Here is a 55,167-nt window from a genome sequence, read left to right on the forward strand (position 1 = left end):
GGCTTGAACGCCGCACCGAGCACGGCTACGCGCGCACCCAACAGCGAGCCACAGGCATTGCGGGTCATTTCCACGATCTGTGTGCGCCTGCGCATGTTGACGTTGTCGACCTCACGGAGGAAGGTCAGCGCCTGGTCGGCTCCGAGCTCACCCGCGCGAGCCATGAACGCGCGAATGTCCTTCGGTAAGCAACCGCCGCCGAATCCCAGACCGGCGTTGAGGAAGGCGCGACCGATTCGATGGTCGTATCCGATCGCGTCGGCAAGCTCCACCACGTCGGCCCCAGCCGCCTCACATACCTCAGCGACCGCGTTGATGAACGAGATCTTGGTCGCCAGAAAGGCATTCGCGGATGTCTTGACGAGCTCCGCGGTGGCCAGGTCCGTCGTGATGAACGGCACCCCGCTCTCCAGCAGTTGACCGTAGATCTCCCGCGCAACCGCTTCGGCACGGCCGTCACCGTCCGGGTATGTGCCCAGCACCAGGCGATCCGGCTCCAAGGTGTCCTTGATCGCGTAGCCCTCCCGCAAGAACTCCGGATTCCACGCCAGCTCAAGATCCTCGCCGGCCGGTGAGAGTTCCTGCGCAAGCCGTCGGAACCGCTCGGCCGTTCCCACCGGCACGGTCGACTTTCCGAAGATGACCGCGGGCCGGTCGATCAGCGGGGCGAGCGATCGCACCACGCTGTCGATGGCCGATACGTCTGCGCTGAACTCCCCGCGCTTCTGCGGCGTGCCGACCGCGATGAAGAATGCGTCGGCGAATGCGGCAGCCTCGGCGTTGGACGAGGTGAACTGCAGGCGGCCCGATGCGAGCATGTCCTGTGTCAGTTCGTCCAGGCCGGGCTCGTAGAACGGCATCTCCCCGGAGCGCAGCTTGGCCAGCTTCGCCTCGTCCACATCGACACCGAGCACATCGTGCCCCAGGCTGGCCATGCAGGCCGCGTGAGTCGCCCCCAGATAGCCCGTGCCAAGTACCGCAATTCTCATATGCCCCTGCCCCCCACGAATCCCCTGTGGCGCTCCGGCCTCACCGCATGAGCGCCCCGTCGAAGCCGAGCCGACGACGTGTCACACATTACCGGCTTCGGCTCCTCTTCACATTTCGAAGAATCGGGTTAACCGACAGCCGCGCAATCGATTCCAACACATCCGCGCGCTGCGGCACATCTGGCAAACATGTCGCCGTTGACCATTTCGGCCGATGCGCGACACATTTCGTCACAGCTGGGAATCTTGCGAAATTCCTCGAAGGGCCCGCTGGAACCCGTCCGCCATGGCGCTCGAGGAGTAGGTGTCCCGCACCATCCGGACGATGGCTTCGTGGTCCCACGCTTCGGGTTTGGTGTAAACCTCGACAAGCCTGTCCGCCAGCGATTCGACACTGCCTGCCGTGAAGTACAAACCCGTGACGTCGTTCATCAACTCAACCTCGGGAGCGTGCGGTTCGTCGTCGGCCACAACCATGGGAACCCCGAATCCCAGGCTTTGTGTCAGGCTCAGCCCGACATAGCCCGGTGACGCGGAAACCACTGCAGTCGAATAGAATTCGCGCAGCTTCTCGAGGTCGGAGACATGCCCCGGAAATATCACGTCGGCGGCGATACCGAGTTCGCCCGCGAGCGCCTCAAGGCGGCCTCGAAGTGAGCCGTCGCCCACGATCCGCAGCCGCGCGTCCGCGGGCAGGCGGTCACGCGCATGCGCGAAGGCACGCACCAGCAATTCGGGCTTCTTGGCCGGCTCCAGCCGGCCGACGTAGATGGTGTCGGTGCGCGGCGTCGTGGCATCCCAGCCCAGGTCGGATGCCCGGTAGAGGCCGTTGGAGGCCACCCAGACATCGGTACCGGGATCCTCGGTACGTACCAGTTCAGCGTCGGTCCACGTGTAACTGATCACGCCGTCGGCAAAGCGGCGCATCGCGCGGCGAATCGGGACCGTTCTGGCCGACGCTCCCGCCCTCGGAAGGATGTGGCCCCACACCAGAGTCCGGGTCCGCTTGACCTTGCTGACCAGCAGAACCAGACATGCGGTGAGCGAACGTGGGTTCAGGTCCACCACGACCACGTCCAGCCCGTCGAGGTACTTGAGTGCCCCTGGCTGCCAAAGGATTCGGCGGCCAAGCCAGTGGCGATTACGCAATCGGACCACGCCGGCAAAGTCGGCACTGCGAACCGTCGGATCGCTGTACACGTCACCGCCCACCAAAACCAGCTCGTCGCCGTTCTCGGCGAAGGCATCGCGCAGTTCGCTGAGAAAGTTACGTCGGTAGTCTGGAAAACCGGCGGTGATTACTGCCGCACGAATCATCCGACGTGCCAACCGTTGTCCAGGCCGTATCCGACCGACGAGCTCGATTCAACGGCATCTGCCGCCATAGCTCCCCCTGTGTGCCGCTCATGAGTGATCTTTGGAAAGCAGCGTTCCGTGCGGCATTACGTATGCCCCCGCCGCTTTTGCAGACTCTACCGTCAGTTTTCGGAAAGCGCTGGGGCCGCGGACATGTCCAGACGGCGGCGGGCGTGACGCTTCGCCACAACCCGCCAAACCCGCGTTCACACAACACGAGTGCGATGATGGAGGCATGCCGCATTTGGATCGTCGTAGCCTGCTGCGCCTGGGTGTCACCGGCGCTGTCGGTGCCTACGCGATGAACGCGCTCGGGTTTCCCGGCGTGAGTTCGGCAGAGGCCGGTTTGGCTGTCAACGTGGTGGAACAAGGCGTGTCCAACACCGGCGACGAGGATGTCCGCGCGGCGATCCAGGCCGTCGTCAAGGAGTTCGGCGGGCAGCACCCGATTCGCTTTCCCAAGGGGCGCTACCGGATCGGCGAGAGCGGCCAGTCCGGATCGAACCGCATCGTGCTGCCATCGGGCACTCATATCGAGTGCGATCCCGGCGCGGTGTTCGAGGTCAACGCCGTCGATGCGCAGCGCGGCACCGCGGTCTTCTACGCGAGCGGTACGGAAGGGTCCAAACGCGCCCTGACCACAGCTCAACCCGCGGGCAGCCAGTTCGTCACATTGCCACCCGAATTTCGCGACGCGTTCAAGGCAGGCGATCTGATCGGCCTCGAATCGACGCGGCAGGCCGTCGAGATCGTCGGCTACCGCGACCCAGGGCTCGGCATCGGCTACTGCCGCGAGATCCGCCAGGTCAGCGCCGTCGAAGGCGATGTCGTGCACGTTGACACCCCGCTCGAATACACCTACCTGCCAGACGACAACGCCCGGTTCTTCCGGGTCACTCCTGTCACCGACATCGTCTTGGCAGGCCTGCGGTTCGAATCCGGACCGGGTGTCACACCGGGTGTCAGCCACACCTACGCGATCAAGCTCGAAAAGGCGCTGGGCGTGCAAGTACGCGATATCGAACTCCACAACATGACCGGCGGGGTGATCTTGCTCGACGCCTACCACGCGGCCGTCGACGGCTTGTTGGCCGACGGCCTGCCGAGCGTCGAAAACTCCTACGGGTACGGACTCGCGGCGGCGGGATCGACGACCCATCTGGTGGCCAATCATCTGAGCGGACAAGGCACCCGGCACATCTTCACGACATTGGCCGATGAACGCCCCGGCAAGGAGTACTGGGGCGGTCCGATGCACGTCCAGGTGAACGACTCGACCGGCCGGGGTGGGCCCGACAGTTACTCGGTATTCGACACCCACGAGTTCGGCAGGCACATCCACTTCAACAACTGCACCGCTCTGGGTGGCGGCCCGAAAGTCTGTGGCTACCAGATGCGTGCGCAGCATGTCGTATTGAACAACTGCCGCGCCGAGGGCAACGGATTGCACGCCGTCTCTCTCAAGAGCACGTCCGCCAACGTCGTCATCGAAGGCGGTGAGTTCGCGAAAGCTGGTTACGCCGGTGTGAATGTCCGCGGCAGGGACCATCTCATCGACGGTGCCCGCGTTGCGCACAGCGGCCAATCCGGCACTGCCAGTGGTGGAATCGACTATGCGGGTTCCGTCGACGTCCACATCAAAGGCTGCCAGCTCGTCGACAACTTCGACCGCGGCCTCAAGGACTCCGGCATCGATCCCTCGGTTCGGGCTGTCATCGAGGGTTGCGTCGCGCTGCCGAGCGCAACGCAGACCATCTCGATCTTTCGCGCCAACGACACCACGACGCTCAAGGATTGCGAGTTCGGGCCCTAGATCAGACCGCCGCCAGAACGTCGAACGTCAGCCCCCGCTTCAGCGCCTCCCGAAGCGGCTCGGCCGGGATGACGTCGGGAAAATACGTCGCGGTCAGCTGCAGTTCGTGGCCGACGGTGACGAGCGCGATCGTCAGCTGGTTGCGCGCACCCGGCGGCAATGCCACCGCAGTGATGCGATCACTACTGTCGCTGCGGTACTGGAACTTTCGCAACGAGGGCAGCCTGGACACGTCGGAGAACGTCACCTCGATGTTGCCGATGTGCGCTTCGGCAACACCTGAGCCGGGTGCAGGGGCCTGCGGCCGCAGCGCCCTCAGCGCACACACCGCAAGCGTTCTCGTGGCTGGATAGCTTGAGTTCGCCCCGGCCGCGCGCGAGACACTCGCACCGAACTCTGCGAGCGTCTGACCGCGCGGCGTAACCGCCTGAGCGACTGTCGAGAGGTTCGCCAACGTGGCCTCTCCCTCGCGAAGGTAGCGACGCAGGTCGGTCAGCAGACCGGTGGTCGGCGCCAGGCGCGCACCGCCATCCTCAAGGCATTGCGACAGACTTCTGCGGAGCGCGTAGAACACCAACGTCGCAACCGAGGTACCGCGATACCGACCGTCGCGTAGTTCGCGCACAGCGGGCAGGAAGCCGGGCTGGCTGCGGATGAAGATCGTCGAGTATCCGGACGTCGAGTCGGCTGCGGACACGCGCTCCGCCTGGCCGGCTGCTTCCGTGGCGGCACGGCGTGCTCGGCCGGCGTTCAACTCGTGCGCGACGTCACGGGCGATGCCGGCCGGACCTGCCGCGAGCATTCGGTACGCGACCCTGGACAGCGGTCTGGTGACGTTCAGATCTTGTTGCGGCGGAAGGTATCCAGCGGGCAACGGCTCGCCGGGCCGCGTGAGCGCGGCAGCGATCTCGGCGATCGCGTGAGCGTCTCCGATCCCGTGGTCGATGCAGAGCGCCAGGTGGCCGCCTATGTTGCCGGCAAGAATCGGCTGGTCGACGGTTCGGCGCGCCAACTGCGTCATCGTCCCGTCGACATCGGTCGGGTCGAGGTCGATGTCACCGGCCACAACCGACGGGGACAAACGGGGATCGAACCGCCAATCCCGCCGGTCCCGTTGCGGCTGCAGTCCGACGCGGTTCGCCGGCCCGCCCTCGGCGATGCGCGACAGCACCGCATAGTACGAGCCGGCATCAGCCGGGGTGGGGCCGATCAGCACCCATACCCGCGCACCGGCGAATTCCACGTCAAGCGGCCCAACTCGAACTCGACCGTGCCGGATTTTCACTACCGTTCCCCCGCCCCCGTGATTGCTGCGAAGGCAATCCGTTTTCGCATCCTAGCAACTTCGACCACGGGGGTCGCCGAAAACCCGCTGCACGAAGCGAACACACCGCGGCACAGCCTGTTTGACTGGCGGACAGGGTGGGAATGTGCCAAGGTCAAGACGTATTCATACGTACGGGGCGCTCAGGGGGAGCAAAGCTATTTTGGCGACGACAGCGTATCGAATCCGGCTCAAATGTATCTGTGCGCATGACCGCTCAGCGTTTGCGGGTTCACCGTGTGCCGGCTCGACGGCAAACTGACCATGCGCGCGAATCGGCAGGGCGAAAGGACCGCGGACGAGTCGGCGCAGCGCGCGCCGGGCCCGATACTGCCCGGCCCCCGTTCGCTGTTCCCGCTCACCAACCCTAACTCCTGCGCCACAACGGATTTGGCTGGGCGGGCGAGGCGGCAGGATGCGGATCCGGCAATGGCCATGCCCATACGAGCCCGCGTCGCACGGTCCATGGCGTCGACGCCTACCGGACGCGGTCGGGTGATTTTGGGCAACGGTGCCGCGCGACAGGAAGATTCGCTCATTGCCTGCCGCGAGGCGCAGTGGGCTCACCCAGGTAAGCGTTCCCGTTGGTGAGGATCCTGCATATTGTCGCTCTGGTAACTCCCGACGGAGCGTATGGCGGCCCGGTCCGGGTCGCCATGAACCAGACTGCGGCCCTCCATCAACGCGGCCACACCGTCAAGGTGGCCGCGGCCGCCTCTGGCTTTCCGCACCGGCCGACGCAGCTGGGCTCGGTGCCCGCGGAACTCTTCGCTTCGATGGGCTCGGTGCCGGGTCTGGGCTTTGCCTCGACATGGGCGCCGAGAATGCGTTCGTGGATCAACGCCAACGCCTCGCAGTTCGACATAGCCCACGTCCACCTCGGCCGTGACCTCGTGACGCTGCCCGCCGCGCTTCAACTGCGGCGTCTACGGATTCCCTACGTTTGTCAGACGCACGGCATGATCCGGGCACGAAGTCACCGCCTGGCGCCCGTCATCGATCGCGTGTGGACGAACAAACTGCTCAGGGACGCCGCCGAAATCCTCTGCCTGGACGAACGCGAGCATGCCGATCTCATCGAGATCGTCGGCCCGGACTGCAACTATGAGCTGCTGCCCAACGGCGTCCCGCCGGCATCCGATTACGCCGCGGCTCGCAATGGCCGGACGAGTGACATCCCAGAGGTGCTGTTCCTGTCGCGCCTGCACAAGCGCAAGCATCCCGAGGTGTTCGCCGAAGCTGCCCTGGACATGTTGCGCAGCGGCATGAAGGCACGTTTCGCCGTCGTGGGCATCAACCAGGGCGCCGAAGCGGCCGTCGACCGCGTCATCGACGCCGCACGTGAAGAAGGCTTCGGCGAGAACCTGTTGGTCCGAGAACCGGGGTTGCCGCCTGAGGATGTCAACGAACGCCTGAGCCGCGCGTCGGTCTATGTTCTTCCCGCCGAACGGGAGCCGTTCGGCCTCACGGTCGCAGAGGCCCTTTCGGTCGGGACACCCGTAGTGATTCGCGACGACGGCGGCCTGGCGGACTTCGTTCGACGCCACAATTGCGGACTGTGCGTGAGCGGCACGGCCGAGTCGATCCACGAGGCCGTCAGCTACCTGTTGGCCAACCCGGCCGAAGCCGAGGAGATGGGTCAGCGCGGAGCCGCGGCCGTAAAAGCCGAGTTGAGCAGTGACAGCGTGGCCGCCCGACTGGAGTCGATATACCAGGGCCTGGACGTGTGATGACCCGCCCAGCCGGCGGCTCAGCGGCGCTGTTGACCACACTCGATCAGCTCCTGTCGAGTACCAGCAACGCACTGCTGCTGTTCGTTCTGGCTCAGGTGGCCACCGTGTCCGAATTCGGTGTCGTCTCATTGCAGATCGCGATCGTGATGGCATGGATCGGGTTCAACCGAGGCGCGGTAGGTACGCCGATTCTGCTGGTCAGCAATCTGTCGAAGCGGGAGATTCTGGCCGAAGGCGGCTACGCGACCGCGTTTTCGGTCGTCTCCGGTACGGGTGCCATCGTGGCGATCCTCGCCGTCGGGCTCGCGGCGCGCGACGTCGCGATGGCGGTGGCGCTTGCAGTCGTCATCCCGGTCGTCCTCGCTCAGGACGTCGCCCGATATCCGGCGATCGCAGGCGGACGCCCACTCGTCGCCGTTGTTGCCGACGCCGGATGGGCATTCGGCATGGCCGTGCTGTTCGCCGCCAACATCGCCGGCGCCGGCATATCCGTCGTGACCGCCATTCTGCTCTGGGGTGTGCTCGGCCTGTTGTCGGCCACCGTGTTGGTGGCCGGCACGCCGATCAGACCCCATCTCGACCGAATCGGCTCGTGGTGGAAGATGTACTCGCCGGCCCGGATTCGGTTCGGCGCCACGTACGCGACGGTCGCGCTGTCGACGGCCGCCACGGCTGGGCTGGTGACGGTGATCGCGGGTGCGGACGTCGCAGGCGGATTGCGCGGGGCCAGCAGCCTGTTCGGCCCCATCATGATGCTCATCATGGCCGTGCCCATGGTGTTCGTCCCGCACGTACGCCGAACCGAAGCTTCGCCTCGAGCGCAATGGTGGCTTCTGATCAAGACATCGTCGATCACCTCGACGCTGGCCGTCGCGGCCACCGCGCTCGTCCTGGTGGTGCCCGCTCACATGGGTGTGTGGATACTCGGACAGACCTGGGCATCGGCTGTCACCGCCGTGCCGTTCATCGGCCTGGAGTGCGCGGCCAACTGCTGGATCGTCGGGCTCTACTCGTGGCTGCAGGCACAAGGCATGGGAAGCAAGCTGTTTCAGCTACGCGCCCTGCATGTGTCCCTGCAGCTGGGCGCGGCCGCGGTGGCCGCGTTGACCGCCGGATCACTCGTCGCCGTTGCCGCCGCCCTGGCGGTGTCGTGCTGGGCGATGGCCCTCATCGGCCTGGTCGTCGTCGGCCGCGCGAGCCGACAGGCGCCCCGCATCCGGCCGAAACCCGACGGGCCGTCTCAAACGTCCGCTCCGCGCGATCCCGCTTGGCCGTGGCCGGCCATCGACGTCCTCGACGACGAGTTGGTCCGCACGGGAAACCACCGCAATCCCTGACTAGCTCACGGGCGTGCGCCGCGCGAGGTTTTCCTGCACTTCCTGTTGCCAGAGTTCGAACGCGTGTGTGGTGTCGACCTCCAGCTCGAACCGGTCGGTCATGTCGGGTGTGACATCGGCGAGGTCGACGTAGAACTGCTCGTACCATCGCCGATGCTGATACACCGCGCCGTCTTCCTCGGTGAGCAGCGGATTGTCGATTCGGGTCTTGTGTTTCCAGATCTCGACGTCTTCGAGGAAGCCGTCACCGAACGAACGGCCCATCGCGGCAGCGAGTTTCGCGGCCTTATCGGCCGGCAGCCCAGGCATCTCCTGCACGGCCACGCCCCACTGCAACACGAACGAGTTGTGCGTGACCGGGTAGTGGCAGTTGATCAGCGCGACTTCGACGGTGAACCCGGGGCCCAGGTCGTTGTGCAGCCAGTTGATCATGTAGGCCGGGCCGAAATACGTTGCCTCGGAACGCAGATACGTACCCTCCCAGAGCTTGTCGGGATTGGCGGTGTAGTCGGGCCGCGGTTTGGACTCCATGTACTGGCTCGCGGTGTGACCTTCGATGACGTTCTTGAAATACGTCGGGTAAGCGTGGTGGATGTAGAAGAAGTGGGCCATGTCGACGTTGTTGTCGACGATCTCACGGCAGTGCGAACCTTCGATGTGAATCGAATTCCATTGCCACGGCGACCATATTCCGTCCTCGTAGCCCTCGATTGTCGGCGGTATGAGCTCGGGTGGCGGCGCGGAACCCTCGGGGTCGTGCCACACCAGCAGCTGGCCGTTGACTTCGTGCGTGGGCCATTTCCGGGTGCGGGCCAGGCGCGGGGTGCGCTTGGCGTAGGGCACGAGTTTGCATTTCCCGTCGCTGCCCCAGCGCCAGTCGTGGAACGGGCAGGCCAGGTTGTCGTCCTTGATGGCCCCGCGCGACAGGTCGCCACCCATGTGTCGGCAGTACGCGTCGAGAACGTGCAGCGCTCCGGCCGAGTCCGCATACACCACGAGTTTGGTCCCGAACGCTTCGATGCCGTGGGGCTGCCCGTCACGGAAATCGTCGGCCAGGCCCAGGCAATGCCAACCGCGGGCGAATCGCGTCATCGCCGTGCCCGCGTCGATCTCCCGGATATCGCTCATCGGCATTTCCTTTCCTCGAGCGCGCCCCGGCGGCACCCCACTATTTAAGCGCAGATGCTTAAAATTTGGAAGACCCGGCTCGTATCATTGCTGTCCGTGACCCGCGGATCCCGAGCGAAAGCCGAGCTGCTGGATGCGGCCGAGCGACTCATCGCCGAGCACGGGTATGACGTGCCCTTACGTGAAATCGCCCTGGCCGCAGGGCAACGCAACAATTCCGCGGTCAACTACCACTTCCGAAACCGTCAGGAGCTCGTCGACGCCGTCGTCACCCGCCGGCTGCTACCGATGGAGATCGAACGGGAACAGATGCTGCGCGAGCTCGGCGACAGCCAGCGCGCCGATGTTCACGCGTTGCTCCGAGTTCTGGTCCTGCCGCTCGTGAATGTCGACGCAACGCATTACGCACGCTTTCTCGACGTCGTGCGGCCGCGGTTGCCTGCCGAACCTCAGCGGGCAGGCGAGTCGGCGTGGCCGCGCGTGCTCGACGCGCTCGCGCATGCCGTGCCCACCCCCGACCGTCGACTTCAGCATCGCCGGGTCAGCGCGGTCGCGACCGCGATGTTCGCACTCATCGCCGAGCGCGAGCGCCAGTCTCAGGATGCCGACCGCACCCCCGAGGATCCCGAGGAGATCGTGGGGATGCTGGCGGCCATGCTGACCGCGCCTCTTATCGCGCCAGCATGTCGTTCACCGCGAGGTGGCTGAACAACATGCTGGTGCCGATCGGGTTTCCGCCACCCGGATAAGCGGTTCCGCTCGGCGCGGCCATGGTGTTGCCCGCCGCGTACAGACCTTCGATCACCGCACCGGATGCGTCGAGTACCCGGGCGGCGGTGTCGGTGCGCAATCCGCCTTTGGTGCCGAGATCTGAGATGCCGAACGCGGCGGCATGGAACGGTGCCTTCTCGATGGCGACGAGCGGTGACGCCCCGCCCGAGAACGCCCGATCGTATGCCTCGTCGCCGCGGCCGAAATCCGCGTCGACACCGGTGGCGGCGAACTCGTTGAACCTCGCCACGGTGGCGTTCAGATTGTCGGCCGGAACACCGATCGCGGCCGCCAGCTCCTCCAAGGTGTCGGCGGTGCGCCACAGGCCGGCATCGACATAACGCTGCGGTTCCACCATGGACACGTTGGTGGCTTTCACGGGTGGCACCAGGCCGTCGCGATCGTCGTAGATCATCCAGTACGGCAACGTCATCGATCCGTCGGCGAGCCGCGGCAGGATCGCCCGGCCGATCCGGTCGTAGGCAGCCGACTCGTTGACGAACCGGTGACCGTCCTGGTCGACGAATATGCCCGCGGTGAACCACAGCGCGAACGCCGAACGCCCGTCCGGGTGGGTGAGCCCCGGCGACCACCAGGCTTGGTCCATGAGATCGACGTCCGCGCCGACGGCGATCGCGGCCTCGTGCGCCCGGCCGAGGTTTCCCCACGGCCCCATCGTGTCCGCGACGTCACCGGGCACGCCGTAGCGTTGCCGCATGGCCGCGTTGCCCTCGAACCCACCCGTCGCCAGCAGCACGCCACGGCGCGCCTGGATCGCTTTGCGGCGCCCATTCGACTCGACGACAGCACCGGTGACGCGCGTGCCGTCGCGCACGAGTTCGACCACCGCCGTGTCGAGTTGCAGCGACGTATTGGGGTACTGCTCAATGGCTTTGAGGAACCGGGCGATCAAGGCCCGCCCACCGACGAAGTAGTCGTCGGGCTGGTCGGCACCGAGTCGGTCGGCGTCCAACGGGCCGCGCACGACCTCACGCAGATGCGGCGCCTTGGCCACCGCCAGCGGCCGCGCGGCGATATGGCGCTGCCCGTCGGCACGGGCCTTGGGCGCCTTGCCGAAATAGTCCGGCCACGGCAGTGCGGAGAACTTCAGATTCGCGTCTGCCTCAAGGTATTCGATGAGCGGGGCGCCGCCCCGCACGTACGTCTCCTGCAGTTCGCGCGGCGTCCGGTCCCCCACCACGGCGTGGTAGTACTCGAGCGCGTCTTCGATGGTGTCGTCGGCGCCGGCCCGCACCAGCACCGGGTTGCAGGGGAACCACACCCCGCCGCCACCGGAATACGCTGTGGTGCCCCCGAATTTGTCGGTCGCCTCGACCAAAACGACGTCGAGCCCTTCGCGCGCCGCGGTGTAGGCACCGGTGACACCACCGCCGCCCGATCCGGCGACCAGCACGTCGCATCCTTCATCCCACTTCATTTGGCCCACGTCATCACGTAGCGCTGCCTCCCATGGCGTGCGAATTCCTCGTCCAACGAGCGCTTCTCATCGTCACCCATCACCCGATACGCCGGTGTCCCGCGTCCCGCCCATCGGTACACGACGTCATGGGTATGCCAACGCTGTTGTTGCAGCTCGCGTTTGAGCACCTTGTTGGAGCCGGTGACCGGCAGATCGCGAGACACCCGCAGGAACCGCGGCACACCTTTGGACCCGAGGTCGTCTTGGCGGGCCAGATAGGCGGCGAACTCCGCGGCGTCGAACGCGTCGGGGTCGGCCACCTCGATCGCCGCCATCACCTGGTCCCCCGACCGGGGATCCGGGACGGCATACACACCGGCCGCGACCACCGCGCGATGGCGGCGCAGCACGCGCTCGACCGTCAACGCCGACGTGTTCTCGCCGTCCACCCTGATCCAATCACCGCGCCGGCCGGCGAAGTAGATGAACCCCTCGGCGTCGAGGTAGCCCAGATCACCGGTCCAATACCAGCCGTGGCGGATCCGTTCGGCGTTGGCCTCGTCGTTGTTGTAGTACCCCTCGAAGGTTCTGGTGCCGAACTTGTCGACGATCTCCCCGACCGCGTCGTCAGGGTTGAGCACGCGGCCGTGCTCGTCGAAAACAGCTGGGGCACAGTCAAGCAACGTATCGGGATCCACGATCGCGACGCCGGCATGGGCCGGGCGCCCCAACGCCCCCGCCGGTGCGTCGGGCGCAATGGCAACCGCGCCACCGCCCTCGCTCGAGCCGTACCCCTCGAACAGCTCGGCACCGAACCGGCGGCGGAACTCGGCCTGATCTTCGGGGGACGCCTCGGTGCCGAATCCGCGCTCGAGCGGGTTGTCCGTATCGTCGGGCTGCTCCGGGGTGGCCATCAGGTAACCCAGCGCCTTGCCGACGTACGTGAAGAACGTCGCGCCGAAGTACCGCACGTCGGACAGGAACCCCGAAGCCGAGAACGACGGGGTCAGGCATATCGTCGCGCCGACCGACAGGGCCGGTGCCCACAGCGCCATGATCGCGTTGCCGTGGAACAGCGGCATGCAGCAGTACTCGACATCCTGCCTGCGGTGACCGAACTTGTCGGTGGCGGTGTGTGCGATGCGGGCCAGCCTGCCTTGACTGCACTTGACTGCCTTGGACGCCCCCGTCGTCCCGGACGTGAACAGCAGCAGCATCAGGGTGTCGGTGCCAACGCCGGACGCGATCGCGGGCGTCACCCGGTGTGCATCGATCAGGGCCGCATACTCGGGCGAGCCGACCACAAGGAACCGGTCCGGCGCGAGCCCGAGATCGAGGTCTCGTAGCCGGGCAGCGCCTGCGGCGTCGGTGACGATCAATTGGCAATCGGCATGGCGGATTTCGGTCGCCAGCTCGGCCGCGCCCCGGGTCGGGTTGATACCGACCACGGTCGCACCGACGAGTGCGGCGCCGCCCAGCCAGAACACGAAATCCGGGACGTTCTCCAACAGCACACCGATGTGGAACGGGCCGTCGCGACGCAACGTTTGAGCCAGCGCCCCGCGGGCCGCCGACTCGTGCACCACCGCGTCCCATGTCCAGTCCCGGCCGCGGGTGCGCAGGCCCAGCCGCTCGTCGCCGGCCCGGTCGAGCAGCATGCCCGCGATCGAATCGATCATCACCCAGCACCAAACCATCCTCGGCGATCGGCCACAACATCCCGAGAGCGACGAGATGGTCGATTTCATCGAACTGGCTCGACCATTTCGTTGATCTCGAGCACCATCACCAGGCCGCCCGCCGGGCCACAGCGAACGGTCGGTCCCGACGCCCAACGCGCGCCGGCACCGCATACGGCCATGGCGGCGGCCGCCCCTGGCACCCGCTGTGCGCCCGCTCGCGATTCGATGAGCTCGTCGAACACCGCGGCGATCCTCGGCGCGAGGTTGGCCTCGAAGGCCAGCTCGGAGATGCGTACCAGCGGTTTCGATGAAGTCACCACGCCGGTGACACGCACCTCTCTTAGACCTGTCTTATGTATGCGGATACCATCGTCACCCATGACGAGCGTTACCGAGCCGTCCGCCGAGCATCAGGTGGACATCCACACCACTGCAGGCAAACTGGCCGATCTCAAGAGGCGGGCCGAGGAGACGCTGCATCCCGTCGGCGAAGCCGCCGTGGAGAAGGTCCACGCGAAAGGCAAGCTGACGGCCCGCGAGCGTATCTACGCGCTGCTCGACGAGGGTTCGTTCGTCGAGCTCGATGCGCTCGCCCGCCACCGCAGCAAGAACTTCGGCCTTGAGGCCAACCGTCCGCTTGGTGACGGCGTGGTGACCGGCTACGGCACCATCGACGGACGCGACGTGTGCATCTTCAGCCAGGACGCCTCGGTGTTCGGCGGCAGCCTCGGCGAGGTCTACGGCGAGAAGATCGTCAAGGTGCAGGAGCTGGCCATCAAGACCGGCCGTCCGCTGATCGGCATCAACGACGGCGCGGGCGCCCGCATCCAGGAGGGTGTGGTCTCGCTGGGCCTCTACAGCCAGATCTTCCGCAACAACATCCTGGCCTCGGGCGTCATCCCGCAGATCTCGCTGATCATGGGTGCCGCGGCCGGTGGCCACGTCTACTCCCCCGCGCTGACCGACTTCATCGTCATGGTCGATCAGACGAGCCAGATGTTCATCACCGGGCCCGACGTCATCAAGACCGTCACCGGCGAAGACGTCACCATGGAGGAGCTGGGTGGCGCCCACACCCACGAGTCGAAGTCGGGCACCGCGCACTACGTCGCCTCCGGTGAGCAGGACGCCTTCGACTACGTCCGCGACCTGCTGAGCTACCTGCCTCCCAACAACTACGCCGAGCCGCCGCACTACCCGGTCCCGCCGGCCGAGGGCGCGATCGAGGACAACCTCACCGAGGAGGACCTCGAGCTCGACACGCTGATCCCGGACTCGCCGAACCAGCCGTACGACATGCACGAGGTCATCTCGCGCATCCTCGACGACGACGAGTTCCTGGAGATCCAGGCCGGCTACGCGCAGAACATCATCATCGGGTTCGGCCGCATCGAGGGTCGTCCGGTCGGCATCGTGGCCAACCAGCCGACCCAGTTCGCCGGCTGCCTGGACATCAACGCCTCGGAGAAGGCCGCGCGGTTCGTCCGCACGTGCGACTGCTTCAACATCCCGATCGTGATGCTGGTCGACGTGCCGGGCTTCCTGCCGGGCACCGACCAGGAGTACAACGGCATCATCCGCCGCGGCGCCAAGCTGCTCTACGCCTACGGAGAAGCCACGGTCGCCAAGATCACCGTCATCACCCGCAAGGCCTACGGCGGCGCGTACTGCGTGATGGGATCCAAGGACATGGGCTGCGACGTCAACGTCGCGTGGCCGACGGCGCAGATCGCGGTCATGGGCGCCTCGGGCGCGGTCGGCTTCGTGTACCGCTCTGAGCTCAAAGAAGCGGCGAAGGACGGCCGTGATGTTGATGCCCTCCGGTTGGAGCTTCAGCAGACCTACGAGGACACACTGGTCAACCCCTACATCGCGGCCGAGCGCGGCTACGTCGACGCGGTCATCCCGCCGTCGCACACACGTGGCTACGTCGCGACCGCCCTGCGGCTGCTGGAGCGCAAGATCGTGCAGACGCCGCCGAAGAAGCACGGGAACATTCCACTGTGAGCGGCGCGAACGATTCAGCCACTGTGAGCGATCAGGTACAGGCCGACGTGCCCGCAACGGACGAGGTCAAGGAAGACCACGAGGCCCACATCAAGGTGCTCCGGGGTGAGCCGAGCGTCGAGGAGATGGCAGCGCTGATGGCTGTCCTCGGCGCCGCAGGCGGCGGTGCCGCCGAGGCGGGCACCCGCGAGCGCAACCTGTGGGGCCACCCGGTCGACAAGCTGCGCTATGCGTTGTTCAGCTGGCAGCGGGTGACGCTTCTGGAGCGCACCCACATGCGGCGCTAGAAAAGGCCATGACCAGGGTCGTCCTGGGTTCGGCTTCGACGGGCCGGCTTGGCGTGCTACGCCAAGCCGGCATCGATCCTCTCGTCATCGTGTCCGACGTCGACGAGGACGCAATCATCGCGGCACGCCGCGGTGCGCCGCCGGCCGACGTCGTCACGGCATTGGCGACAGCAAAAGCTGACGAAGTCGTGGCACGGGTGCCCGATTCGATCGCCGCCGACGCAGTGGTGGTCGGCTGCGATTCGATGCTGCTGCTCGACGGCCAGCTGTGCGGCAAGCCCGGCTCGGCCGACGCCGCCCGGCGTCAGTGGCAGACGATGGCCGGGAGTTCGGGCGACCTCTACACCGGTCACTGCGCGATCCGCCTGCGCGACGGCGGCATCGTCGGCCACGCTGCCGAGTCAGCAAGCACCACAGTCCATTTCGGCACGCCGGCACCCGGCGATCTGGCCGCCTATGTGGAATCCGGCGAACCCCTGTGGGTGGCGGGCGCCTTCACGCTCGACGGCCTCGGCGGATGGTTTGTCGACGGTATCGAAGGCGACCCGTCGAACGTGATCGGGCTGAGCCTGCCGTTGCTGCGAAGACTGCTGCGAGACCTCGGGCTGTCGGTCGCCGACCTGTGGGCAGCGAATCGCATCTGACTTCGCTGATTTCCTAACCTGTTGAAAATCAGCAAATCTCACGACCATCGCGCCGGGCTCCGCAAAAATTCAGCCGACACCCTGGCAGCACATCGACTCGCGAAACCCTCTACTATCCAAGCGAATACGGCGTTCACGCCGTTCTTCGATTCGAGGGGGATCAATGAGATTGCTTGTCCGCACCCTGTGCGCCATCGCCGGCTCTGTCATGCTGATGGCCTTCTTGGGCACGGGTACGGGGGCGGCCAAGGATCCCCTGGTCGGCATGACGTACGCCGATGCCGCCGCGAAGATCGGCGAGTGGAAAGCGGAGCCGGTGATCTCCACGGTGATCGGCGGCATCCTCGCGACCGACGATTGCATCGTGACCAATTGGCAGCGGGCAGGTTTCCTCGACTCCAGCGGCCGCAAGCGCGGTGGCACCATCCTGGTGAACCTCAACTGCAACGACAAAGTGGCGTCGGCCGGTAAGCCCGGCAATTCCGTGGCGACCGCAGAAGGCAAGGCCGTCAAGGCAGTTCGCGACCGCGCGAAGTTCTTCAACGACAATCCGGACTGGTGCGAGAAGGACGACAGGAACATGTCGATCTGCGCCACGTTCTGCTCACGCAATGAAGGTCTGTGCACGGTCGACTACAGCTAGTCGCGCTCAAACACATGTGGCAGTGACCAAATTGCAACAATGTTGAGCGACGGCGCGCCGGTGCCAAAGTTCCGGTTTGCCGCCGGTGCGGGCCGACACTGGGCCAATGCCGGTCGAAGAAACCATGTGGGATGTACGCGTGGAACGCGACATCGAAAGCTATGACCTGGAGCGGCTGCGCGCCGCCTTCGCCGATGTCATCGCCAAGCGGCTCGCACCGGGCAAGCGCCTGCTGCGCGTGGTCACCTGGTGCCAGGACGGCGGTTCACTGTTTCGCACCAAATCCGGCCCGCGCCGCTACGCCGTCGCTTACGAGGTGGCGTTCACCGCGTAACTCACCGACGCGGGGGCGCATCGAGTTTCGGCACCGGATTGCCGGGCTTGGCGGGCATCAGGACCGTTCCATGCGCGTCGACGATCGGTGAGTCGGTGACGAGCGCGGCGCCCGGGTCGGCGAAGACCGATTCCGATTCGATCTCGCTCAACTGCGAGAGATCACCGGTGGTGCACTTGTCGGAAGCGGTGCTGTCAGCCTGGGGCACATCCGGTTCCCAACTCAGCTTGGCTTGTACGGGTACCGGGTTGATTCCCTTGGGTACCGACCTGGGGACGTGCGTGATGCACTGGTAGCGGCCCTTGGGACCGTTCACGAAACCCTTGAAGCCCGCGGGAAAGGCGTTAGGGGGCTTCAGGTAGTAGACGTCGTATTGATTGGAGAGCGAGCCCCGCGGCGGCTTCTCCACGTAACCGATGATCGGTAGGGGGCCGCGGTCCTCGGGTTCCGGTGGGTCGTAGGCGGCGACGGCCCGCTCCCACTCTTCTTTCTTCTGCTGTTCGGCTTCTGCCGTCTTCCGATCACTCTCGGTCGACCAGGCCAGTACCGCGAAGATGATCGCGGCGGCGATCACGCCGACGCCGCCGAGAGCCTGCATGGCATAGCCGGCCTCGCTGGGTTCGTTGGCCTCGGGATTCTTGTACTTCCACGATTCGAGGGCCCACCAGATCTTGCGCGGCCGCAGCAGCAGGTACAGGCCGATCGGTATGCCGATGACCAGACAGAGGATCGCGAGTCCCATCAACGGATCGTAAGGGCACTCAGCAACCTGCCGAATCAGCAATTTCCCAGCTGGCGGTACGCTCATGGTTGTGCCGCTGCCTGCAGACCCCAGCCCCACTCTCACCGACTACGCCCACCCGGAACGCCTGGTCACCGCCGACTGGTTGGCCAGCAATCTGGGCAGGCCCGGACTGGCGATCGTCGAGTCCGACGAAGACGTCCTGCTCTACGACACCGGTCACATCCCCGGCGCGGTGAAGATCGACTGGCACACCGACCTCAACGATCCCCACGTGCGGGATTACATCAACGGTGAGCAGTTCGCCGAGCTGATGGACCGTAAAGGCATCGGCCGCGACGACACCGTCGTCATCTACGGCGACAAGAGCAACTGGTGGGCCGCGTATGCGCTGTGGGTGTTCACCCTGTTCGGCCACCCCGACGTGCGGTTGCTCGACGGCGGGCGCGACCTGTGGGTCTCCCATGGCCGCGACACCACCCTGGACGTGCCCACCAAGCAGACCAGTGGTTATCCGGTCGTCGAGCGTGACGACGCACCGATCCGCGCGTTCAAGGACGACGTGCTGGAGATTCTCGGCAAGCAGCCGCTGATCGATGTCCGGTCGCCGCAGGAATACACGGGCGAACGTACGCACATGCCGGACTACCCGGAAGAAGGCGCACTGCGCGGCGGCCACATCCCCACCGCCAAGTCGATCCCGTGGGCGAAGGCGGCCAAAGACAGCGGCCAGTTCCGCAGCCGCGCCGAGCTCGAGGACCTCTACGGCTTCCTCAAGCCCGATGACAAAACCGTGGTGTACTGCCGCATCGGCGAGCGTTCGAGCCACACGTGGTTCGTCCTCACCCATCTGCTGGGTCTACCGGGCGTCCGCAATTACGACGGCTCCTGGACCGAGTGGGGCAACGCCGTGCGCGTGCCCGTCGCGGTCGGGCCCGATCCTGGTTCGGCGCCATGAGCATGCCGGCCGCCCTGGCGGAGGTGGTTTCGGACTTCCAGGAAGTGGCCGGCCAGGACAAGCTGCAATTGCTGCTGGAGTTCGCCAACGACCTGCCGCCGTTGCCCGCCCATCTCGAAGAGGCGGCGATGGAACCGGTGCCCGAATGTCAGTCGCCGTTGTTCCTCGACGTCGACGCATCCGACCGCGACGAGGTCCGGCTGTACTTCAGCGCGCCCGCAGAAGCCCCGACCACCCGGGGTTTCGCGGCGATTCTCGCGACGGGGCTCGACGGCCAGTCCGCCGACGACATCCTTGCGGTGCCCGACGACTTCTATACCGACCTTGGCCTCGCCGCGCTCATCAGCCCGCTGCGGCTGCGGGGGATGTCAGCCATGCTCGCGCGAATCAAGCGGCGCCTGCGGGCGGGCTGAAACACGCCGGGTGGGCAACACACCGAAGGTCAGTGATGAAGATCGCGCCACCCATGGGCGCAACAGTAATGACGTCGGGCGAGCGGCGGTTCCCCGGTTTCCGCAGGCCAGCGCCGTGCATGCGACCGAAAACGCACGCGGTCAACAACTTCCGGCGTACCTTACCCGCGAGTAACCGACACCGGTTGGGTGAGGCTCCAGGTGCGCCGCATAAACTGCCCGCGATAGATTCTTAAAGACGTTTCTTAGAGAACTGCCGAGGAGGCACCGTGGCCAACCACGCCAGCTCAAAGATCTCCAAGGTGCTGGTCGCCAATCGCGGGGAGATCGCGGTCCGGGTGATCCGCGCCGCCAAGGACGCCGGACTGGCCAGCGTGGCCGTGTACGCCGAACCCGACGCTGACGCACCGCACGTGCGGCTCGCCGACGAAGCCTTCGCGCTGGGCGGCCAGACTTCGGCCGAGTCCTACCTGGTCTTCGAGAAGATCCTGGACGCCGCCGAGAAGTCGGGCGCCAACGCCATCCACCCGGGCTACGGCTTCCTGTCGGAGAACGCCGATTTCGCACAGGCCGTGCTCGACGCCGGGCTGATCTGGATCGGCCCGAGCCCGCAGTCCATCCGCGACCTGGGTGACAAGGTCACCGCACGCCACATCGCGGCGCGTGCCAAGGCCCCGCTGGTGCCCGGTACCCCGGACCCGGTGAAGGACGCCGACGAGGTGGTGGCGTTCGCCAAGGAGTACGGCGTGCCGGTCGCGATCAAGGCCGCGTTCGGCGGCGGCGGGCGCGGCATGAAGGTGGCCCGCACCCTCGAGGAGATCCCCGAGCTCTACGAGTCGGCGGTCCGCGAGGCCGTCGCCGCGTTCGGCCGCGGCGAGTGCTTCGTCGAGCGCTACCTCGACAAGCCACGCCACGTCGAGGCCCAGGTGATCGCCGACACCCACGGCAACGTCGTCGTCGCGGGCACCCGCGACTGCTCGCTGCAGCGGCGCTTCCAGAAGCTGGTCGAGGAGGCCCCGGCCCCATTCCTCACCGACGCGCAGCGCAAGGAGATCCACGAGTCCGCCAAGCGCATCTGCAAGGAAGCCGGCTACTACGGTGCGGGCACCGTCGAGTACCTGGTGGGCCAGGACGGCCTGATCTCGTTCCTGGAGGTCAACACCCGTCTGCAGGTCGAGCACCCGGTCACCGAGGAGACCTCCGGCATCGACTTGGTTCGTCAGCAGTTCAAGATCGCCAACGGCGAGGCGCTGGACATCACCGAGGACCCGACGCCGCGCGGCCACTCGTTCGAGTTCCGCATCAACGGTGAGGACGCCGGCCGCGGCTTCCTGCCCGCCCCCGGCCCGGTGACCAAGTACGAGACCCCGACCGGCCCGGGCGTTCGCCTGGATTCCGGTGTCGAGGCCGGCTCGGTCATCGGCGGCCAGTTCGACTCGATGCTGGCCAAGCTGATCGTCACCGGCGCGACCCGCGAAGAGGCGCTCGACCGCTCGCGGCGCGCGCTGGCGGAGTTCAACGTCGAGGGCCTGGCGACCGTCATCCCGTTCCACCGCGCCGTGGTCTCCGACCCGGCCTTCATCGGTGACGACGACGGCTTCAGTGTTCATACCCGGTGGATCGAGACCGAGTGGAACAACACCGTCGAGCCCTTCACCGGTGGCGACCCGATCGAAGAAGAGGACACCGTTCCGCGCCAGACCGTCGTGGTCGAGGTCGGCGGCCGCAGGCTCGAGGTATCGCTGCCGGGCGACCTCGCACTCGGAGGCGGCGGCGGTGCCGCGGCTCCCGGTGTCATTCGCAAGAAGCCGAAGCCCCGCAAGCGCGGTGGTGCTGGCGGTTCGGCCGCATCGGGTGACTCGGTGACGGCGCCGATGCAGGGCACCGTGGTCAAGGTTGCCGTCGAGGAGGGCCAGCAGGTCTCCGCAGGCGACTTGGTCGTGGTGCTGGAGGCCATGAAGATGGAGAACCCGGTGACCGCGCACAAGGACGGCACGATCACCGGCCTGGCCGTCGAGGCGGGTGCCGCCATCACGCAGGGCACCGTGATCGCCGAGATCAAGGACTGACAACAGCTAAACGCTCGAGGCTGTAGTTATCGCGAACCCGCGGTGACTACAGCCTCGCTGCTTTGTGTGGGCAGGCGCCGAATTCCGGCACCACGGTCGTTGCGCGACGCGATTCGCAGCCCTGGAGTCAAAATCCGGCGCCCCGGCACGTCCGGGTTTGCGTTGCTCGAAATTCCGTCGTCGACATCGCGCGGACCGAGGCGTTGTGACAACCGCATAGTCAGCCGGGGCCGGTACTTTATTGCGTCGCGCACGCTGCGGAAGATATGGCAATGAAACGCTTTGTCCCACTGCCCCTATCTACCTTCACCAGTGCATCGTTCGTCATCGATCAGCGAACAGAGTGTGTTTCTCCGCCACCCGTTGGCCCCGGTCAGCCCGAAATGGTGGGGCGATCCACAAGCCCAGCAATCAGCCGGCTCACGCCATTTTGCTGAAGAATTACTCGTTGCGCGCGAATCCCCAACTACTGCTACGGTTTTCGCAAACCGTGTGCACACTGATCCGGGGGGAATCACCATGGGCAAACGCAGCAAAGTGGCGCGTCCGATCGCAATTTCGTTGGCCGCACTGTCGACCGCGGCCACCGTCGCCCTACTTCCGACGGTGCACATCGAAAGTCGCTTGCTGGCAAGGACTTTGCTGGTAATGCCCGGCAACGACAACCCGAACGGGGACAACCTCGAATACGGGCTGAACAATTACTTCAACCCCACGGACCCGAATTATGGGTTTCCCGGATACGACATGGTGAAAGTCCCGTGGATGTCCGACTCGTTCGACGACGATCCGGGCTACCAGGTGTCCCAGGACGACGGCGTCGAGAAGCTCGATGCCGCAATCACCAAGTACCTCAACGTCGATGACGGTGAGGACGACTACATCGTCGCCGCCGGGTATTCCTCGAGCGCCAACGTCGTCATCCGTCAGATGAAGTATCTGGACAGTCTCGGCGAGGCTGCGCCCTCGCCGGAACAGATCAGATTCATGGTGCTGGGAAGTCCGCACCGGCCCAATGGCGGGATCTTCGGCCGCTTTCCGGGCTTCAATCTGATGGGCATCCCTTTCGAGGAGACAAACCCGGACACTCAATACGAGCTCACCGACATCGGCTACGAGTACGACCCGATCTCGGACTTTCCGGCATACCCGCTGATGCCGCTGACGCTGTTGAATTCGCTGGCCGGCTGGCAGCTTCTGCACATCTCCTATGGCGGTTTGGAGTCCGACCTCGACAACGCGATCGACAACCCCAATATGACGTACTACGACGAGGAAAAAGGCATCCAGTACATCACCATCGCGGCACCGCATCTGCCGCTGTTGATGCCGGCATACATGGTCGCCGACGCCCTCCCGCCGCTGAAGCCCTTCATCGAGCCCGTGCTCAAACTGATCGAGCCGACCCTCAAGGTGTTGGTGGATCTCGGCTACAACCGTGAGGTGCCCGTCGGCGAACAGCTGCCGGCACAGTTGTTTCCCAAGCACGACCCCGCCAAGGTCGCTGCCGACCTGGCCGAGGCCGTGGCCAAAGGCATCGCGGACGCCGTGGAGAGCATCACCGGGGCCAAGCCCGACACCGCCGACGGTGAGGACGACGCCGAGGACACCGCCACGCGCGAGCTGACCGATCCCGAGGCGACCGACACCGATCAGACCGAAGCGAAGACAGCGACCGAAGAACCCGCCGAGCTGGAGCAGAAGCCGACCAGCACCGCCAAGCCTGCGGTGAAGCCGCTGGCCGCCGTCTCGGAACGCATCCGCGACCGGATCGACTCGGTCGCCGCCGACCTCGGCCTCGAGCCCGATCGCGAAAAGCCGGCCGCTGCGGACGAATCCACCGAATCCGACACCGACACGGACACGGACACGGACACGGACACGGACACGGACACGGACAAGCACGCCACGAAGACCACCAAGAAGGAACCCGACGCCACGAAGAAGTCCGGTGAAAAGCCGGCCAAGAAGCAGCAAGTCAAGGCCGAGAAGAAAACCGAGAAGAAGACCGAGGCGGCCAACGACGAGGACAAGGACGAGGACAAAGACTCGGACGCGGCTGACGCGGCGTAGCCCCGATATCTACTGTGACATCAGTCTCGGCAGCCACCGCGACAAACCGCGGGCTGAAAGACTTGGTTCGGTAGCACGCACCGCAATCGGGGAGAACCAACGATGACTCGACCCCAGGTAGTCACTGTGACCGGCGCCGCCGGCCAGATCGGCTATGCCGCACTCTTCCGGATCGGGGCGGGCGCGTTGCTCGGCCGCGATGTGCCGGTGAAGCTTCGGCTGCTGGAATTGCCATCGGCGCTGCGCGCAGTCGAGGGCGTGGTCATGGAACTCGTCGACAGTGCCCTCGACCTGCTCACCGACATCGAGATCCACGATGATCCCGTCCGCGCGTTCGACGGTGTGGACGTCGCCCTGCTGGTCGGTGCGAGGCCCCGCTCCAAGGGCATGGAGCGCGCTGACCTATTGGCCGCGAACGCCGCGATCTTCGCCGAGGCGGGCAAGGCGCTCAACGCAGGCGCGAACCGCGATGTGCGGATCGTCGTGGTGGGGAATCCGGCCAACACCAATGCTCTGGTGGCATCGGCGCATGCACCCGACATCCCGGCCGAGCGCTTCACCGCCCTCACCCGGCTCGACCACAACCGCGCCGTCGCGGCGCTGGCCACCCATGCGGGCGTGCACGTGAGCGACGTGTCGCGCGTGACCGTGTGGGGCAACCACTCTCCGACCATGTACCCCGACATCTTCCACGCCCTCGTCGACGCCCGGCCAGGCGCCGAATTTGCCGCCGACACCGAATGGCTGACAACGGATTTCATCCCGACGGTGGCCAAGCGGGGTACCGCGATCATCGAGGCCCGCGGAACGTCGTCGGCGGCATCGGCCGCCAACGCGGCGATCGACCACGTCCGGGACTGGGTCGACGGCACCGACCCTGATGACTGGACATCGGTTGCCCTACCGTCCCCCGGCGCGTACGGCATTCCCGAGGGCGTGGTGACGTCGCTGCCCGTGCGCGCCGTCGACGGCTCATGGCAGATCGTCGAGGGGCTCGACGTCAACGAATTCTCCCGGGCACGCATCGACGCCTCGGTGGCCGAGTTGCTCGACGAGCGCGCGGCCGTCGAACGGCTCGGGCTGCTCTGAGCATGGAACCCGTTGAGATCAATGCCGGGTCATGGTATTTGCGGGCACTGCGCGATGACGATCTGATCGACGACCGTCCCGCGCTGGCCGACCTCGGGGAAACCGATCCGGACTACGTCACCCGCCGCGAAGCCCAATGGGCGTCCGACACCTATTACTCGTGGGCGGTGTGCGAGCCCACCACCGGGGAATTGCTCGCCGAGGTCACGCTCGACCCCGTCGCGGCGACCCTGCACAGCAGGGCACGGGCCGGGCACGCCGACGCCGCGGCGATCGCCGAAGTGTCGGTGCGCCGGTTCGCCGGTGCGATGCTCGGACTGACGGTGCGCGACGACACCGACACGGCCGTCACGGACTGACGTCGATATCGACGCCGCTCGCGAGATCGGTGCAGTCGACCCCGACGACATCGATGCGGCCGCGCAGGAACGGGCGCGCACCCTCGTCACCGTGCAAAGACTCCAGTAAAGCGGGCCAGTGCCTGCGCGCGATGACAACCGGGTGCCCCGGCCGGCCGGCATATATCGCCCTGGCCAGCCCGGATTCCGGCGCGGCGGCCAGCACCCGCCGCACCACCTCGGCTCCCACGTCAGGTGTGTCGACGAGATGCAGCACCGCACAGTCGGCGGTTCCGGCGGCCGCTATCCCGGCGCGCAGCGACGCCGAGAGTCCATCGGCCCAGTCAGCCGCCACGACCGCGCGGGCGGGCGCGGGCACGTCGACGACGGCGGCGCCGAGCACGACCACGACCACATCGCAGCCGCCACCGGACAGGGCGCGCACGGCCGCCCTCAACCAATCGCCCTGCGCCGCACGAACTTTCGGCATCCCAAAGCGGGTGCCTGCGCCTGCGGCGAGCACCACGCCCGCGACCGTGCCGGTGTTCGACATGCGAACAGTGTGAACCTGTCCGATTCTGAGGTGATGCCGACCCCGGTCGAGGCGTTCAATGCACTCAGCGACGCCGAGCGCACGCGGCTGCTGCTGGAGGTGTGCTCGGCACCTACCTGGGCACGCCGGCTCGTGGCCGGCGGCCCGTTCGGCGACGTCGGCGCGGTGCTGGAGCGGGCCGACCGCGTGCTCGCCGAGTTGCCCGACGCCGAGCTCGACGAGGCACTCGCCGGCCATCCGCGCATCGGGGCGACGCCGGGCAATCGGTCCTCGGCTCGCGAGCAGGCGGGCGTCAGTGCCGCACCCGATGCCGTCAAGGCCGCGCTGGCCGCGAAGAACGCCGAGTACGAGGAGAAGTTCAGATACGTCTACCTCGTGTGCGCGAGCGGGCGCTCAGCCGATGAACTGCTCGCGATACTGACCGAGCGGCTCGACAACGCTCCCGACACCGAACGCCGCGTCATGCGATCCGAGCTCGCCAAGATCAACCGGCGCAGACTCGAGCGCCTCTTCTCCGACAAGATGGCCACATGACCCAGCTGAGCACCCACGTCCTTGACGCCATGACCGGGCGACCCGCAGTCGGGATCGCCGTCACCCTCACCGACGCCGCAGGCCGGGCCGTGGCCTCCGCAGCCACCAATGGTGACGGCCGCGTCGGCGATCTGGCCAGCGGGGAGCTGTCCGGTTTGTATCGGCTGACATTCGACACCGCGGCCTACTTCCGCGCCGCGGGCGTGTCATCGTTCTATCCCGAAGTCGTGGTGGCGTTCGAAATCACCGACCCCGCAGGCACGTACCACGTACCGCTGCTGTTGTCTCCATACGCCTACTCGACCTACCGAGGGAGCTGAAAGTGTCCGACATCGTCCTTGGCAGCAATCAGTACGGCAAAGCCGAGAACCGCGTCGTCCGGATCTACCGGGACACCCCGCGCCACGAGATTCACGATGTCAACGTAACCACCTGTCTCCGTGGCGATTTCAGCGCCGCGTATCTCAGCGGCGACCAGTCGGCGGTGCTCCCCACCGACACTCAGAAGCAAACCGCCTACGCGTACGCCAAAGAGAAGGGTCTGATCTCGATCGAGGAGTACGGTCTGGCGCTCGCCCGGCACTTCGTCCACGACATCGCGCCGGTGACCGGCGCGCGCATCGAGATCGACGAATACGCCTGGGAGCGCGTGATTGTCGACGGGTCCGAGCACGATCACACCTGGGTACGCAAGGGCCAGGAGGTACGGACCGTCGCGGTCACCGTGGACGACGGCGGTGAGTGGGTGATCGGCGGACTGAAAGACCTCGTGATCCTCAAGTCCACCGGATCGGAGTTCGCCGGCTTTCTCACCGATGAGTACACCGTCCTGGAACCGACGCGCGATCGGTTGATGGCCACGTCGCTCGTGGCGCAGTGGCGGTTCACCTCACCGGTCGGCACCTCGCCCGCCACCTGGGACGAGATCTACGCGAGCGTGAAGGCTCACCTGGCGAAGCAGTTCGCCGTCGTGCGGTCACGCGCCCTGCAGCAAACGCTGTACCACATGGGTAAGGCCGTGCTGGAAAGCCATCCGATGATCGCGGAGATCAGGCTGTCCGCACCGAACAAGCACCACTTCGCCTATGACCTCACCCCGTTCGGTCTGGCAAACAACAACGAGGTTTTCCACGCCGACGATCGACCGTACGGATTGATCCAGGCGACAGTCACCCGCGACGACGCGCCCCCGGCCGGTCCGGCCTGGGATATGCACCGCGGCTGGCTGGGCTGAACTGGGATTATGGGAATGCCCTCAAGGCGATTGTCGAGTGACCTTGATCGGCGTATGGTTCGAAACAGGTTGAGTTCACAGCCGCTGCGAGCGTCATCGTAGAGGGGGCAGGAACTCCCGCCCCGCCCATAAATCGACGCACGCATCAGTACGAATTCACGTATTACGACTGATGGAGTCGCCATGACCGCCTTTACGCGGGTCGCGCCGATCGACCGGACTGACACGTCACCCGCAACCTTCGACACCCGTTGGCTGCCGCCGGCTACGGCGGTGATCAGCGTCCACGGGGAGATCGACGCCGCGAACGCCTCGGGCTTCACCGAGTACGCGATGCGTCACACCGCTCAGGCAAACGGTCTCGTCCTCGATCTGAGCGGCGTCGCCTTCTTCGGTACCGCGGGGTTCTCCGCACTCAAAGCCATCGAGACGCGGTGCTCGGTCGGCGAGGTCGACTGGATGCTGATCCCGAGCAATGCGGTCGCCCGTCTCTTGCGCATCTGCGACCCCGACAGCAGGCTGCGCCGCAGCGGCAGTGTCGCCGCGGCACTGACCGCGCTGCGCAACGAGTCGCAGCTACTGCAGTTGGTCACGAAGCCGCGCTAGCGACTTCGCCAACAGCCTCGACACGTGCATCTGCGATATTCCGACCCGCTCCGCGATCTGGGTCTGGGTCATCGACTCGAAGAACCGCAGCAGGAGCACGGTCCGTTCCCGCTCGGGTAGCGAGGCCAGCAGCGGTCGCAGTGACTCCCGGTTCTCGATCTGGTCGAGACCGGCGTCCACGTCGCCCAGGGTGTCGACGATGGCCGGGGCTTCCTCGTCGCCGCCTCCGCCGCTGTCGATCGACAGCGTGTTGTAGGAGCTTCCCGCGATGAGGCCTTCCAGCACCTCGTCACGGTCCATCCCGAGTTCCTCGGCGAGTTCCGACGCGGTCGGAGCGCGGCCAAGACGTTGCGACAACTCCGCGGTGGCCGCACCGAGCCGCAGGTGCAGCTCCTTGAGTCGCCGCGGCACCTTCACCGACCAGCTGTTGTCGCGGAAATGCCTGCGGACCTCGCCCATGATCGTCGGCACCGCGAAAGACACGAAATCCGATCCGGCTTCCACGTCGAACCGGTTCACCGCGTTGACCAGACCCACCCGGGCCACCTGGACCAAATCCTCACGCGGTTCCCCACGCCCGTCGAAACGACGCGCGATGTGATCGGCCAGCGGTAAGCAGCGCTCGACGATCTTCTCCCGCTGGCGACTGTATTCCGGCGAGTCCTCGGCTGCGGCGCCGAGTTCGCGGAACATGTCCAGAACGTCCGCGTATTCCGACGTCACCGCAGCAGGCTCGCTCGCCTCGTGGTCAGCGCGATCCCGAATACCCGGCCTTTGTCGGGCCCGTCGCCGTCGGTGAAGGTGTGCACCTCGTCGGTCAGCGAACTCAGCACGTGCCAGCTGAAGCTCCCCGGCTCGACGACCTCGCTCCCGATGCACGTGGTGGACGCCGATATGACGACCTCGTCCTGGCGGGGATCTATCATCAACGCCAGCGTCGATTCGGGCAACGCCGACCTGATCAACGCGGTGCACGCCTCATCGACCGCGAGCCGCAAATCCGCGACCACGTCGAAGTCCAGGTCTTCGAACGTCGCGACGGCCGCGACCACCGTTCGGAGCACGGCGAGGTTTTCCAGCCTGGCGGCCACGCGTACTTCCATCGCCCGCTCAGCGCGAGCGCGCAATTGATGTTGGCCTGGTCCTTGGGCCATCTGACCTCCTGGAGTTTCTGATCGACAGTACCGTAGGCGCGGCCGCGGGCTCACCACGCCGCTCCGGGTTTGCTCTGTTCAAGATCGATCAGAACCCGGGGGCTCAACGCCCGGACCGCGTTTCGCGGCGGTTGGCTTTCTCGATGGCGCCGACGAGGTCACTCTTGCTCATCGTGGACCGCCCCTTGATATCGAGGCGCCGCGCCAGATCCATCAAGTGCTTTTTGCTGGCGGAGGCATTTACGCCTTCAGCCGACTTCCCGGAGGCGTTGGGCCCACCGCTGCGCGCTCGTGCGTCAGAAGGTCCGCGGTGATCCTTGGCTTCCCAGTGATCGCCGACCTTTTCGTAACTGTGCTTGAGCGCTGAATAGGCGACCCGATGGGCACGCTGACCCTCGCCATACGACTCGACAGCCGAATCGTGCGCCTTGGCGAAAGTCCGTTGTGCCTTGGCCTCCGACTTCTGCAGGGTGCTCGGCAGTTCGTCCTTCTTCGCCTTGCCCTGCCTGGTTGTCTTCGGCACGGTGAACACTCCTCTCGTTGGGTCGCTTCTGGGGATGCCCAGCGGGCCGCCCCGGGAAACCCCCGATTTCGGTGCTCCGCCGTCAGCTCATCATCGGCGCCAACATGATGAAGGCGACCGCGTACACCGCCACCGCCGCGAGGATGAGCGCCAGCGCGACGAAGGCGACCGCGATCAGCACCCGTTTGAGCGTTTCCGACGTCGCACGTTCCATGACTTCGGAGTACCCGCGGCGTCGCATGCCACACGTATCGCAGCACTTGAGCCGCCTGCGCCGTACGCAAAGCCACGGCGTCGGATGCCGCGCAATGCGATCATCGACAACATGGCCGCGGACCGTTTCGACGAGAACCAAAGCTGGGACGAAGCCGCACGCCACGAAACGGAAGCCGAACGGCTGGATCGCAACTGGGCCAACCTGTTGCAGGAACTCCGCGTGGTGCAGACCGGTGTTCAGCTTCTCACCGGCCTCCTGCTCACCCTGCCGTTTCACGACGGGTTCGAGGAAGTCGACCACGCCATGCGCATGGTGTACCTGGTGACCGTCGCATGTTCGGTCGCGTCCACCGCGTTGCTGATCGCACCGGTCGGCATGCATCGCATGTTGTTCCGCCGCCGCAGACTCAACCTTCTGGTGTCTGGGGCGCATCGCTGCGCCTATGCCGGCTTGTTGCTCCTCGGCGTAACGATGGCCGGGGTCACCCAATTGATCTTCGACACCGTGGCCGGGCGCACCGCCGGCGTGATCGCCGCGTTGACCACCTTGGTGACCTACCTGGGTTTCTGGCTCGTCCTGCCGCTGGCGATGCGCTCCGGCGAACCGATGCCCGCAGATCCGTCAGGCCGCGTCGGCGCGGAGCGCAGCAAGTAGCGGTTTGGCGGCCTCGTCGAGGAACCGCTCCTGGCTGTCGCCGCCGATCTGTACCAACGCGATGTCGGTGAACCCGGCCTGGCGGTACTCGTCGACGGCCGCGACGATGGCGTCGAGATCCGGCCCGCACGGAATGGCCGATGCGACATCGTCCGGGCGAACGAACTGCGTCGCACCCGCGAAACCGGCAGGCGTGGGCAGATCGGCGTTGACCGACCAGCCGCCCGCGAACCACCGGAACTGATCGTGCGCGCGTTGCACCGCGGCATCGCGGTCGGTGTCCCAGCACACCGGGATCTGCCCGACAACGCGCCCTTCGGGCAGCACTCCGGTCGCCTGTCGCCGGCTTCTCCAGTCATCGATGATCTGGCGGTCCGGCGCGACATTGATCAGGTGGTCGGCCGCGACGGCGAGCTTCTCGACGGCCTTTTCACCGGTCATCGAAACGCCGATGGTCAGCGGTTCGGCGGGCAGGTCCCAGATACGGGCGGAGTCGACCTCGAAATAGTCACCCCGGAAGTCGATGAGTTCACCGGTGAGCAGTTCCCGGATGATCTTGATCGCCTCGGCCAGCATGTCCAGCCGGCGTTCGATCGTCGGCCAGCCCCGGCCGACGACGTGTTCGTTGAGATTCTCGCCGCTGCCCAACCCGAGGGTGAACCGGCCGTCGGCCAGGATCTGCAGGGTCGCGGCCTGCTGGGCGACCACAGCTGGGTGGTATCTGATGGTCGGGCACGTCACATACGAGTACAACTGCACGGCCTCGGTGGCGTGTGCGACGGCGCCGAGCACCGGCCACGCGTTCGGGGCATGTCCCTGAGTCGCGAGCCACGGCGAGAAGTGATCGCTGCACACCTCGAAGTCGAATCCGACCTGTTCTGCCGAAACGGCATAGCGGACAAGATCTTTTGGCCCACTTTGTTCGGTCATCAAGGTGTATCCGAATCTCGTCATACCGGACGGTTACCCGTGACGCCCGCGATGAAACTGGGTACCCGACAACCATGACCGAATCACAGATCGAGGAGCGTCAAGATCAACGTCAGCAGCGATTCCGGCTTTCTGCCACGTGGTTGCTCGCGTTCCTGACGATACCGGCGGCAATCGCGGTGTTCGTCTACGGAATGGGCGCGGTCATGAGCATGGCGGGATGCGCGGACGACGCGTGCGCGAACCAAGGCCCCGGCGAATTCTGGTTCGGGGTGCTGTTTTACGGCGCGCCGGTGGTACCCGTGGTTACCATCGCGGTCTCAATCTTCACCGCGCGGCTGCGCAACGGAATCCTCGTCCCCATTGCCGGTTTGGCGCTGCTGGCCATCGATTTCGCCGTACTGGCGCTGACCTTCTAGACCCGCGCCGCAAACCATCGCCCGGCCCGCCCCGGGCCGGTGGGTGGATCGGGCCTCAGCTACTCGGGCCCTGCCTCATGACACCGGGGTGGTCGGCATACCAGCGATCTTCGATCCGCCGAACCCGCAGGTGTTCGAGGGCCAGCCAGAGTGAGCCGATCACGAAGCCGACCGCAGACATGCCTCCCACGGTCAGGCCCACGTCCGGGTGACCGCTGGCGAACGCGGCGAGGCATCCGACGAACAACACCAACGCCAGTCCGATCACGATCAGCGCAGGCATGATGACGTTGTCTTTCATGGACTCGCCGGCGTGGGGCCGGGTGGTCCTGGCGTGGTCAACTGGGTCCTTCGGGCCTTTCATGGCTACTCCTTCCGCCATCGCACGCCCCGTGCTGGTGTGGGCACTTTCCACGGTAGATCGATATGCGGCCACTGGTGGCCAAACGGCCATCACAAGCAACCGGCGCCGGTTACCCGAACCCACGTTGGTACGGGTCACCGGCGCCGGCCGCTGGCGAATACCGCTCAGTGATTGCGGAGCATGCCCACGAGTTCGCGCTTGTTCTTGTCCGAATAGCCCCTGAGCCCAAGCTTTTTCGCGCGATCGCGGAGGTCGGAGACCGTCCAGTCCTCGTACGATCCGGACTTGCCACCCGACCGTCCGACCTTTGACCGGCCCTTGGCCGCCGCGGCATTGGAGATACGCGCGGCCTTCTCCTTCGAGTTGCCCTGCTTGCGCAGGTCCTCATACAGCTTCTCGTCTTTGATCGATGAACGCGGCATCGTTCACCTCCTCATCTCGATGACCGCAGTTGCCTCAATACCAGGTGCGGCGACCGGCAACCGGCCGGCCGATCGACCCCAGCAACCAGAACACGGCGCCTATCACCAACAGGATCACGCCGATCACCCACAGCCAGTAGATGTTCAGCACCAGTCCGAGGATGAGCAAAATCGCTCCGAAGACAATCATGACAACCTCACTTCACGTTGGCGATGAGATCCATCGCGCTGGGTTCCGGCAGGCGGCATTCCCCTACCTTCGGATTCACGCCGGCGTAGTTGAGCGGGCCCGCCAGCACCGTCAGCGCGATGTCGCCCGCCGCCGCGCAACTTGTTGACCCGGTGCGGAAGTAGTCGCGTTGCCACGCTGCCAGCACACCGATCAGCAACCAGATGAGTACGAGCGTTCCGAACAGTCCACCGAGTCTCATGACGCGCGGATACCCTGACGGTTCGCCCGTCAAACATTCGGCAAACCGCACCGCATGCGGGCCGGGCGATCGTTGATTACCGTCGACAAGTGGACCTCAACACCGTCGAGGCGCTGCACGTGCCACGCCGCCGTGATGACATCTGGCCGCTCGGGCCCGGTGACGCGGTGCTGGCGGGCGGTACCTGGCTGTTCTCCGAACCTCAGCACCACCTGCGTCGGTTGATCGACATCACCGGGCTGGGGTGGCCGCCGGTGACCGTGTCGGACAACGGCATTGAGCTGTCCGCCACGTGCACACTGGCCGAGCTGTCCCGACTGGCGCCACAGTTGCCGCCGGAGTGGACGGCAGCACCGCTGCTGCGCCGATGCTGTGCGGCACTGTTGGCTTCGGAGAAGATCTGGCACACCGCGACCGTCGGCGGCAATGTCTGCCTGTCATTTCCGGCCGGTGCGATCATCGGGCTCGGCACCGCGCTCGATGCCGAGGTGACGGTATGGCGGCGCGACGGCGGCGATTACCGCATCCCGCTGCGCGACTTCGTAACCGGGATGGGCACCAACATCCTGGCGCCCGCCGAGGTGCTGCGGTCGATGTGGCTACCGGCAGCGGCACTGCGGGCACGCACGGCTTTCCGCAAGCTCGCACCGTCCCCGCTGGGACGGTCGGGGGTGGTGGTGATCGGCAGGCGCGACGCGACCTCGGACGGCGGCGGTTTCGTCCTCTCGGTCACCGCGGCGACGGTGCGGCCGTATGTGTTCGCATTCCCGGCCGTTCCCGATGCGGCTGCGATCGAGGCAGCACATGCCGGCATACCTGACCACGCCTGGACGGTCGACGCGCACGGTGATCCCGATTGGCGGCGGGCCATGACGCTGCTGCTGGCCGAACAGATCCGTACGGAGCTCACATGAAAGTCACGGTCAACGGCGCGGAGTTGCACGACGATCCGCGGCCCGGGCAGTGCCTGCGGACGTTCTTGCGTGACCATGGGCGGTTCGAGGTCAAGAAGGGTTGCGACACCGGTGACTGCGGTGCGTGCACCGTACTTGTCGACGGCACGGCAGTGCACTCGTGCGTCTATCCCGCCCATCGCGCCGACGGACGTTGTGTCACCACGGTTTCGGGGCTCGGAACGACCGAGGACCTGCACCCGCTGCAGCGCCGATTCGCCGAAGCGGCAGGCTTCCAGTGCGGCTTCTGCACCGCAGGCATGATCGCCACCGCATCCACGTTCACCGACGGCTCCCCGTCCGACCTTCCCGAGCGCCTCAAGGGCAATCTGTGCCGCTGCACGGGATACCGCGCGATCACCGATGCGCTGGCCGGTCGGGCCAACACCGAAAAGGACTCAAGGGCAGGTCATTCGGTAGCCGCCCCGGCCGGATTGAGAGTTGTCACCGGCTGCGAGCCCTACACGATGGACCACGCGCCTGCCGGCCTACTGCACATGGCGGTGCTGTCCAGTCCGGTGCCGCATGCCCGTATCGTGGCCATCGACACGTCGGCCGCCGCGGCTCTACCCGGTGTGCGCCTCGTGCTCACCCACCATGACAGCCCGCGGGCGGCATTCTCCACTGCACGCCACGACAGTCGCGGCGACGATCCCGACGACACCCTGGTCCTCGACGCCACGGTGCGTTTCGTGGGGCAGCGGGTAGCGGCTGTGGTCGCCGACAGCATGGCGATCGCCGAACGCGCGTGCCGTGCGATCACGGTGGAATACCGGGAATTGCCCACGGTGTTCGACCCGGAAGCCGCTCGCAGCCCGGGGGCGCCCGCGCTTCACGGGGACAAGGGCGTGTCGGCGCGGATCGCTGATCCGTCCCGCAACATCGTCGCCGAATTGCACGGCGGCGTCGGCGACATCGACGCCGGAGTGGCCGAAGCGTTGTCCTGCGGCGGCGCCGTGGTCACCGGCCGGTGGCACACGCAGCGCGTCCAGCATGCCCATCTGGAGACCCACGGCTGCACCGGCTGGCGCGACGAGAACGGCAGGCTGGTGATCCGCACGAGTTCGCAGGTGCCGTTCCTGGTGCGCGACGAGCTCTGCCACATCTTCGGGCTGCGGCGCGACGACGTCCACGTGCTGACCAAACGTGTGGGCGGCGGATTCGGGGGCAAGCAGGAAATGCTCACCGAAGACCTGGTTGCGCTTGCGGTGTTGCGGCTGGGACGGCCGGTGCGTTACGAGTTCAGCCGCAGCGATGAGTTCACGAAGGCGCCGTGCCGGCATCCGTTCCGGGTGGATGTGACGGTGGCCGCTGGGGCCGATGGTGTGCTGACCGCGCTGGCCGTCGACGCGCTCGCCGATGCGGGCGCCTACGGCAACCACAGCCCCGGGGTGATGTATCACGGTTGCGGTGAATCGATTTCGGTGTACCGCTGCCCCAACAAGCGGGTCGACGCGGCATCGGTGTACACCAACAATCTGCCGTCCGGCGCGTTCCGGGGATACGGACTCGGCCAGCTGAGCTTTGCGATCGAGTCGGCGCTCGACGAGCTGGCAGCGCGGCTCGGCATTGACCCGTTCGAGTTGCGGCGGCGCAACGTCGTGGTGCCCGGGGACCAGTTCGTCGACGCGCATGCGGCCGACGACGATCTGACGTTCGGCAGCTACGGCTTGGACCAGTGCCTCGACTTGGCGCAGAGCGCGCTGCGGGCGGGCAATGGCGTTACGGCGCCCGCCGGTTGGCGGGTGGGCGAGGGCATGGCGATCGCGATGATCGCCACCGTTCCGCCGCGCGGCCACCATACCGACGTGTCGGTCACCCTTGACCGGGACGGCGGTTACACCCTCGCGGTCGGCACAGCCGAGTTCGGGAACGGCACCACGACCGTGCACACGCAGCTGGCCGCCACCGAACTGAACACCAGTGTCGATCGGCTGCGCATCAACCAATCCGACACCGATGCAACGACCTACGACACCGGAGCGTTCGGCTCGGCAGGCACCGTCGTGGCAGGCAGCGCGGTGCTCGACGCGTGCAGGCAGTTGCGGGCCGTCATCATCGCCGCGGCCTCGCGTAGCACCGGCGTTCCCGAACCCCATTGCACGCTGGGCCCGCACGGCGTGCAGTGCGGTGACCGGTTCGTCGAATTGACCGATCTCCCAACGCCTTTGATCGGGCGTGCGCGCCACCATGGAACACCGCGATCGGTTGCGTTCAACGTGCAGGCGTTCCGGGTGGCCGTCGATGTCGAAACGGGCCGGGTGCAGATCCTGCAATCCGTACACGCGGCCGACGCGGGCGTGGTGCTGAACCCCGAACAGTGCCGTGGCCAGGTGGAAGGCGGGGTGGCTCAGGCGATCGGCACGGCCTTGTACGAGGAAATGCGCGTCGGGGCAGACGGCACGATATTGACTCAGACGTTACGGAATTACCACATTCCGCAGTTGGCAGACCTGCCGGTAACGGAGGTTCAGTTTGCTGAGACCTATGACGAGCTGGGCCCGCTCGGGGCGAAGTCCATGAGCGAGTCCCCGTACAACCCGGTCGCCCCCGCACTCGCCAATGCCATCGCGCGGGCCTGCGGCGCCCGCATCCACCGGCTGCCGATGACACCGGCACGGGTGTGGCGGGAGATGCACACCGGTTAGCTCAGCCTAACGCGGGTAACCGCCCTTTTTCTTTTCTGCAGCAAGAACTTTCGGTCCGACCAGGTGCAATGAGACGATTCTTTATGAGAACCGTCTTACATCGATTGTTGGTTACCGGTGCGGGGCGTAGAGTCTGATCTAGGTTGAGTTCACAGCCAGCTGGAATCGTCATTGACGTGCAGGCAGGTGGGTCTCCTGCGCTGGGGGCTTTAAGCGAGCAGAGCCTAATTTTTGACGTGACCGCAGTACGAAGCATGTTTTTCTACTGATGGAGTCACAGAAAATGCCAACCATAAGCGTCGCCAAAAGGGCGGCTCCGCTTTCGGGCGATGGCACGAACCGAGCACACTTCAGCTCTCGCTGGTTATCGCCGACAACGGCCATGGTCAGCGCGACGGGCGAACTGGACGCCGCCAATGCGGCTGAGTTCACCGATTTCGGACTTGAGCATGTGAGGACGGACGGGAAATTCGTCGCGGACCTCAGTGCGGTGACGTTCTTCGGGGCGGCGTGTTTTGCCTCGTTGCACACCCTCAACGTGAGATGTGTCGGTGAGAACGTCGGATGGGCGCTGGTACCGAGCAAAGCGGTCTCGCGGGTGTTGCGGATCTGCGACCCGGATGCCGCCCTGCCTACATCGCCAGACGCGACGGCGGCCCTGGCATCGCTGCGTACCGAACCACGGCCGCTGCAACTCGTCACGAAGCCGCAGTAGTCAGTTCGCCGACGCCCACTTCCGCCGGGTCGTGAGCGAGATGCCGAAGATCCGGTCGTCGTCGAACGTACGGACGTCGTCAGTGAGCGCCGTGAGAACGTGCCGGCTGAAGCCGCCCAAGGCCGGGTCGTCGGCGTCCTCGCGCGTCGTCGACGCATGGATCACGAGCGCATCCGCGTGTGGTTCCACCACCACCGTCAGCACGGAACGCGGCGCGGCCGCATCGATGAGGACGGCGCACGCTTCGTCGACCGCGAGACGCAAGTCGGCGACTGCGTCGAGATCAAGGTCGTGGAAGGTGGCCAGCGCGGCCAACACCGTGCGTACCGTCGACAATCTGTCCATCCGCGCCGGTACCCGCAACTCAAGGGCGTCGCGCGGATGGGTGTGGTCGACCGGGCCGCGGGGTAACCGCTCTCCGTGAAGCAAACTCAACGGACGCGGGAAGGGCAGCCCGCCGCCAACGTTGCCGTCAACCGGTGTCCGGCGAACTTCGCCATTCCCGCCGAAGTCACGGCCTAACGATGTCATGCGTGCGTAATACCCACCGTGAACCCCAGGTTAAACGCGCCGCGGGCCGATCACCATGCGACTTCGCCGCAGCGTAGTACGTGGCCCCGGCCTGCACAGGGTTCGTCGCGGCCGCGGTTTCAGCTATCAAGATGACGACGGCCGAACGGTAACCGACAAGGCAACGCTGCAACGGATCGACGCCCTTGTCATACCGCCCGCGTGGAAGAAGGTCTGGATCTGTCCATACGCCAACGGGCACATCCAAGCGGTCGGGACGGACGCTGCGGGCCGGCGCCAGTACCTCTACCACCAGCAGTGGCAGGCCGAACGGGGTGAAGAGAAGTTCGACCGCGTCCTCGAGTTGTCCGATGCCCTGCCGGACTGGCGCAAGCACATCGCGAAAGACCTCACGACCCGCGGGCTTCCACGAGATCGGGTACTCGCGCTTGGCCTGCGACTGCTCGATCTCGGCTATTTCCGTGCGGGTGGCGATCAGTACGCCGAGGAGAACAACTCCTTCGGGATCGCGACGCTGCAGTGCGAACACGTCACGGTGCGTTCCGACTCGGTCGAATTCGACTATCCCGCCAAGAGCGGAGTTCGGCGCACGCTGATCGTCTCGGATGCCGAGGTGGTTCGGGCCGCGCGTGCTTTGCAACGCGCGAGAAAGCCCGAGGACCGATTTCTGGTGTGCCGAAACTCCGCGGTGTGGACCGATATTCACGCCGAGGATCTCAATATCAGGTTCAAGGAGATGGTCGGCGAGGATTACACCGTCAAGGATCTGCGGACGTGGCACGGCACGGTGTTGGCCGCGGAGTCGTTCGCGGAAGCCGATCCGCCGGTCGACGACAAGGTGATCGAACGTGTCGAATCCGCGGTGATGCGCGAAGTCGCAGAGGCGTTGGGCAACACGCCGGCAGTCGCACGTAGCGCGTATGTCGATCCGCGGGTGGTCGAGGGCTACCGCGACGGCTTCACGATCGCCGCGGGCGTACGACGCGCCGAGCGGGTCAAGGATGCCGACGAACGGCAGGCCATCTTGGAGCGCAGCACCGCGCGGATGATCCGCAAGGTGGCCGCGAGCTAGACCTTCCTGGGCAGCGTGGTGACGTTCGCCTGCGCGGGATCCTCGCTCGACCGGTCGAATGCCAGCGGCTGCAACGACAGTTCGCCCTCCGGTATTCGCAGCGAAGACAGGTATTCCAGCATGATCCCTTCGCGAAGCGCCCATGGGCTGACCTCTGCCTGGTCGATACCAAGACAACGCATCGTCTCGTACGCCACGACCGCGCCGCCGAGTATCTGCCACGCCCGCGTCGGCTTGACGCCGCGGAACTCGGCCCGCTCCTGGACACTGACCCGCATCAGATTCTGAATCGACTGTGCGACTTGTGTTCTGGATACGGTACGACGTACGAACGGCCCCTTGCGTCCACACGCCGCCCCGCCGAACCGGGCCAGCTGCTTGAAGGTTTTCGACGTCGCGACCACGCGACGCGGCGTTCCCTCCCACTGCACGCGGTTGGCCACCTCCCGCACCTGCTGTCGCACGTGCCGGCGCAGATCTTTCACCTGGGCCTTGGACGGCGGATCGGGCCGCAGGAACATCGTGCTGACGCGACCGGCCCCGAGCGGCAGGGAGACCGCGAGATCGGGTATCGCGTCCCGGCCGAACGCGAGTTCCATGGAGCCGCCGCCGATGTCGATGTTGAGCAAGCGTCCGGCTTGCCACCCGTACCAGCTGCGCACCGCGAAATAGGTCAGCCGGGCTTCCTGCTCGCCGCTCAGATACCGCAGCTGTGTCCCCGTCTCGTCGACGACGAGCTTCAGCACCTCGTCGCGATTGCTCGAGTCCCGGATCGCCGCCGTCACGAACGGATACAGCTGATCCACATGCAGGGCGTGTGCCGACTCGATCGCCACCCGGACGGCTGCGACAATCCGGTCCATACCGCTCTGACCGATCGCACCGTCGCTGCTGGCCTCCTCGCCCAGCCGCGTCGGTATCTTGACCGCGCGAATCGGCAACGGCGGCGCGCCGGCGAATGCGTCGACTACTTGTAGCTGGGCGGCGTTCGAGCCGACATCCAGAACTCCGAGGCGCATGTGCATCCCATCTCCTCGCGCCTGCCCTCACCACCGGGTGAGGACGCCGCCATCCGGCGGCCCCGTGATTCGGCGCGTCCCGAGATGGCCCACTGAGCTGACGCGGCTGTGCATCGCAGGCCTTGCAGTTCGCCACTCATTTGCGCGACTCCGGGTGGGTACCCGTGGACGAACTGCTCAAACACGATGTTTGACCACGCCTCCGATGCGGTATCACCTTTGCGGGCGACCAGGCCCAGATCTCGAGGGCGACCGTGATGACACCCGACCAGCGTCCGGCTCGAGGCTCAAATGGCCAACACAGCGCGCTGAGCGCCCTTCTCGATGCGATCAGCAGGTTCACGGGTGCGCGATGGACCGCAATCGCGGTGCTGGCCATCATGGCCTGCTACGTCGCGGCCGGTGCCGTCGTCGGGTTCGATCACTCGTGGCAGGCGCTGATCCACTCCACCGCCGCTGTGGTCACCCTGCCGATGCTGTTCGTGCTTCAACACACCACAAACCGCGAGACCAAGGCGATCCTCATCAAACTCGACGAACTGATCCAGGCCACCACCGATGCCAGGGACGATTTCATGGACCTCGAAAAGCACGAGGTGAGTGAGCAGGAGCAGCTACACGACGCGCATCACCATGAGGGCGACGACGCGGCCTCAAAAGCCTGAGACCGTGCCGTTGCCCAGGTACGAAAGCCCGGCGTCCCGGATCATCCTGGGCTCCAGGAGGTTACGGGTGTCCACCACGACGGCGCCGGGCGCCTGCTCGGCGATCTGCGGCCAGTCGAGATCGCAGAACTCCGGCCATTCGGTGAACACGACGATGGCATCGGCCTCTTTGGTGGCGACGTACGGATCGTCCACTGCCGCAACAGAATAGCGTCGCAGTGCGTCGTGGTCGATCATCGCGACGCGCGGGTCGTAACCGACGATCTGAGCGCCACGCTTGGTCAGTTCACCACTGATCGAAAGCGCAGGCGAATCCCGGATGTCGCAGGTGCCTGCCTTGAATGTCAATCCCAGCGCGGCGATGCGCGACTCGGCCAGCGGAGCCGTCATGGCGCGGCTCAATGCCGCGGCGATCCGGTCGGTCTGCGCCTGGTTGGTCTTGCGGGCCGATTCAACCTCAGGCAGCGCAACGCCGTTCTCCCCCCCGGTGTGCAGCAGCGCGGCGGTGTCCTTGGGCAGGCAGGATCCTCCCCACCCCGGACCCGGCTGCAGGAAGTGCCTGCCGATGCGGAAGTCGGCCCCCATGCACCGGGTCACGTCGCCGATGTCGGCACCGACACGCGAACACAACTGTGCCAACGAGTTCGTGTATGAGATCTTCACCGCGAGAAACGCATTGCTCGCGTACTTGGACAGCTCGGCGCTCTCCGGGCTCATCCGCAGTGTCTCGCCCTCGCCTGCGCCGTACAGGCTCTGGATCGTGTCGGCGGCGGACTCGTCCATCGACCCGATGAGGATACGGTCAGGATGGCGGAAGTCGTACACGGCATGGCTTTCGCGCAGGAACTCTGGATTCGACACCGCCCGGATACCGGTGCCGTGCAGTCGTCGCGCGACCTGTCGGGTGGTGCCCACCGGCACTGTCGACTTCAGCACGACGATCGCCTGTGGCTGGAGGGTGCGGGCGAGCTGTTCGACGGCGCGATCGATCGCGCTGAGATCGGCGGAGCCGTCCGGCCCGCTGGGTGTGGGCACGCACACGAACACCACGTCGCGATCGGCCAGTTGGCCGTATTCATCGGTGAATCGCAACTTTCCGTCCCGTAAGCCGGTTGCCAGCAGTTCTGGTAGGCCGGGCTCGTCGACCGGAACCTCGCCCGATGTCAAGCGCTGCAACCTGGCCGCGTCGATGTCGACGCAGACGGTGTCATGGCCGCGTTCGGCCAGACACACCGCAGTGGTCAGGCCGACATAGCCGGCGCCAACGACTCCCACTCTCATGTGCGCACTCCCAGTACTCCCTCGGCGGCTTCGAGCACCCGGGGAACGGTGATGAGCAACAAGCCGCTGTGCGGCTCACCGCCGTGCGGGTCGCCTTTGTCACCGGCCCACAAGGCGACGTGCGGGCCGTCCCCGCGCGGACCCCAACGGCTGGGCGGGGTTGGGCCGAACAGCAACACCGACGGGGTCGCCGTTGCGGTCGCGACATGGCCCACACCGGTGTCGCCGCTGATCAACAATCGGCAATCGCTGATCAGCGCCACCAGCCCGAGAATGCCGAGTGTTCCGGCCAGCACCGCTGTTTCGGGCAGTCCGGCCCGTTCGGCGACGGAGCGCGCGAGGTCGATTTCGGCGCTGTCCCCGGTCACCACGACCTCGTGTCCGGCGGCGTGCAGCGCCGCGGCGACCGCGGCATATCGGTCGGCGGGCCACCGCCGCGCGGCGAAGGCGGCACCGGGGTGGATCACCACGACTCCCGGCCGTTCCGCATAACCGTGCGGTCGCTGGATTGCCAGATCACTCGGATCACAAGCGATGCCGTGCCATTCGAGCATGTGACACCAGCGGTCGACTTCGTGCAGATCGGTGCGCCAGGGCGGGCCCGCCACCTCGGGATATGCAGTGTGCCGGTGGCTCAGTATCGATTTCGGCTGCAGGGCGAGGAGATCAGCGATACTCTCCGGCCCTCGACCGTGCAGGTTCACCGCGATGTCGGGCGGCTGCCGACGATCGTCCAGCTCCCCGAGGCCCGGCGTGTGCAGGACTTCCGACACGGCCCCCGACAGCATGGCCAACTCACTGAACCGCTGTGGAGCCGCGAGCACGATGTGCGCCGCCGGATAGGCCCGGCGCAGGCCGCGCAACGCGGGAATGCCGGTCAGCAGGTCTCCCAGACCCAACGCACGCAACACCACGATGTTGCGGGCGTCGGAATCGGGCCTCATGGCCACGACGACTCCGTCGACGCGCAGACCACGAGTTCGCGCACCTCACAGCCGGCCGGCTGGCTCAGCGCGAACACCACTGTCTCGGCGACGTTCTCCGGGTCGTTGAGCTTGGCGTCCGGCGGTGGCTTGTACTGCTCGTCGCGTCCGTCGAAGAATGCGGTGTGCATGCCGCCGGGTATCAACATGGTCACCCCGACCTCACCGGCGAGCTCGGCCGCGAGCGCCCGGCTGAAACCCACGACACCGAACTTCGAGGCGCAGTACGCGGTCGCGTCACTGACGGCCTTGATGCCGAGGGTCGACGCACATGTGACGATGCGCCCGCTGCTGGCTTTGAGGTACGGCAGCGCCGAGCGGATCACTGCGACAGTCCCGAGCAGGTTCACGTGGACCACCCGCTCCCAGTCCTTCACGGCGACATTGCCGAGCTTGCCGCACGCGTCGGTGCCGCCCGCGGTGAACACCCCGTTGACGACGCCGCCGGCCTGCTCGGCCAACCGGCGCACCGCCGCGTCGACGGCTTCGGTGTCGGCGAGGTCTGCGCACTCGTACGCGACGCCGCTCGCCGGCGGTTTGCGGTCGATGACCAACGGCGTACCGCCATGGCGCGCAACCGCTTCCACGGTCGCCGCACCGAGACCAGAAGCCCCGCCGGTGATGATGACATTGCCAAGGATCACGAATTGCCCCTCTCGATCACGACCGCATCGCGGCGATCAGATTGCTCGATGAATAGCCCGCAACGGTCGGCAGTAAAACTATTTCGCCGCCGTGTCGGCGCACGACTGGCGCTTCGGGCAGATCGGCTTCGGTGTAGTCGCCGCCCTTGACCCACACATCCGGGCGCAATTGCTCGAGTTGATGCTCGGGTGAGGACTCGTCGAAGATCACGACGGCGTCCACACAGGCCAGTGCGCTGAGGACCCTGGCTCGATCTGCCGCTGCCATCACCGGCCGCGTCGGGCCCTTCAACGCCCGTACCGACGCGTCGGAATTGAGCAGCACCACCAAGGCATCACCAAGCTGGCGGGCCTGATGCAGCAGCCGGACATGGCCGGTGTGCAAAAGGTCGAAACACCCCCCGGTGGCCACGAGCCTGCCGGACCGGCGGCGTAACCGGTCGCGTACCTCGACGACGCCGCCGACGATGGCGGTGGGTTCGGTCATGGCGCCCGCGTGTGCGCCGAAGTCGGTGGGGCTCGACACTCCGACTGCGCCGCCTGCGGCGACGAAACGGCTCGCCGCGTTGACCGCCGCGCTCACCGCGGCCTCGACGTCGTCACGATCGGCCAAGGCAAGGGTGGCGGCGACCGCGAACCGGTCGCCCGCACCGCACGTGTCCGACCGTCCGGAACCCGTAGCGGCGCCGGCGGGCACGGGTACGTGCACGCTGCCGTCGCAGTCTTTGGCAAGCACCGCTCCCCTGCTGCCCAGCGTCACGCACACCGCGCGCGCCTGCCAGTCCCGGCGCAAGCCCTCTGCCGACCGTCCCTGCGCCTCGGCTTCATTCGGCGTCACCAAATGGCATCCGGTAATCGGCGTTGCGCCCCGCGGGTGCGGATCCCAGACCAACGGCACCCGTTCGGCCGCGCGCTCGAGCAACCGCCGCAGACCTCCGTGAGCCGCCACACCCCTGCCGTAATCGGCCACGCACACCGCACGGGCGTCGGCGAGAACCGCGGCGACCCGGTCCGGCACCGGCCCGTCGATCACGCTGCCGTCGCCGTGATCGAGACGCAGCATGGACTGACCGACCGCACGAATCCTGGTTTTGCACACGGTGGTTCCGGTCATGGGCAGCGCCACCACGGTGACGCCCGCGGAGGCGAGCAGTTCAGCCAGCCTGCGGCCGTCCGCATCGTCGGCGATGGCGGTGACGAGCACGACGTCGTCCTCGCCACGTGCCGCCAGCACTGCCGCAAGGCCCGCTCCGCCCGGCCGCTGCCAAACCCGCTCGGCATCGACCACCGGAACCGGCGCCTCCGGGCTCAGCCGGGTTGCGCTCCCTTCGATGTCGACGTCGAGCATGCAGTCGCCGACAATCACCACCGGCCTACCCACCGCAGGCTCCCAACACGCCACCGCTGCTCGGCAAGGCATCGTCGAGTGCGATGCACAGCGAATGGACGAGGAGCAGATGGATCTCCTGCACGGTCGCGGTGCTTGGCGCCTCGACACAGATGGCGTCATCGCACATCGCCGCCAACGGATTCGGCGCGGGTCCGGTGAGCGCCCACGTCGTCAGACCCATCTCATGCGCGGCTTTGACGGCTGCCAGCACATTCGGGCTCGTGCCGCTCGTCGACAGCGCTACCAGGACGTCACCGGGACGGCCATGTGCGCGCACCCCGCGGGCGAACATCTCTTCTGGACCGTAGTCGTTGCAGATCGCGGTCAGCGCGGACGTGTCGGCGTGTAAGGCGATGGCCGACAGCGGTATTCGTTCGTCGCGGAATCTGCCGACCAGCTCGGCCGTCAAGTGCTGAGCCTCGGCGGCACTGCCGCCGTTGCCGCACGCCAGCAGACGGGCGTCGGCGGTGAGAACGTCGGCTAGGTGTCGGCCCCAACGCGTCAGCCGGGCCGCCTCGCCGTCGATGCGGCCCACTGCGGCAGCGAGTGCCGAAATATGGGTGTCGATCATCATTTCCTACCTCCCAGTCGATCGACCGCAGCCAGTAGCTCGGTGTCGGTGATGCCGTCCAGGCACGGATGGCCGGGTACCGGGCAGTTCCTCGCCCGGGTGAGCCGGCACGGCGCTGTCTGATCGCCGAGGCGGATCACGTTGCGTCCGTACGGGCTCCACTGCTCCGCCGGAACAACCGGCGCGAACAGCGATACCACCGGGACCCCGACGGCCGCGGCAAGGTGTGCGGGGCCGGTGTTCGGTGCGATCACGACATCGGCTTGCGCGAAAACGCTTGCCAGCGTGGCCAATGTGGTACTTCCACCGAGGTCCAGGGCGACACCGGCGGCGGCTTCCGCCGTCAGATCGCGCTCCTGCTCGTCTCCGGTCACCACGACGCGGTAGCCCGCGTGGGCGAGCGCGCGGACCATGCCCGCACTGCGCGAAGCCGACGGGCGTCGCGCCGGAACCGCGGCGCCGGGGTGGAACACCACGAACGGTTCCGTGCCGACCTTTCGTGCCAGTTCACCGCCCAACGGTGGTGGAGTCCGCACCATGAGCGCCCCGTCATCGTGTGCCGGCAAGTCGACACCGGCGGCCCGGACGAGCGACAACGCGCGCTCGGGCTCGGGAATCCCCGATTCGACATGATGACGGAGGTTGAGCAGGGTGCCCGGATAGTCCTCACTGATCGCCCCGACCCAGCCGACCTCGGCCATCCGGCAGATCAGCGCCAACGGCAACGGCGACTGGTGAAACGACGTGAAGATGAAGACTCGCTCCGGTGCGATATCCCGAAGCTGCTTGACCAGCGCCTCCACATGGCCGGCCGTCAGTTCGGGCGAATCGAAATCCACCCAGGGTGCTTGCCATTCGACGATGTCGCCAACCCCCGGCAGCAGTTCGGCGGCGGCGCGGCCGCGTGGTCCGGCGAGGAAGGTCACCGGACCGTGCGCGGCGGCGACGGCGCGCACGGCGGGCCCGGTGATCAGGACGTCACCGGCGCTGTCGAGTCTGGCCACCAGCGCGCTCATCGGGCATCCCTCAGCACGAGTGAAACCGCGTCTTCCAGCGTCGAGGCCACGCGCGCCCTCGCCCGGGCATCCGAGATCTCCTGCGGCAACGTACGATCCGTGGGCACCAGCACCGCATCGGCGGCTGCCGCGAGCGCCGCCTGCACATCGCCCCCCGTATCGCCGATCAGTACGCAGCGGCTGGGCTGAACCCCGAGCGCCTCGGCCGCGGCCACCACCATCCCTGGCGCCGGCTTACGGCACGAACAGTTGTCACCGGCGTCGTGTACGCAGATCTGCCAGGAGTCGAACGGACCGAGCAACGCGTCCACCTTTGCGTTGACATCGGCAAGCTGGCTGGTGCTGATGAGGCCCTTGGCAATGCCGGACTGGTTGGACACGACGGCCAGCATCAACCCACGTTCACGCAGTTTGTTCAGTGCCTCGACCGCCCCGGCGACGGGCCGGACCCCGTCGGGATCGTTGAGGTAGGGACCGTCCTCGATGATCGTGTCGTCGCGGTCCAACAGCACCGCGAGTGGTGGATCGCGGTGCGCCGCACGGAAATCCCACTCGCCGCGCAGCCGGTGGAACACCGCGACCGGCGGGATCACGATGCTCGTGATCAACATGCGTGCCGCTTCGATCACGGTGCGAGGGCCTGCCAGGAATCGCCGCACCGCGAACTCGGCGGTCAGCGCGAGCCACCCGAGGCCCGCCCATCGTGCCGCGGGACGCCCTCTGGCCGCGACGGCGAGCACCGCGGCCGCGGTCGTGGCCAGGTGGGCGGGCAGCCGACCGCGTCCTTCGCCGATGGCCGGACGCCAGCCGCGGCCATACTTGCGGTGCATCAGGGCGTCGTCGCGGTTGCCGCGCTGCGCGCGGATACTGCTCAGCCACGTCGCCCGTGCGACCGGATGCCTCGACCGTCTCGAACCTTGGATTATCCGGTTGCCCGCCATGGTGATTCGCAATGCCAGATCGGAGTCCTCGCGATAGGCCCGCGGGAAGCGCTCGTCGAATCCACCGACATCGACGAGCACCGACCGCCGGTACGCCATGTCGGCGGTGATCCATTGGGCGGTGGCCAATCGTTGGGTGCGGCGCTCGTCGTCGGTGCTGCGCCGCCCCGGTCGCGCCGGAACATCGATGACCGCCTGTGAGCCGGCCGCACCGACGGATTCGGCCCCGTTCAGATCCTCCGCGAGCGCCGCGAGCCAGCCGGGATGAGGCCGTACATCGTCGTCGACGAAGCAGATCCAGCGGGCGGTGCTGCTGCGCCAGCCGAGATTGCGGGCCGCCGCCGGGCCGCGGCCGCCGCTGCGCAGCACCGTGACGGGCAGCTTCGCCGTGATGAGCAGGGGCGGGTCCGGTTCGGCCCGGTCATCGACGACGATCACCGCGGCGGGCGCCGGACCGTCCGACTTCTCCAGCGCTGCCAACAAGCGCTGCAAGGTTTTCCGACCGATCGTGGGTATCACGATCGCGAAGTCCACCGGGTCGCTCACCGGGGCCTCCGCACAATGAACGGACCGATCGCGAGCACGTCTATCGGTGCACTCCCGAAGCACTCCAGCGCGTCGCGGGGACTGTCGACCATCGGACGCCCGGCGGTGTTGAAGCTGGTGTTGACCACCACCGGCACGCCGGTGCGGTCGCAGAACCGGCTGATCGTCGCGTGCATCAGTGCATCGCTTCGGTCGATCGTCTGGATCCGGGCGGTGCCGTCGACATGGGTGACCGCGAGAATGCGCGACTGCCAATCCTGGGCGACGTCGTGGACGAAGAGCATGTAGGGACTGGGCAATGGCCCACCCGAGAAGATCTCGGCGGCGCGCTCGGCGAGCACCATCGGAGCGACCGGCCGAAACTGTTCGCGCCCTTTCACGTTGTTGAGCCGCTCGAGATTCTCGGCTCGCCGGGGATCGGCCAACAACGAGCGGCGGCCCAGTGCTCGGGGCCCGAACTCCGAACGCCCCTGAAACCACCCGATCACCTGATCGTCGGCGAGCGCGTCGCCCACCGCCGCGCCAAGATCGGCGGGACGTTCATGCGGGACAGCGGCTTCGGTGAGCGCCGCGCCGATCTCGTCGTCGGACCAGCCGCGGCCCAGTGCCGCCGACGGCATGGGCTCGAGCGGCTCACCGGCTTCGGCCGCCAAGGACAGCGCCGCGCCGAGCGCCGTGCCGGAATCGCCTGCGGCCGGCTGCACCCACACGTTGCGGAAGGCGCCGTTGTTGTGAATCTTGGAATTCGCAACACAATTGAGCGCCACTCCGCCGGCGAGACACAGGCTGTCGTGATCGGTGCGGTCGCGCAACCACCGCACGAGCTCGAGCAGAACCTCTTCGAGGACGCGTTGGACACTGCAGGCCAGGTCGACCCGGTCGTCCCACCCGCTGCCGAACTGACGCCAGTCGACGGGCTCGGTGCGGAACCCGCCGTCACCGGTGGCATACACCAGCTCACGGAACTGATCGGCGAACCGCGGCTTCCCGTAGGACGCCATGGCCATGACCTTGTACTCGTCGCTGGACCGTTTGAACCCGAGATGTTCGGTCAGTTCCTCGTAAAGCAGTCCGAGCGAATGCGGCAGCTGCTGGGTGGCCAGCACGTCGAGTTTGTGCTCGGTGTAGGTACCGGCCAGCATCGAAGTGCGTTCGCCGCGGCCGTCGACGACGAGTACCGCACAATCCGGATGCGGTGACGCCAGGGCGCTGGAGGCGGCGTGGGCCACATGATGGCGCACGTACTGCACGATCGACGGATCGAGCCCGGGCAGCGCCGACTGGATGAACTTCGGTGCCCGTTCGGCATACATGGTCCGCAGGTATTCCCAATCCCGGTCGAGCCCGGCGAGATCGATGTCCTGGGCCTGCATCAGCCGGGGATCGTAGGAGTACCCGACCGCATCGAGATCGGCCGGCGACAAACCGGCCTGGTCCAGGCACCAGCGGGCGGACTGTACCGGGATCTCCCACGTGGAGAACGGCACCGCCTGCTTACCGTGCTTGCGGCGGCTGAACCGTTCTTCCTCGGCCGCCGCCACGATCCGTCCGTCCACCACCAGTGCTGCCGCGGGGTCGTGGAACACCGCGTTGATTCCGAGTATGCGCACGAAATCCTCCTAAAATCCTTGTCGGGCAAACCATTCGAGGGTCATCGCCAGACCACGACGGCAATCGACCCGCGGTCGCCAACCGAGCTGTTGCGACGCCGCGGTGATGTCCGGGCAGCGCCGCTGCGGGTCGTCGTCCCCAAGTGCCACGAACTCGACCGGCGATTGGCTGCCTGCGAGCTCGCGGATGAGCTCGGCGATCTGCAGGACCGTGAGCTCGTGGGGGTTTCCGATGTTGATCGGCCCGGCACAGTCACTTCGGGCCAGTGCCAGCAAGCCGGCCACGGTGTCGTCGACGTAGCACAGCGATCGGGTCTGACGGCCGGAACCGTGCACGGTGATGGGCTCGCCGGCCAGGGCCTGCCTGCAGAACGTGGGAACGATGCGCCCGTCGTCGGCGCGCATGCGCGGACCATAGGTGTTGAAGATGCGCGCCACCCCGACGTCGGCGTTGCGGGCCCGCTGATAGGAGAACGTCAGCGCCTCGGCGAATCGCTTGGCTTCGTCGTACATACTGCGCGGACCGACGGGATTGACGTTTCCCCAATAGCTTTCATGCTGAGGGTGTTCGAGCGGATCACCATAGACCTCGCTCGTGGAGGCCAGTACCAGCCGCGCACCGCAGCGCTCGGCGACATCAAGCGCGTTGGCCGTGCCGAGCGCACCGGTACGCAGCGTCTGCAGCGGGAGCCGCTGATAGTCCACCGGCGACGCAGGCGACGCCAGATGAAACACCGTGTCCACGGCCGGTATCTCGGTCAGCGGATCACTGATGTCGTGCTGTACGAACTGGTAGCCATCGCGGTCGCGCAGCAGGTCGGCGGCCGTGGGTGCGCTGGTCGACAGATCGTCGAGGCAGATCACCTCCAGCCCCTCATCGAGCATGCGTTCGCACAGGTGGCCGCCGAGAAAGCCGCCACCGCCGGTCACCAAGACACGCTTCAGTTCATGCATGGGGGTTTGCCGTTCGTTGTCGCGGGTAGTTCGCCCGGTTATGGAATCCGTTCAAAGAACCGAAGAAAGCGCCCCGGTACGCGAGAAGGTCTCGTTCGTCATCGCCAGCCGCAATCGGTCCGACGAACTGGCGTCGGTGATCAACCGTCTGCTCGACGAGACCGAGTGCCCCATCACGGTGGTCGACAACGGCTCCGATGACGACTCGGCGGAAAGCGTCCGGCGCATCGCATCGCGTTCGGGCGGCCGCGTCGTGCTCATCGGCTTGGGGTCGAATCTCGGTGCAGTCGGCCGCAATATCGGTGTCGCGGCCTGCCGTACGCCTTACGTCGCGTTCTGTGATGACGACTCGTGGTGGGATCCGCAGGCACCGGCACTCGGTGCGGCGATCTTCGACCGGTACCCGAGCACCGCGGTGCTCGCGGCCCGCACCGAGGTCTGGCCGCAACGTCGGGACGATCCGATGGTCGAGGAGTTGGCCAACAGCGCGCTGGGCCACCGCCCGGATCTGCCGGGTCCGTCGATTCTCGGATTCCTCGCCTGTTCGGCGATGGTCCGCAAATCCGCATTCGAGGCGGCTGGCGGGTTCAGCGACATCCTGCACTTCCGCGGCGAGGAGCAACTGCTCGCGCTCGATCTCGCGGCGCGGGGTTGGCACCTGTGCTACTGCCCCGAACTGAAGGCCATCCACCAGCCGTCTTCCCAGCGGCCGCCGACCGCGGCACAGGACGCTCGCAGCCTGCGAAACGCCGTGCTCACCACGTGGCTGCGCCGACCGATGCGGCAGTGCGTCGATGCGACGGGTTCGCTGCTGCGCGCCGCGACACGAGACGGCGAGCATGCCCGCGCCGCGGCCGAGGCGATGGTTCGGTTGCCTGCGGTGCTGGCACACCGGCGGACTCTGCCCGCAGGCGTCGAGGACGCGCTCGCGGTTCTCGAGCGTGGAAACGGGCGCCACCGCTGACCCTGTCATCCTGAGGAAACGTTGGTCGTGGGCTGACGCAGATAGCCACTGGGACCCACGCGGTCGTACACCCGCAGCGTGTCGGTGGCGATTCGGTCCCACGAGTAGCGCGATCGGGCCCGATCCCGACCGGCCGCACCAAGGCTCTTGCGCAGAAATTCGTCCCGCAGCAGACCAGCAACGGCGTCGGCGAGAAGATCCGGGCGCTTCGGCGGAACCAGGCGCCCGGTCACGTCGTGGACGACCGTGTCGAGCATCCCGCCGACCGCCGAGGCCACCACCGGGATACCGCACGCCATGGCCTCCAGCGGCACGATGCCGAACGGCTCGTACCAGGGCGTGCACGCGACGACATCAGCCGAGCGAAGCACCGCGGGCATGTCGCCGCGCGCCACCGATCCGCACAGTTTCACGCGGTCCGCGACGCCAAGGTCACGTGCCAGCTGCCGAAGCCGGGTGGCTTCCGGATCTTTGTCCAGCTCAGCCTGCGGCGGCCCGCCGACGATGACCAACTCTGCGTTCGGGATGCCTGGCAGCGCGCGAACCGCGAGGTCGAAGCCCTTGCGGGGAACGAACCGTCCGACACTCACGATGCGGTAGTGCGAGCCACGCGGCGCCATCGGGCCGTCGGGCTTGAACAGTTTCAAATCCACGCCGCACGGCACGACGGAGGTGCGCGACCGCGAGCGGCCGAGCCGCATGAGTTCGAACACCTCATCGGTGCACGTCGCAGCGACCCAGGTCGCGCAGCGGGCGACCATCGCCTCAAGTTTCAACCGCTCGGGCGGGCTCGTGTCCTGCGCGCCCTGGTGACGGCGTTTGACCACGCCGAGGGCATGGAATGTCTGCACGGCGGGAAGATTGAGGTGGCGCGCGGCCAGTTGACTGGCCACGCCGGACATCCAGAAGTGCGCGTGCACGACATCGGGACGGTCCGCCGACCAGTCGTTGTCCAGGAACTGCGCGAACTGGCCCATGTACTGCAGCAGTTCATCTTTGGAAATCGGTTCCGCGGGCCCGGCCGGAACGTGGACGACGCGGTATCCGTCGGGCGTTTCGATCCGGTCGGGGAGGTCAGGGTCGTCGCGCCGGGTGTACACCGTCACGTGGTGCCCTTGTCTGCTGAGCGCTGCCGACAACGCCGCCACGTGGACGTTCTGTCCGCCTGCGTCCACTCCTCCCAGTGCCGCCAACGGGCTCGCGTGCTCGGAAACCATCGCGATCTTCATTCGCCTCCTCCTTCGAGTCTCATCGGCAGCACTCGTCGATGACCCGGTCCCACTCACCGAGGAACCGGTCAAGCGCGAAATGAGCCATGGCGAATTCGCGGGCGGCCTTGCCCGCCACCGCCGCTGCGGCCGTGTCGGTCACGAAGCCCTGCAGGGCGTAGGCCAACGTCGCCACGTCGCTGCTCACCACACCCGCTTCGGCGGGCACAACCTGAGGAGCTTCCGTCGAAGCGACAGCCACCACGGGCATTCCCAGATACATCGCCTCGACGAGGGACAGACCCAGCGAAGTCCAGCGGGCGGTGTGCACATAGACGCGGCGCCTGGCGATCTGACGCCACAACCGGTTCCGCGCGACATCTCCTTTGCCCCGCACCGCTGACCGACTGCCCGGGCGATTGAGCTCCAAAGTGTCGATGCCCCAGACGTCGATGGGCACATGCGAGCTCAACTCCGACAGGAGGTCGGCGCCGACCGTTCGCCAGCGCCGAAGGGGCTCGTTGATCATCGTGGCGGCTGCCGCGACATCGCCGGTGTAGAAGTTGCCTGGGTCGGCGATGCCGTGGGTGATCACCGTCGTCGGCGCAACTCCGTTGTCCCACATCAGCCGGTTGAAGTCGGTGACATGGACGACCGGGATGTCGCGGCGTTCGGCAAGCGGGTGCGTGCTGTCCACCGCAAACGGCCGTGGCGCATTGTGCTCGACGTAAACGGCAGGCACGTCGATCCCGGGCCTGCGCCCGAGCCAAGCCGTGGTCAGCTCGAGCTCTTCAGGTCGTTGCAGGACGACAAGGTCGACTTCCTGATCGCGCAGCTCGTCAATCGAGATCTCTTGTGCGCGTGGCCAATCGCGCCCACACAACCCGCGCCCGTCCGCATCCCGCGCTGCGTTCAGCGGAACGAGGTAGCGATGTCGACCGGCAGTGAACGACTCCATCCATGAGCCATGCACATGCCACGCGAGCAGCGTTCGCGTGAAGTCTTCATCCATGGGGCGGAAGTACCCGGCGAAGTGCCTCTTAAACACGCGAAGAGTTTGATCATGACTGCTCCGGGTACCCGACGCTTCATGGACCGCGACGATCTACCTGATGAGGTGCCTATCGCCGACGCTGTCGAGCAACAACGCGAAACCACGGGGCCGGTCGAAGACGAGGAGGCTTTCACGCCGTCGGCCGACTCCCCGCCGTTGGAGGCCACGGAACCGGACTGGCAGGAGCAACGCGAGGCCATCGATCTCGATCCGGAACTCGACGAGTTCGGCCGCGAGGAATAGGGGGCAAGCGACATGAGCGACCCAGGAAACTCACAGAACGAGACCCCGGACAACGACACCGTCATCCCCTATCCGGGACACACGTCCGATATGGCCCAGCAACCGCGTGACGAGATGCGCGAGTACACCGGCCGCGGCCTACTCGACGGCAAACGAGCGCTGATCACCGGCGGAGACTCCGGAATCGGGCGTGCGGTGGCCGTCGCGTTCGCGAAAGAGGGCGCCGACGTCGCCATCGCCTATCTCGAGGAGCACGACGATGCCACCCATACCGCGTCGCTCGTGGAAGACGCGGGCCGGCGGTGCCTGCGGTTGCCTGGCGACCTCAGCGAAGTGGAACAGTGCAGAGCGATCGTCACGAAGACCGCAGGCGCGCTCGGTGGCATCGACATCCTGGTGAACAATGTTGCCTACCAGGCACCTACGGAGAAGTTCACCGACATCAGCGACGAGCAATGGCGGCACACGTTCGCCGTCAACGTCGACAGCTTCTTTCACGTGACGAAGGCTGCGCTCGCACATATGCCGGAAGGCGGGGCCATCATCAACACCGCATCCATCAATGGGCTGCGGGGCAACAAGACACTGATCGATTACTCGGCCACCAAGGGCGCGGTGATCGCGCTCACCTACTCGTTGGCGCAGTCCCTGGCCGATCGTGGGATTCGCGTGAACTGTGTGGCACCCGGCCCGGTGTGGACACCGTTGATCCCCGCGACGATGGATGCCGAACGTGTCGAATCCTTCGGTGAGCAAGCACCATTCGGGCGGGCGGCGCAGCCGGACGAAATCGCGCCGTCGTATGTCTTCTTCGCGTCCGGGCAGCTGTCGTCGTACTACAGCGGCGAGGTTCTCGCACCAATCGGCGGCGAGACGCTCCCCGGCTGAGGGGGCGGGCCGTGGCGCAGAAAGGCGACAGAATCCGGCGAATCCGGGCGGTTGTCCTGACCGCCCTGCTGATTGCCGCA

At 66.4% G+C, this 55,167-nt stretch carries 61 protein-coding genes (2 of these 61 running past the window's edge); 30 read left to right on the top strand and 31 right to left on the bottom strand.

All coding sequences use genetic code 11. The annotated features are described in order from the left end of the window. Positions 1-989 carry the 5' portion of a UDP-glucose dehydrogenase family protein gene (locus tag ACRCUN_RS03195; protein ID WP_462140219.1) on the bottom strand. Its footprint begins 340 nt before the window's first position, so the window shows 989 of its 1,329 coding nt (coding positions 1-989); it begins with the start codon at positions 987-989; its stop codon lies off the left edge, out of view. Positions 990-1,220: 231 nt separating this feature from the next. Then, complete coding sequence (locus ACRCUN_RS03200) at positions 1,221-2,306, bottom strand: glycosyltransferase (RefSeq protein WP_462140220.1); 1,086 nt, start codon at positions 2,304-2,306, stop codon at positions 1,221-1,223. A 274-nt stretch (positions 2,307-2,580) separates the two neighbouring features. Here ACRCUN_RS03200 and ACRCUN_RS03205 point away from each other — a divergent pair, with 274 nt between their 5' ends. Beyond that, entirely contained in the window at positions 2,581-4,158 is a 1,578-nt protein-coding gene (locus ACRCUN_RS03205; protein ID WP_462140221.1) for a right-handed parallel beta-helix repeat-containing protein, read from the top strand. A gap of 1 nt (position 4,159) precedes the next feature. Here the strand turns inward: ACRCUN_RS03205 and ACRCUN_RS03210 are convergent, their stop codons facing one another. Further along, a complete protein-coding gene (locus ACRCUN_RS03210; protein WP_462140222.1) occupies positions 4,160-5,401 on the bottom strand; it encodes a hypothetical protein in 1,242 nt (413 codons plus the stop codon). Between the two features lie 668 nt (positions 5,402-6,069). Between ACRCUN_RS03210 and ACRCUN_RS03215 the strand changes: the two genes are divergently transcribed. Beyond that, the gene (locus ACRCUN_RS03215) at positions 6,070-7,212 is read left to right on the top strand and encodes a glycosyltransferase (RefSeq protein ID WP_462140223.1); all 1,143 of its coding nucleotides are present in this window, start codon (positions 6,070-6,072) and stop codon (positions 7,210-7,212) included. Next, positions 7,212-8,552 (top strand): MATE family efflux transporter, encoded by a 1,341-nt coding sequence (locus ACRCUN_RS03220; protein WP_462140224.1) that lies wholly within the window; start codon positions 7,212-7,214, stop codon positions 8,550-8,552. The genes ACRCUN_RS03215 and ACRCUN_RS03220 overlap by 1 nt, the downstream gene beginning before the upstream one ends. On the opposite strand, the gene ACRCUN_RS03225 is transcribed toward ACRCUN_RS03220, so the two are convergent. Continuing rightward, the gene (locus ACRCUN_RS03225; protein ID WP_462140225.1) at positions 8,553-9,680 is read right to left on the bottom strand and encodes a 3-ketosteroid-9-alpha-monooxygenase, oxygenase component; all 1,128 of its coding nucleotides are present in this window, start codon (positions 9,678-9,680) and stop codon (positions 8,553-8,555) included. Positions 9,681-9,776: 96 nt separating this feature from the next. On the opposite strand from ACRCUN_RS03225, the gene ACRCUN_RS03230 reads away from it, so the two are divergent. Next, complete coding sequence (locus ACRCUN_RS03230) at positions 9,777-10,388, top strand: TetR/AcrR family transcriptional regulator (RefSeq protein WP_462140226.1); 612 nt, start codon at positions 9,777-9,779, stop codon at positions 10,386-10,388. On the opposite strand, the gene ACRCUN_RS03235 is transcribed toward ACRCUN_RS03230, so the two are convergent. The 3 genes from ACRCUN_RS03235 to ACRCUN_RS03245 form a co-directional block, all read right to left on the bottom strand. Continuing rightward, entirely contained in the window at positions 10,351-11,889 is a 1,539-nt protein-coding gene (locus tag ACRCUN_RS03235) for an FAD-binding protein (RefSeq protein WP_462140227.1), read from the bottom strand. The genes ACRCUN_RS03230 and ACRCUN_RS03235 overlap by 38 nt on opposite strands. Beyond that, on the bottom strand, positions 11,886-13,550 hold the full coding sequence (gene casI / locus ACRCUN_RS03240) for a steroid-22-oyl-CoA synthetase (RefSeq protein WP_462140228.1): 1,665 nt from the start codon (positions 13,548-13,550) through the stop codon (positions 11,886-11,888). Before casI ends, ACRCUN_RS03235 begins: the two co-directional genes overlap by 4 nt. 65 nt (positions 13,551-13,615) lie before the next feature. Next, a complete protein-coding gene (locus ACRCUN_RS03245; protein ID WP_462140229.1) occupies positions 13,616-13,873 on the bottom strand; it encodes a hypothetical protein in 258 nt (85 codons plus the stop codon). 58 nt (positions 13,874-13,931) lie between these two features. Between ACRCUN_RS03245 and ACRCUN_RS03250 the strand changes: the two genes are divergently transcribed. From ACRCUN_RS03250 to ACRCUN_RS03270, 5 genes are all read left to right on the top strand, one after another. Beyond that, a complete protein-coding gene (locus ACRCUN_RS03250) occupies positions 13,932-15,560 on the top strand; it encodes an acyl-CoA carboxylase subunit beta (RefSeq protein WP_085147060.1) in 1,629 nt (542 codons plus the stop codon). Then, complete coding sequence (locus ACRCUN_RS03255) at positions 15,557-15,847, top strand: acyl-CoA carboxylase subunit epsilon (protein WP_462140230.1); 291 nt, start codon at positions 15,557-15,559, stop codon at positions 15,845-15,847. The genes ACRCUN_RS03250 and ACRCUN_RS03255 overlap by 4 nt, the downstream gene beginning before the upstream one ends. 8 nt (positions 15,848-15,855) lie before the next feature. Then, complete coding sequence (locus ACRCUN_RS03260) at positions 15,856-16,491, top strand: Maf family protein (protein ID WP_462140231.1); 636 nt, start codon at positions 15,856-15,858, stop codon at positions 16,489-16,491. 163 nt (positions 16,492-16,654) lie between these two features. Further along, the gene (locus ACRCUN_RS03265) at positions 16,655-17,134 is read left to right on the top strand and encodes a hypothetical protein (RefSeq protein WP_462140232.1); all 480 of its coding nucleotides are present in this window, start codon (positions 16,655-16,657) and stop codon (positions 17,132-17,134) included. 124 nt (positions 17,135-17,258) lie between these two features. Then, positions 17,259-17,468, top strand: coding sequence for a hypothetical protein (locus tag ACRCUN_RS03270; RefSeq protein ID WP_462140569.1), 210 nt, complete (start codon positions 17,259-17,261; stop codon positions 17,466-17,468). 1 nt (position 17,469) lies between these two features. Here ACRCUN_RS03270 and ACRCUN_RS03275 read toward each other — a convergent pair whose 3' ends face one another. Then, positions 17,470-18,210 (bottom strand): DUF6199 family natural product biosynthesis protein, encoded by a 741-nt coding sequence (locus ACRCUN_RS03275; protein ID WP_462140233.1) that lies wholly within the window; start codon positions 18,208-18,210, stop codon positions 17,470-17,472. A 70-nt stretch (positions 18,211-18,280) separates the two neighbouring features. On the opposite strand from ACRCUN_RS03275, the gene ACRCUN_RS03280 reads away from it, so the two are divergent. The 6 genes from ACRCUN_RS03280 to ACRCUN_RS03305 all read left to right on the top strand — a co-directional run bounded on the left by ACRCUN_RS03280 (position 18,281) and on the right by ACRCUN_RS03305 (position 25,171). Beyond that, positions 18,281-19,168 (top strand): sulfurtransferase, encoded by an 888-nt coding sequence (locus ACRCUN_RS03280; RefSeq protein ID WP_462140234.1) that lies wholly within the window; start codon positions 18,281-18,283, stop codon positions 19,166-19,168. Continuing rightward, complete coding sequence (locus tag ACRCUN_RS03285; RefSeq protein ID WP_462140235.1) at positions 19,165-19,581, top strand: SufE family protein; 417 nt, start codon at positions 19,165-19,167, stop codon at positions 19,579-19,581. The genes ACRCUN_RS03280 and ACRCUN_RS03285 overlap by 4 nt, the downstream gene beginning before the upstream one ends. 269 nt (positions 19,582-19,850) lie before the next feature. Further along, positions 19,851-21,650 (top strand): acetyl/propionyl/methylcrotonyl-CoA carboxylase subunit alpha, encoded by a 1,800-nt coding sequence (locus tag ACRCUN_RS03290; protein WP_462140236.1) that lies wholly within the window; start codon positions 19,851-19,853, stop codon positions 21,648-21,650. Positions 21,651-22,169: 519 nt separating this feature from the next. Beyond that, on the top strand, positions 22,170-23,723 hold the full coding sequence (locus ACRCUN_RS03295) for a PE-PPE domain-containing protein (RefSeq protein ID WP_462140237.1): 1,554 nt from the start codon (positions 22,170-22,172) through the stop codon (positions 23,721-23,723). Positions 23,724-23,825: 102 nt separating this feature from the next. Beyond that, positions 23,826-24,812 (top strand): malate dehydrogenase, encoded by a 987-nt coding sequence (locus ACRCUN_RS03300; RefSeq protein WP_462140238.1) that lies wholly within the window; start codon positions 23,826-23,828, stop codon positions 24,810-24,812. 2 nt (positions 24,813-24,814) lie between these two features. After that, a complete protein-coding gene (locus tag ACRCUN_RS03305) occupies positions 24,815-25,171 on the top strand; it encodes a hypothetical protein (RefSeq protein WP_067843402.1) in 357 nt (118 codons plus the stop codon). Here ACRCUN_RS03305 and ACRCUN_RS03310 read toward each other — a convergent pair. Next, positions 25,161-25,703, bottom strand: a complete 543-nt coding sequence (locus tag ACRCUN_RS03310; protein WP_462140239.1) for a nucleotidyltransferase family protein — start codon at positions 25,701-25,703, stop codon at positions 25,161-25,163. The two genes, ACRCUN_RS03305 and ACRCUN_RS03310, sit on opposite strands and share 11 nt — an antisense overlap. Positions 25,704-25,736: 33 nt before the next feature. On the opposite strand from ACRCUN_RS03310, the gene uraD reads away from it, so the two are divergent. From uraD to ACRCUN_RS03330, 4 genes are all read left to right on the top strand, one after another. After that, positions 25,737-26,237, top strand: coding sequence for a 2-oxo-4-hydroxy-4-carboxy-5-ureidoimidazoline decarboxylase (uraD, locus tag ACRCUN_RS03315; protein ID WP_462140240.1), 501 nt, complete (start codon positions 25,737-25,739; stop codon positions 26,235-26,237). Continuing rightward, positions 26,234-26,557 carry a hydroxyisourate hydrolase gene (uraH, locus tag ACRCUN_RS03320; protein ID WP_462140241.1) on the top strand — a complete coding sequence of 108 codons (324 nt, stop codon included), beginning with the start codon at positions 26,234-26,236 and terminating at the stop codon, positions 26,555-26,557. The genes uraD and uraH overlap by 4 nt, the downstream gene beginning before the upstream one ends. A 2-nt stretch (positions 26,558-26,559) precedes the next feature. Then, complete coding sequence (gene pucL / locus ACRCUN_RS03325) at positions 26,560-27,471, top strand: factor-independent urate hydroxylase (RefSeq protein WP_462140242.1); 912 nt, start codon at positions 26,560-26,562, stop codon at positions 27,469-27,471. 183 nt (positions 27,472-27,654) lie between these two features. Then, positions 27,655-28,077 (top strand): STAS domain-containing protein, encoded by a 423-nt coding sequence (locus ACRCUN_RS03330; RefSeq protein ID WP_462140243.1) that lies wholly within the window; start codon positions 27,655-27,657, stop codon positions 28,075-28,077. On the opposite strand, the gene ACRCUN_RS03335 is transcribed toward ACRCUN_RS03330, so the two are convergent. From ACRCUN_RS03335 to ACRCUN_RS03350, 4 genes are all read right to left on the bottom strand, one after another. Beyond that, positions 28,048-28,770 (bottom strand): RNA polymerase sigma factor SigF, encoded by a 723-nt coding sequence (locus ACRCUN_RS03335; protein WP_462140570.1) that lies wholly within the window; start codon positions 28,768-28,770, stop codon positions 28,048-28,050. The two genes, ACRCUN_RS03330 and ACRCUN_RS03335, sit on opposite strands and share 30 nt — an antisense overlap. A gap of 26 nt (positions 28,771-28,796) precedes the next feature. Next, positions 28,797-29,231, bottom strand: coding sequence for an ATP-binding protein (locus ACRCUN_RS03340; protein ID WP_462140244.1), 435 nt, complete (start codon positions 29,229-29,231; stop codon positions 28,797-28,799). Positions 29,232-29,334: 103 nt separating this feature from the next. Continuing rightward, positions 29,335-29,754, bottom strand: a complete 420-nt coding sequence (locus tag ACRCUN_RS03345; protein WP_462140245.1) for a ChaB family protein — start codon at positions 29,752-29,754, stop codon at positions 29,335-29,337. 82 nt (positions 29,755-29,836) lie between these two features. Beyond that, positions 29,837-29,968 (bottom strand): hypothetical protein, encoded by a 132-nt coding sequence (locus ACRCUN_RS03350; RefSeq protein ID WP_462140246.1) that lies wholly within the window; start codon positions 29,966-29,968, stop codon positions 29,837-29,839. Positions 29,969-30,079: 111 nt separating this feature from the next. On the opposite strand from ACRCUN_RS03350, the gene ACRCUN_RS03355 reads away from it, so the two are divergent. Further along, complete coding sequence (locus ACRCUN_RS03355) at positions 30,080-30,625, top strand: DUF6328 family protein (RefSeq protein WP_462140571.1); 546 nt, start codon at positions 30,080-30,082, stop codon at positions 30,623-30,625. Here ACRCUN_RS03355 and ACRCUN_RS03360 read toward each other — a convergent pair. Continuing rightward, positions 30,593-31,579 carry an LLM class F420-dependent oxidoreductase gene (locus tag ACRCUN_RS03360; protein WP_462140247.1) on the bottom strand — a complete coding sequence of 329 codons (987 nt, stop codon included), beginning with the start codon at positions 31,577-31,579 and terminating at the stop codon, positions 30,593-30,595. The genes ACRCUN_RS03355 and ACRCUN_RS03360 overlap by 33 nt on opposite strands. 50 nt (positions 31,580-31,629) lie before the next feature. Between ACRCUN_RS03360 and ACRCUN_RS03365 the strand changes: the two genes are divergently transcribed. Next, positions 31,630-31,974: a hypothetical protein gene (locus ACRCUN_RS03365; RefSeq protein WP_462140248.1), complete on the top strand. Its 345-nt coding sequence runs from the start codon at positions 31,630-31,632 to the stop codon at positions 31,972-31,974. A gap of 55 nt (positions 31,975-32,029) precedes the next feature. On the opposite strand, the gene usfY is transcribed toward ACRCUN_RS03365, so the two are convergent. The 4 genes from usfY to ACRCUN_RS03385 form a co-directional block, all read right to left on the bottom strand. Continuing rightward, positions 32,030-32,338, bottom strand: a complete 309-nt coding sequence (usfY, locus tag ACRCUN_RS03370; protein WP_462140249.1) for a protein UsfY — start codon at positions 32,336-32,338, stop codon at positions 32,030-32,032. A 164-nt stretch (positions 32,339-32,502) separates the two neighbouring features. Continuing rightward, positions 32,503-32,760 carry a DUF7218 family protein gene (locus ACRCUN_RS03375; RefSeq protein ID WP_462140250.1) on the bottom strand — a complete coding sequence of 86 codons (258 nt, stop codon included), beginning with the start codon at positions 32,758-32,760 and terminating at the stop codon, positions 32,503-32,505. 34 nt (positions 32,761-32,794) lie between these two features. Beyond that, on the bottom strand, positions 32,795-32,950 hold the full coding sequence (locus tag ACRCUN_RS03380; protein ID WP_462140251.1) for a DUF6131 family protein: 156 nt from the start codon (positions 32,948-32,950) through the stop codon (positions 32,795-32,797). A 7-nt stretch (positions 32,951-32,957) separates the two neighbouring features. Beyond that, entirely contained in the window at positions 32,958-33,191 is a 234-nt protein-coding gene (locus tag ACRCUN_RS03385; protein ID WP_462140252.1) for a hypothetical protein, read from the bottom strand. 89 nt (positions 33,192-33,280) lie between these two features. Between ACRCUN_RS03385 and ACRCUN_RS03390 the strand changes: the two genes are divergently transcribed. The 3 genes from ACRCUN_RS03390 to ACRCUN_RS03400 all read left to right on the top strand — a co-directional run bounded on the left by ACRCUN_RS03390 (position 33,281) and on the right by ACRCUN_RS03400 (position 37,507). Then, entirely contained in the window at positions 33,281-34,105 is an 825-nt protein-coding gene (locus ACRCUN_RS03390; protein WP_462140253.1) for an FAD binding domain-containing protein, read from the top strand. Beyond that, positions 34,102-36,792 (top strand): molybdopterin-dependent oxidoreductase, encoded by a 2,691-nt coding sequence (locus ACRCUN_RS03395; RefSeq protein WP_462140254.1) that lies wholly within the window; start codon positions 34,102-34,104, stop codon positions 36,790-36,792. The genes ACRCUN_RS03390 and ACRCUN_RS03395 overlap by 4 nt, the downstream gene beginning before the upstream one ends. A gap of 382 nt (positions 36,793-37,174) precedes the next feature. Further along, positions 37,175-37,507, top strand: a complete 333-nt coding sequence (locus tag ACRCUN_RS03400) for an STAS domain-containing protein (protein WP_462140255.1) — start codon at positions 37,175-37,177, stop codon at positions 37,505-37,507. Here ACRCUN_RS03400 and ACRCUN_RS03405 read toward each other — a convergent pair whose 3' ends face one another. Further along, positions 37,508-38,038 carry an ATP-binding protein gene (locus tag ACRCUN_RS03405; RefSeq protein WP_462140256.1) on the bottom strand — a complete coding sequence of 177 codons (531 nt, stop codon included), beginning with the start codon at positions 38,036-38,038 and terminating at the stop codon, positions 37,508-37,510. Positions 38,039-38,093: 55 nt separating this feature from the next. Here ACRCUN_RS03405 and ACRCUN_RS03410 point away from each other — a divergent pair, with 55 nt between their 5' ends. Then, the gene (locus tag ACRCUN_RS03410) at positions 38,094-39,110 is read left to right on the top strand and encodes a DNA topoisomerase IB (protein ID WP_462140257.1); all 1,017 of its coding nucleotides are present in this window, start codon (positions 38,094-38,096) and stop codon (positions 39,108-39,110) included. On the opposite strand, the gene ACRCUN_RS03415 is transcribed toward ACRCUN_RS03410, so the two are convergent. Further along, positions 39,107-40,129: a Ppx/GppA family phosphatase gene (locus ACRCUN_RS03415; protein WP_462140258.1), complete on the bottom strand. Its 1,023-nt coding sequence runs from the start codon at positions 40,127-40,129 to the stop codon at positions 39,107-39,109. The genes ACRCUN_RS03410 and ACRCUN_RS03415 overlap by 4 nt on opposite strands. A 257-nt stretch (positions 40,130-40,386) precedes the next feature. Here ACRCUN_RS03415 and ACRCUN_RS03420 point away from each other — a divergent pair, with 257 nt between their 5' ends. Next, complete coding sequence (locus ACRCUN_RS03420; protein WP_462140259.1) at positions 40,387-40,794, top strand: low affinity iron permease family protein; 408 nt, start codon at positions 40,387-40,389, stop codon at positions 40,792-40,794. Here ACRCUN_RS03420 and ACRCUN_RS03425 read toward each other — a convergent pair. Genes ACRCUN_RS03425 through ACRCUN_RS03465 form a run of 9 tightly spaced genes read right to left on the bottom strand, consistent with a single transcriptional unit; the run spans position 40,783 to position 50,730 of the window. Further along, entirely contained in the window at positions 40,783-42,075 is a 1,293-nt protein-coding gene (locus ACRCUN_RS03425) for a UDP-glucose dehydrogenase family protein (protein WP_462140260.1), read from the bottom strand. The genes ACRCUN_RS03420 and ACRCUN_RS03425 overlap by 12 nt on opposite strands. Next, on the bottom strand, positions 42,072-43,019 hold the full coding sequence (locus ACRCUN_RS03430) for a glycosyltransferase family 9 protein (protein WP_462140572.1): 948 nt from the start codon (positions 43,017-43,019) through the stop codon (positions 42,072-42,074). Before ACRCUN_RS03430 ends, ACRCUN_RS03425 begins: the two co-directional genes overlap by 4 nt. Then, positions 43,016-43,702: an SDR family oxidoreductase gene (locus ACRCUN_RS03435; protein WP_462140261.1), complete on the bottom strand. Its 687-nt coding sequence runs from the start codon at positions 43,700-43,702 to the stop codon at positions 43,016-43,018. Before ACRCUN_RS03435 ends, ACRCUN_RS03430 begins: the two co-directional genes overlap by 4 nt. Positions 43,703-43,718: 16 nt before the next feature. Continuing rightward, positions 43,719-45,083 carry a PfkB family carbohydrate kinase gene (locus tag ACRCUN_RS03440; RefSeq protein ID WP_462140262.1) on the bottom strand — a complete coding sequence of 455 codons (1,365 nt, stop codon included), beginning with the start codon at positions 45,081-45,083 and terminating at the stop codon, positions 43,719-43,721. Continuing rightward, positions 45,076-45,663, bottom strand: a complete 588-nt coding sequence (locus ACRCUN_RS03445) for a D-sedoheptulose-7-phosphate isomerase (protein ID WP_462140573.1) — start codon at positions 45,661-45,663, stop codon at positions 45,076-45,078. The genes ACRCUN_RS03440 and ACRCUN_RS03445 overlap by 8 nt, the downstream gene beginning before the upstream one ends. Next, on the bottom strand, positions 45,663-46,679 hold the full coding sequence (locus tag ACRCUN_RS03450; RefSeq protein WP_462140263.1) for a glycosyltransferase family 9 protein: 1,017 nt from the start codon (positions 46,677-46,679) through the stop codon (positions 45,663-45,665). Before ACRCUN_RS03450 ends, ACRCUN_RS03445 begins: the two co-directional genes overlap by 1 nt. Then, a complete protein-coding gene (locus ACRCUN_RS03455; RefSeq protein ID WP_462140264.1) occupies positions 46,676-48,166 on the bottom strand; it encodes an HAD-IIIA family hydrolase in 1,491 nt (496 codons plus the stop codon). Before ACRCUN_RS03455 ends, ACRCUN_RS03450 begins: the two co-directional genes overlap by 4 nt. Next, positions 48,163-49,776, bottom strand: coding sequence for a carbamoyltransferase family protein (locus tag ACRCUN_RS03460; RefSeq protein ID WP_462140265.1), 1,614 nt, complete (start codon positions 49,774-49,776; stop codon positions 48,163-48,165). The genes ACRCUN_RS03455 and ACRCUN_RS03460 overlap by 4 nt, the downstream gene beginning before the upstream one ends. A 9-nt stretch (positions 49,777-49,785) precedes the next feature. Then, on the bottom strand, positions 49,786-50,730 hold the full coding sequence (locus tag ACRCUN_RS03465) for an NAD-dependent epimerase/dehydratase family protein (RefSeq protein WP_462140266.1): 945 nt from the start codon (positions 50,728-50,730) through the stop codon (positions 49,786-49,788). A 40-nt stretch (positions 50,731-50,770) separates the two neighbouring features. Here ACRCUN_RS03465 and ACRCUN_RS03470 point away from each other — a divergent pair, with 40 nt between their 5' ends. Then, positions 50,771-51,694, top strand: coding sequence for a glycosyltransferase family 2 protein (locus ACRCUN_RS03470; RefSeq protein ID WP_462140267.1), 924 nt, complete (start codon positions 50,771-50,773; stop codon positions 51,692-51,694). Positions 51,695-51,699: 5 nt separating this feature from the next. On the opposite strand, the gene ACRCUN_RS03475 is transcribed toward ACRCUN_RS03470, so the two are convergent. Together ACRCUN_RS03475 and ACRCUN_RS03480 are read right to left on the bottom strand one after the other, a co-directional pair. Continuing rightward, complete coding sequence (locus ACRCUN_RS03475) at positions 51,700-52,923, bottom strand: glycosyltransferase (RefSeq protein ID WP_462140268.1); 1,224 nt, start codon at positions 52,921-52,923, stop codon at positions 51,700-51,702. Between the two features lie 19 nt (positions 52,924-52,942). Further along, on the bottom strand, positions 52,943-53,914 hold the full coding sequence (locus ACRCUN_RS03480) for a glycosyltransferase (RefSeq protein WP_462140574.1): 972 nt from the start codon (positions 53,912-53,914) through the stop codon (positions 52,943-52,945). Positions 53,915-53,965: 51 nt separating this feature from the next. On the opposite strand from ACRCUN_RS03480, the gene ACRCUN_RS03485 reads away from it, so the two are divergent. The 3 genes in view from ACRCUN_RS03485 to ACRCUN_RS03495 are tightly spaced (at most 12 nt apart) and all read left to right on the top strand, a layout consistent with a single transcriptional unit that may run on beyond the window. Further along, positions 53,966-54,199, top strand: coding sequence for a hypothetical protein (locus ACRCUN_RS03485; RefSeq protein WP_462140269.1), 234 nt, complete (start codon positions 53,966-53,968; stop codon positions 54,197-54,199). A 12-nt stretch (positions 54,200-54,211) separates the two neighbouring features. Beyond that, positions 54,212-55,087, top strand: a complete 876-nt coding sequence (locus tag ACRCUN_RS03490) for an SDR family oxidoreductase (protein ID WP_462140270.1) — start codon at positions 54,212-54,214, stop codon at positions 55,085-55,087. An 11-nt stretch (positions 55,088-55,098) separates the two neighbouring features. Then, a protein-coding gene (locus ACRCUN_RS03495; RefSeq protein ID WP_462140271.1) for a hypothetical protein crosses the window boundary here: on the top strand, positions 55,099-55,167 show its start. It continues 396 nt past the right edge of the window; only the first 69 of its 465 coding nucleotides appear in the window; it begins with the start codon at positions 55,099-55,101; the stop codon falls past the right edge of the window.

Source organism: Mycobacterium venezuelense (genome assembly GCF_054919535.1).

Coding starts and splice junctions, on each gene's coding strand:
- ACRCUN_RS03490 (WP_462140270.1), top strand. CDS start 54,212: ATGAGCGACCCAGGAAACTCACAGAACGAGACCCCGGACAACGACACC.
- ACRCUN_RS03400 (WP_462140255.1), top strand. CDS start 37,175: ATGGTCAGCGCGACGGGCGAACTGGACGCCGCCAATGCGGCTGAGTTC.
- ACRCUN_RS03410 (WP_462140257.1), top strand. CDS start 38,094: ATGCGACTTCGCCGCAGCGTAGTACGTGGCCCCGGCCTGCACAGGGTT.
- ACRCUN_RS03265 (WP_462140232.1), top strand. CDS start 16,655: ATGAGATTGCTTGTCCGCACCCTGTGCGCCATCGCCGGCTCTGTCATG.
- ACRCUN_RS03310 (WP_462140239.1), bottom strand. CDS start 25,703: ATGTCGAACACCGGCACGGTCGCGGGCGTGGTGCTCGCCGCAGGCGCA.
- ACRCUN_RS03220 (WP_462140224.1), top strand. CDS start 7,212: ATGACCCGCCCAGCCGGCGGCTCAGCGGCGCTGTTGACCACACTCGAT.
- ACRCUN_RS03385 (WP_462140252.1), bottom strand. CDS start 33,191: ATGAGACTCGGTGGACTGTTCGGAACGCTCGTACTCATCTGGTTGCTG.
- ACRCUN_RS03470 (WP_462140267.1), top strand. CDS start 50,771: ATGGAATCCGTTCAAAGAACCGAAGAAAGCGCCCCGGTACGCGAGAAG.
- ACRCUN_RS03445 (WP_462140573.1), bottom strand. CDS start 45,663: ATGATCGACACCCATATTTCGGCACTCGCTGCCGCAGTGGGCCGCATC.
- ACRCUN_RS03365 (WP_462140248.1), top strand. CDS start 31,630: ATGACCGAATCACAGATCGAGGAGCGTCAAGATCAACGTCAGCAGCGA.
- ACRCUN_RS03485 (WP_462140269.1), top strand. CDS start 53,966: ATGACTGCTCCGGGTACCCGACGCTTCATGGACCGCGACGATCTACCT.
- ACRCUN_RS03300 (WP_462140238.1), top strand. CDS start 23,826: ATGACTCGACCCCAGGTAGTCACTGTGACCGGCGCCGCCGGCCAGATC.
- ACRCUN_RS03275 (WP_462140233.1), bottom strand. CDS start 18,210: ATGGGACTCGCGATCCTCTGTCTGGTCATCGGCATACCGATCGGCCTG.
- ACRCUN_RS03415 (WP_462140258.1), bottom strand. CDS start 40,129: ATGCGCCTCGGAGTTCTGGATGTCGGCTCGAACGCCGCCCAGCTACAA.
- ACRCUN_RS03335 (WP_462140570.1), bottom strand. CDS start 28,770: ATGTTCCGCGAACTCGGCGCCGCAGCCGAGGACTCGCCGGAATACAGT.
- ACRCUN_RS03425 (WP_462140260.1), bottom strand. CDS start 42,075: ATGAGAGTGGGAGTCGTTGGCGCCGGCTATGTCGGCCTGACCACTGCG.
- ACRCUN_RS03360 (WP_462140247.1), bottom strand. CDS start 31,579: ATGACGAGATTCGGATACACCTTGATGACCGAACAAAGTGGGCCAAAA.
- uraD (WP_462140240.1), top strand. CDS start 25,737: ATGCCGACCCCGGTCGAGGCGTTCAATGCACTCAGCGACGCCGAGCGC.
- ACRCUN_RS03260 (WP_462140231.1), top strand. CDS start 15,856: ATGACCAGGGTCGTCCTGGGTTCGGCTTCGACGGGCCGGCTTGGCGTG.
- ACRCUN_RS03200 (WP_462140220.1), bottom strand. CDS start 2,306: ATGATTCGTGCGGCAGTAATCACCGCCGGTTTTCCAGACTACCGACGT.
- usfY (WP_462140249.1), bottom strand. CDS start 32,338: ATGAAAGGCCCGAAGGACCCAGTTGACCACGCCAGGACCACCCGGCCC.
- ACRCUN_RS03330 (WP_462140243.1), top strand. CDS start 27,655: ATGACCGCCTTTACGCGGGTCGCGCCGATCGACCGGACTGACACGTCA.
- ACRCUN_RS03235 (WP_462140227.1), bottom strand. CDS start 11,889: ATGAAGTGGGATGAAGGATGCGACGTGCTGGTCGCCGGATCGGGCGGC.
- ACRCUN_RS03295 (WP_462140237.1), top strand. CDS start 22,170: ATGGGCAAACGCAGCAAAGTGGCGCGTCCGATCGCAATTTCGTTGGCC.
- ACRCUN_RS03380 (WP_462140251.1), bottom strand. CDS start 32,950: ATGATTGTCTTCGGAGCGATTTTGCTCATCCTCGGACTGGTGCTGAAC.
- ACRCUN_RS03480 (WP_462140574.1), bottom strand. CDS start 53,914: ATGGATGAAGACTTCACGCGAACGCTGCTCGCGTGGCATGTGCATGGC.
- ACRCUN_RS03350 (WP_462140246.1), bottom strand. CDS start 29,968: ATGGAACGTGCGACGTCGGAAACGCTCAAACGGGTGCTGATCGCGGTC.
- ACRCUN_RS03405 (WP_462140256.1), bottom strand. CDS start 38,038: ATGACATCGTTAGGCCGTGACTTCGGCGGGAATGGCGAAGTTCGCCGG.
- ACRCUN_RS03420 (WP_462140259.1), top strand. CDS start 40,387: ATGACACCCGACCAGCGTCCGGCTCGAGGCTCAAATGGCCAACACAGC.
- ACRCUN_RS03375 (WP_462140250.1), bottom strand. CDS start 32,760: ATGCCGCGTTCATCGATCAAAGACGAGAAGCTGTATGAGGACCTGCGC.
- ACRCUN_RS03340 (WP_462140244.1), bottom strand. CDS start 29,231: ATGGCCCAAGGACCAGGCCAACATCAATTGCGCGCTCGCGCTGAGCGG.
- ACRCUN_RS03355 (WP_462140571.1), top strand. CDS start 30,080: ATGGCCGCGGACCGTTTCGACGAGAACCAAAGCTGGGACGAAGCCGCA.
- uraH (WP_462140241.1), top strand. CDS start 26,234: ATGACCCAGCTGAGCACCCACGTCCTTGACGCCATGACCGGGCGACCC.
- ACRCUN_RS03250 (WP_085147060.1), top strand. CDS start 13,932: ATGACGAGCGTTACCGAGCCGTCCGCCGAGCATCAGGTGGACATCCAC.
- ACRCUN_RS03430 (WP_462140572.1), bottom strand. CDS start 43,019: ATGAGGCCCGATTCCGACGCCCGCAACATCGTGGTGTTGCGTGCGTTG.
- ACRCUN_RS03225 (WP_462140225.1), bottom strand. CDS start 9,680: ATGAGCGATATCCGGGAGATCGACGCGGGCACGGCGATGACGCGATTC.
- ACRCUN_RS03465 (WP_462140266.1), bottom strand. CDS start 50,730: ATGCATGAACTGAAGCGTGTCTTGGTGACCGGCGGTGGCGGCTTTCTC.
- ACRCUN_RS03285 (WP_462140235.1), top strand. CDS start 19,165: ATGAGCATGCCGGCCGCCCTGGCGGAGGTGGTTTCGGACTTCCAGGAA.
- ACRCUN_RS03270 (WP_462140569.1), top strand. CDS start 17,259: ATGTGGGATGTACGCGTGGAACGCGACATCGAAAGCTATGACCTGGAG.
- ACRCUN_RS03305 (WP_067843402.1), top strand. CDS start 24,815: ATGGAACCCGTTGAGATCAATGCCGGGTCATGGTATTTGCGGGCACTG.
- casI (WP_462140228.1), bottom strand. CDS start 13,550: ATGATCGATTCGATCGCGGGCATGCTGCTCGACCGGGCCGGCGACGAG.
- ACRCUN_RS03395 (WP_462140254.1), top strand. CDS start 34,102: ATGAAAGTCACGGTCAACGGCGCGGAGTTGCACGACGATCCGCGGCCC.
- ACRCUN_RS03475 (WP_462140268.1), bottom strand. CDS start 52,923: ATGAAGATCGCGATGGTTTCCGAGCACGCGAGCCCGTTGGCGGCACTG.
- ACRCUN_RS03450 (WP_462140263.1), bottom strand. CDS start 46,679: ATGAGCGCGCTGGTGGCCAGACTCGACAGCGCCGGTGACGTCCTGATC.
- ACRCUN_RS03205 (WP_462140221.1), top strand. CDS start 2,581: ATGCCGCATTTGGATCGTCGTAGCCTGCTGCGCCTGGGTGTCACCGGC.